Source organism: Amycolatopsis sp. CA-126428 (genome assembly GCF_002904335.1).
Classification (GTDB): Bacteria; Actinomycetota; Actinomycetes; order Mycobacteriales; family Pseudonocardiaceae; genus Amycolatopsis.
Map to the genome: position 1 here is coordinate 1 of NZ_PPHF01000098.1, position 56950 is coordinate 56950.

The following is a 56950-nucleotide window of genomic DNA, read 5'->3' on the forward strand; positions in this document are numbered from 1 at the left end:
CCACCATCACCGGCACCGGAGAACTCGGCGCGATACGCCTGCTCAACGCCCACATAGGCGGACAAGCTGTCCTGCTAGTGTCCAAGCTGGACAACAGCACAGGGCCGCTCCTGCAACTGCTTGAGGCGCAGATCACCGCGGCGCTGTACCCGCCAACGGCCGTGTGCCCGGCCGGTCGACAGAGCATAAGCCGCCGTGACTGCCCTGACAGCCACCGCACCATCACCGCCCACGGGCTGACCTACCCCAGCTTGCGTAAAACCTCGTGGCGTCAATGGCTGCATCTGCTGGTCCACCACACCCCCACCTACAGCCCCCAGCCCTTTCAGCAACTCGCCGCGACCGAGCGCGCCGCCGGCCACGACAACAACGCCCGCGAAGTACTGATCACCCAGCAACACGACCTCCGCCGCCGCAACCCTGAAGCTCTGGGCAACCGACTCGCACGCGCGCGACATGCAATCTGGGGGTGGCTCGGCCGCTACGGCTACCGCGCCCAGCGCATCGTTACTGCTCTCGCCGTCGTCCTCACCCTCGCCGCCGCACTCAGCCTGCTCGCCGGGCACGTCACCACCCACCCCGGCCACCACGCCGCCGAACGCGTCCCACCCACCACCGCCAAACCCACCGATCCCGGCACACCCTGCTCACCCGTCGAACTCATCGGCCTCGGCATCGACCGCGGACTCCCCCTCGGCACCACCGGCATCCGCGCCCACTGCGACCTCGACACCACCACCGGCTGGGGCCAAACCTTCACCGCCACACTCTGGGTACTCCAAGCCCTCCTCTGGGGCCTGGCCACCCTCGCCATCGCCGCCTACACCGGCCTCGTCCGCAAACCCACCTGACCACCGCGATGCAAGGTGCGACCCCGTCTCGCCGCTGACCAGCGAAACATTCGCTCCCTGGTCAGCGCTCTGCGCGGCCTGCAGGAAGAGATCATTCTACAAGAATTCGTGCGCTCCTCAGCTCTGATTCGAGCGGCAGAAGGTCCGGCCTATCTCGGTATAGCTTTCGAAAACATTCCGTGGCGATTTCGATCGCTCGCGTTCGAAATTGCTCGAGCTCCTTTGCGGATGGCTCTTTGCCGCCGTGGACCAGGCGACTTCGCTTTTCGTATAGGGTTACGAGGTTCCTGCGAAAATCAATTCGGCCGTCCGGATCCTCAGGCCCCAGCAGCTTCGCGATTGAACCAGTAACCCGGAAACTTGTCTCAGTCTTCGCACCAAACATGTTCTCCCATGCAATTACTGCATCGACAAAAGCATCGGACGGATCAGCGCGTAATGTGGTGGCCGACAGTAGTCGACGGAGCCCGACATCGAGTGATGAGTGATGTTTGCCTACTATCATTTCGTGCCATTTCCTCAGTTCTTCAACATGAGACGCCACAAGTTCATGCGAGGGAATGCCAGGCCTAATGCTACTCCAGGTCTGCACACCGCCTGCAACCAAAGGGTTAGTCGTGAACCTGGCAACGTCGTTTACGAGCAGAGGCTCGTGCGACGGGGAGCCGAGTAAGAGTGCTGCGCGCAGCATGTCGAAAGAACGCTGAAAAGATCGTCGGGACTCGTCGATTTTCGACTGATGCTTTGTGAAGACAGCTGAAAAGTCAGCGAGTGGCAGCGCAGCGTCGCCGATGTGGATAATCTGCACTGGGAAGCTCGTTTCGTAAACTGCAGACAAATTTTCCACATTTGGCGGCAGAATTTTTCTGTCGATGGGTCGAGGTGCTCGTAAGATTCCGTCAGCGACGGGGAATGTTAGCGAATTGGAGATTCGAAGGCCGCTGATACCGACTAGAGTAGGCATCTTTACGGTCCTCCCCTTTGCGAGTAACCTTGTTGCCTCGACGGTTTCTCTGGCCTTATCGCTCATTGTGCGCCATGTCAGTGACCCGTTGCTGATGAGTGCCCGAGAGGCCGCATGGCTGAGCATAAAGCCAGCAAGTGTGGAAGGTTGCAGACTTCCACCACGTCCTGTTGAGTCGAAAATAACGCTGTCCGCACTGTGGGCGGCATCGAGATGTGCGAACGAGCGACCGGTGCGGTCTATACCTGGGAATAGTTTGACTAGCTCGCCATCCGACGCAATTACTTCACAGAGCTTTGCCATCTCTGCGTGTTGATAAATTCCCGGAAGGACGGCGGGAAAGATATTTGGAGGCGTGGCAATTGGCAGCGAAATAAGGTAGATCGGCCAAACGTCACGAGCAATAGTCAGCAGGTGCTTCAGAACTGGATCTTCGACAGCCTCGACTTCGCACGAGGAACCTCCGGCGAGAATTCGAAGGTGATTGACTACAGAAGTGGCATGGGTTTGATCGTAGCCGCTTAGGGTTGAGATGATTTGAAATGCGGCAATCTCATAACTTGCTTCGACGGGAGGTGAGCCAGCTAGTCCCGATAGGAAATTAAGAACCTGTCCGCGACTGCCGCCGCTCATGTCGGAAGTTTCGAGCGATTCACTATTATCGATGGCTAGGACATATCGCAAGAACTCTTCGCCGTAGACTCGCGTTAATGGATGCATGGTTGCACAGTGTTACCGATCGTGGTCCGCTACGCCAGCGGGTGAGCTCACCTGGCCTCAGGAGGGATACAGGTGACTGAAACACCGGCGTTCGCGCCCGCTACGACCTCGACCCCGCCACCGGCTGGGGCCAAACCGTCATCCTCTCCGTACTCCAGGCGCTCCTCTGCGCGGCCTGACCACCTTCGCCATCGCTTAACCGACGATCGTCAGCAAGCTCACCTGGCAACTGCCATAACTCAACCGAGAGGCGACCACTACGGCCATTTCTAAGCGATTTTGATCAGTCCCATCCGGTCCGCCATGCCGCGGACTTCGCGAGCCACACCTTCGCGACGAGCGCGAGCAAGCATCGTCGAGATGATCTCTCGGACGAACGGGTTCGTTCGGGTCCGGATGTGTCCCAGCTTCTCGGCCCGGACCAGCAAGGCGAGCACCTCTTCGTCGGGGCGGCGGATGCCGTAGAGCGCGCGAGCGCGCTCTACCAGGAAGGTCGTACGGCGCGAGTCGATAGTCAACTCGGCCGGGTCAACGGTCGCGGCCAGGCGCGCGGCTTCGGAATGGTCTCCGCGTTCGAGGGCTGATGAGATGCGCCAGAGCACGACGTTGGCCGGGCTGAAGAGCAGGAAGTTCCGGTTGCCGTACTCGACGTGCTCGGCCAGGCCTGCGGCTTCGTCGAGCGCTGCGGTTGCGTCGCCGCCCAGGACCGATTCCGTGTAGCCGGTGGTGAGGGTCAGCGCGCCGCGGACGTCGTACGCGTCGGCCGGCACATAGTCCAGGGCGCGTTCGGCGAGCTTCGACGCTCGCTTGTGCGCGCCGAGGCCGGAGAGGGCCTGTGTGCGTGCGAACTCGGCGAGGGCGATCCAGCCGGGTTCGCCGAGCCGCTGTGCTGCCTCGTGGCCGCGGTCGGCGGCGATCCAGGCCAGCTCGAACGCGCCGAGGCCCTTCGTGAGCAGGGCCGTGGTGTGGGTGGCGGTGACGAGCGAGCGGAGCGCGTCCGGCTTGTCGACGTGGGTGTGCAGGGCCAGCAGCAGCTCGGGGAGCCGGGCGCCGACCTCGGCGTCCTGGTTCGCCTGTCGCAGGGCTGCGACCAGCTGCGTTTCGGACAGCAGCTGTGCTAGGTCGCCGATCGGCGGTTCGGTGCCGTCGAGGTCGGTGCTCAGCAGGGCGTCGCGGATTGCGGGGATGGCGGAGTCGGCCTGCGGGTCGCGGATCTCCAGCCCGTCGCCGGTTATGTCGGAGAGGCTGACGCGGAGCGCGCCGGCGATCGCAACCAGGGTTGAGCGCTTGTCGATCGCCGTGCGTTCGTTCTCGATCTTGGACAGGTAGCCCTTCGACAGGCCGGACAGGCCGGCGAGCTGTTCGAGGGACAGGCCACGCCAACGGCGAAGCCGGCGGATCGTGATGCCGATCGAGTCCATGCGCCTCAGAGTACAGACTTGGGTTTCCCAGCAGGAAACGTTTGTGACCTGCACCTTTGTACGGTCACTAACTATGCGTGATCGACGACGTACGCGACAGAGCACCGAGGGTGTGGACCAGCTCGGCGGTCCGGCACACGTCGAGGTCGAGGTACGGGATGACGACCGGATCGCGCTGACCAGCTCGACGCCTCCCGGCGAACCGATCCTGTTCAGCGCCGAGTCGGCCGCGCAGCTGCGTAACCAGCTGGGTGACGCGTTGACCGTCTCGCTGCGCGACGCTCGCACAGCTCGGGGGTGCAAGGCGCCATGACCGGGGAGCACTTCGACGACCGGCCGACGTTCTGGTGTGGTGCGTCGCTGTTCAACTCGGGTGGTCAGCGGCTCAACGAGATCGACCTCGATACCTACCGGCATCCGACGACGCTCGCGGAGATGACCGATGCCGACTGGGAGCAAGCTGCCGCCGCTCTCCGGGCGTTCGAGGTCGAGCGAGGGCTCCGATGACCGCATTGGACGACAGGCCGATGACCGGCGCCGACTCGCTACGGGACTTCTGGGAGTGGCACGAGTTCACCGGCGGCGACGGGTGGGCTCACCTGTATCTGCACTCGGAGATGGCCAACCCGCGGCTCGTCATGCTGCTGCCCTGGTGCTTGACCGACGTCCGCTTCCCGCTGGAACACGACCGGCCCAGCATCAGCCGCCGCCGCATCATCCCCGAGGCCCGGCCGGGTGTGTCCCGTCTGCGCGGCCCAGAACGGGCACCGGCGAATCGGGGTGCCGCGTGCACGCTCGTGACCGCGTGTTGCTTGCCGCGCTCTCGAAGGTCAACTCCACGATCGGGCGCGTGACGGTCGAGCTGCTGACCCTCCAGGCGGACGACGCGGCTTACGCCGCCGGTCTGCGCACCCTCGGCCGCCAACTCGTCCATGTCGGCGTTGCCCTCACCCGCCGCGCCGGCGAACTCGACGGCACCGAACTCGATCCATCTGCCCTGGTCAGCGCACCTGAACCAGACGCCAACGACGGAACGGAGCGGTCTGAACCGTGACCGAAGCTGCCCTGCGACCAGCCGTCATCGCCCTGGCCGGCGGCCTGCGCGAGGCCCGAACTCAGCGCGGCATCGGCCTGCGCCGACTCGCCGACATGGTCGACCTGCACTACGCCGCGCTGTCGAGTTACGAACTTGCCCAACGCACGCCACCAGGCACAACCGTCGCACGCATCCTCGGCGTTCTGCGCTCGCCAACCGAGGTGTGCGACCAGCTGATCGACCTTGCCGACCGGGCCCACGACCGCGACTTCATCGACCACACCGGGCACAACGAGCACCTCCTCCGCACCGCCTACGAACAGCGCTCCACCCGCGTGACGGAGTGGTCACCTTCGCTCATCCCCGAGACGCTGCAAACCGCCGAGTACGCCCGCGCGCTGCGCGACACCGGCTTACTCGCCCTCGAAGCCGCCGACGTGGGTTGCCTGCTCCGCACCGCACGTCAGCTCGCCCTAACTGACAAGACCGGCCCGCAGAACACGTTCCTGATCGGCGAGGCCACCACACGCCCCGACGCCTGTACCCCTGACGTCCTCCGCAACCAGCTTGACCAGCTGCGCACCTGGACCAGGAGGCCGCGGATCACCGTGCGCATCGTTCCCACCGCCAACTGCCCGCCCGGCCTGGTCGAACCGTTCACCCTCTACGAACACCGCGCCGGCGCCCTCGCCGTCGCGCTGCGCCGCCACCACGGCGCCGTCTACTCCACCCACCAAGCCGCCTTGACGACCTACGAGAAAGCCGCACGAGCACTACGACGCCACGCCGCCGAGAACGCGTGGCCCTAAGCCCCCGGCCGGCGCGTCCTGCTTCCCCCCGAGCGGCGCGCCGGCCGGGCCTCACGCCCCCGATTCGCCGAGCACACGTTCCTGCCGAAGCTCTAGCCTGGCCAAGGCACCCCGATTGAGGAGTCTGATGACATCGACGAAGGCTTTCACGACGGAGCGGACACAAGCTGTCTTCGAGGCAGCGTGCACCTTCGCCGGGCTGGACGCGACCGACGCGAAGCGCGTCCGGTTCGGGGAGAACGCCATCTACCGCCTGGCCGACGGCTCCGCCGTGGTACGCGTCGGCCGCTCCATCCCGGCCGCCACGAAGGAAGTGCTCGTCGCCGGGTGGCTTGCCGAGAACCAGTTCCCCGCCGCGACGGTGCTCGAAGGCAACGAACAGCCCTTCGTCGAGGACGGGCTACCCGTCACGTTCTGGAACTGCCTGGAAGAGGACGACACACCGATCACTCCGGCCGAGTTCGGAAAGCTGCTGCACGACCTGCACGCGCTCTCCCATCCGACGGACTTCCGCCTGCCGACGTTCTCCCCGATGCCGAAGGTCGAGCCGCGTCTTCAAGCCCTGAAAGGCAAGCTGTCCGAGGCTGACCTCGACTTCCTGCGTGAGCGGTATGAGGAACTCTCCGAGAAGTTCCTAGAGCTTGAGTTCCCGCTGCCCGCCGGCCCTGTGCACGGCGACGCGCACCCAGGGAACGTCATGCGCTCCCCCGACGGGACGCTGAACCTGATCGACTTCGAGGACTTCGCCTACGGACCGCGCGAGTGGGACGCCGCCGTGCTCTCCGTCCGCCACCAGGCGTTCGGCTGGGCTTCCGAAGCCGAGTACGACTCGTACACGGCGGCCTATGGCTTCGATCCGATCGACTGGCCGGGCTTCCCCGTGCTCAGGGCAACACGAGAGCTGAACATGACCATGTGGCTCTCGCAGACCGTCGACGAGTCCGCCGAGGTCAAAGCCGAGGTCGAGAAGCGGATCAGCGACCTACGCGACGACCAGGCGCCCCGACACTGGAAGGTCTTCTGACGGCAGGTGGATGTTGGCGAAGTCGAGAAATTCCTTCACCAACGGGTCGCCGGCATGACCGCCCAGTCGTCCGCGGAAGTCGTCGAGATACGAGATCACCCGGAACGACTTCAGCTTCGCCGCGGTCTCGACGACCGACCTCGCCACGTCCAACGCCTCTTCGAGGTTCCCGCCTTGCAGGTGGGACGTGGCCAGCACGGTCCGGCAGAACGAGAGGCTGCGGACGTAAGTCGACTCCGAAGCCGCGATCGACGCGGCCGCGTGGTGGTTCGCCAACTCGGCGTTTCCGATGTCGCGGAAGCAGTGCGCGAACTCGGCGTGTAGCTCGGCCTCGTCGAAGTAGTGGATCCATTCGGGGTCGTTTTCCCGGATGCCCTGGCAGTGCCACCGTTCAGCCGTGAGCAGCGCGGCCGTGACGTCCTCCGCCCTGCCGAGCGACGCAAGCGCCCTGGCTTCCATCGCGTGGAACAGCGCCATCGTGGTCGGGGTGGCGTAGCCGTTCGCGCCCTTGTACGCGGCTCGCGCCAGGTCGACCGCCCGCTGGAAGTGCCCGAGGAAGTTCGCCTGGTGCGACATGCCCGCCAGGATTCGACCACACAGCGCCTTGTCGCCGGCCGCCTTCGCCAGGCGGAACGCCTGCGTCAGGTACCGCTGCGCGAGGCCGTGCGCGCCCGTGTCGTAGGCCGTCCAGCCGGCGAGCCGCGTCAGGGCAGCGACCTCCCGGAAGTACTCCCGTCCGATTGGGTCCTGCGGGGACACGTGCCTGATGTTCGGCAAGATCTCCTGGTCGAGGAACGAGGCGACGAGCGACTTCGGCCGGCCGCCGCCGTACTTGTAGTCGAAGCTGCTGAACATCGCGGTTGCTTCGCGAACCGCCTCGACGTCCACGACGGTGATCGAGCGCGGCTCGGTCGGCGGCCGCGATCCTTCCTCGTCGGAGTCGGTCAGCCACCGGATGAGCAGGCCGCTCCAAGCCTCCGGCACGACGGCGAGCGGGCCGACCCGCTTCGGTGTCCGCAGCTCGAGTTCGGTGATCGCGCCCAGCGCGACCAGGCTGTGAGCGATCTCCTCCGGGTACTCCAGGCCTACGTCATCCGACGTGGTCTCGGCCGCTGTGCCGAAGCCGATCTCTTCGAGGCCGACGGGCCGGCCCAGCAATTCGCCAAGGACCCCGGCGATCAGCTGGCAGGTGCGCGGGTGCGGCTTCGTGCCGTCGAGCCAGCGCTTGACCGACACGTGGTCCGCGCTGACCAGCTCGCCGCCGTCTCTCTGGCTGCGTTCGCGCACCCGGCGGGCGAACCCCTTGTTAGTCGCCCCCACCTGTCGCATAACCGCAGCTAGAAGTGCGTTCGGCTGCTTCCCCTTGTCGACCACCGGTACCTCCGCAGGTCATTAAAGCACCCCCCGTGCACCCCCCACGTGCAAAAACGCACCCCCGCGTGCACACTGCTGCACCCCCGCCCCCGCGCGGTTTCCTGAGTTCATCAGCGACAACGCCGGATCGAAAACCCCGATCCGGACCGGCCAACAGGCCCGTCGCAGAACGAAAGGAGACCGTGATGGCGAAGAACAACTTCCCGGTTATGAAGAGCGGGGGCGGCCTGGTCGGCAAGGCGATCGGCCTGGTCGTCGGGCTCGCGATCGTCGTGCTGATCGTCAAGTACCCGGCCGACTCGGCGAGCTGGGCCAGCGGAGCCGCACACGGCATCGGCGCGGTGATCGACGGCGTCGTGCAGTTCCTCCGCGCCCTGTTCGGCTAGTTCTCCCCCAGCTTCCGCTCGATCTCGCCGAGACGCTTCCTGATCTCGGCAATGGCCTGCCAGACCCGCTCGTCCCCCGAGGCCTCAGGACGAATTGCGGAGTCGCCTTCGGCCGGCTGGGTACGAACGAACGAGCCCTTGCCGTGCCGGATCACCACCAGGCCCTCTTCCCTGAGGTGGGCAACCGCGCTCTTGGCCGTGTTCACCGCCACCCCCCAGGAATCGGCCAGTTCCTGGTAGGTCGGCAGCTGCGCCCCGGGGGCGTACTCCCCCGAGAGGATCGCGGCCCGGAGACCGCCGGCTACTTGCAAGAACGGCGCACGCGGGTCGTCCGGGTTCAGGGATGCCATACCACCAGCGTAGGCCAAGTCAGTTGGCTAAGTCAGTTCTCCCATGTCAGTTGACAGAGTTAATAGACAGGACTTACGTTGGGTTCCGGCCGACACCGGCCGCTCCCGAGCGGGAGACCTACAAGTCGTTGGAGTTCACACCAATGGATGACCTCATCCCTTTGCCCAGCTACGCCCCGGACGGACTGACCGAGTCGGACATCGACGCGATGATCGCCGAGTACTTCGTGACGGCTCACGACCAGGAAACGGCGAGCACCAGCCTGGCGCCGAGCCCGGACCGGGCCGCCACGCTCGACACGTCCGGCGCATCAGCCGCCAGACCATCAACTCGGCTCTCCGGGGCCGGTCGGACAGCCCCGGCGCGGCTGCTTAAAGCCGCCCCGGCCCGGCGCACGGAACCGCCAAGAACCACCCGCCGGACCGGGCTTCTCCCAACCACTTCCAAGCCAGTCAGGAGAACACCCATGGTAGGGCTCGACACGCCCACGAACACCCGGAGCGCGTACCCGTCTTCGGTCACCGACCTGCTGCCCCGCGTCCGTGAGTTCGCCGCGGACCTGGGCGAGTGCCCGTCCCGGAACCGGATCATGAGCGAGTTCAAGGTGGGTGCCCCGAAGGCCCGCGCCATCCTCGCCGCGCTGAACGAGGAGGCCGACACCAAGCCCGTGCGGAAGCTGCACGCGGTGACGGAACCCGCCGAGGTCGAGGACCTGGACCAAGAGTTCGAGGTTCCGGAAGAACCGGCCTCGGGTGACGCGAAGCCACAGGTCAACGTCACCGCAGACCCGGGCGCGCGGCCGGAGAGGGTGCGGCGGATCAAGCTGTGGCCGGTGCTCCTCCTGGCCCTGCCGGCGTTCGTCGCCGTCTGGAGCGGTTGGGTCGGTCTCGGCAGGCTGACCGGGTTCGGTCCGATCCAGCTCCTGCCGGGCATCTGGGATCACCTGACGATCAACTCGGCAATCACGCTCCCGATCGGGGTCGAGACCTACGCAGCATTCGCCCTACGGGTCTGGCTGTCTCCGGCGACCCGGACCCAGCGGGTTCGCAGCTTCGCGAAGTGGTCGGCCCTGGGCTCGCTCGTCCTCGGGATGGTCGGCCAGGTCGCCTATCACCTGATGTCCGCGGCGGACGTCGAACGCGCTCCCTGGCCGGTCACCACGCTCGTGTCCTGCCTCCCGGTGGTCGTCCTCGGCTGCGGCGCTGCCCTCGCACACCTCGTACGCGACACCACCGACCAGGAGGTGAACGACTGATGAGCACCACCAACGAACCGAACGGCGGCCGCGTGATCGCGTTTCCCGGCACGGCTGCCGGGGAGGCCGACCCGTTCGTCATCGACGCCGAGCTCGGTGACGAGGCCGCGGAGCGGTCGCCGGCTGTCCCGGTGGACCGCCCGGTCACGGATGGCTCGTCGTGGCTGGACCGCCTCCGCTCGCAAAACCGCCAGGCGATCGTCCCCAGCTACCTCAAGTCGACGGCCGACGCGAAGGACGCCGCGAAATGGGTGGGGAAGCACTACGCGCACAAGGCCGGCTACCACGCGGCCCGGTCACCGCTCTACGCGCTTCGGCTCGCGGTGCGCTCCCCTCGGGGCCTTCTCCTCCTGCTGGCAGCAACCGGCCGGTACGTGACCGACGCCGAAGGGCGTCCGGCCCGTTCGGAGACGGCTACGGCGGATAAGGCCATCTGTACCTGAAGCTATCGCAGCAGCGGGACCGGCGAGTCGTGCTCCGGCTGATTCAGCTCGGTCTCGTGTCGACGGTCGGCCTGGTCCTGGTGTTCACGCTGCCGAATGTCCTGCCGGAGTGGGTGATCTGGGCCTGCGGCGCCATCGCGGTAGGACTGCTCGGAAAGCTCGGGTCCACCCGGGACAACCCGGTGGTGTCGTCTCGCGCCGTCCTGTCCACTCAGGTCCAGAAGCTGACGAGTGACAACGTCGTTCAGGCGCTGTCGGTGCTCGGCATCGCGGGCATCAACCAGGCCCTTGCCAAGAACCCGAACGCGATCGGGTTCACGGCGCCGATCACTCGCGACGGGCCGGGTTGGCGCGCCGACGTCGACCTTCCGCCGGGCGTCACGGTGTCCGAAGTGGTCGAGCGGCGCGCGAAGCTCGCGTCCGGCCTTGGCCGTCCCCTCGGCTGCGTCTGGCCGGAGGGCAACGCCGAGGTTCACCCCGGGCGGATGGTCCTGTGGGTCGGCGATCAGGACCTGTCCAAGTCGCGACAGGCCGCCTGGCCGCTGCGGAAGCCCGGCACCGTGGACCTGTTCAAGCCGCAACCGTTCGGCACCGACCAGCGCGGCCGGTGGGTGGACATCACCCTGATGTTCATCTCGATGGTCATCGGCGCGATCCCGCGGATGGGCAAGACGTTCACGCTGCGAGAGCTGCTGCTGATCGCCGCGCTGGACCCGCGGGCCGAGCTGCACTCGTTCGATCTCAAGGGAACCGGCGACCTTTCGCCGCTGGCGCCGGTGTCGCACCGGTACCGCGCCGGTGACGAGCCGGAGGACATCGCCTACGCCGTTGCCGACCTGCGGGCGCTCGCCGACGAGCTGCGGCGCCGAGCGAAGGTGATCCGCGAGTTGCCGAAGGACCTGTGCCCGGAGAACAAGGTCACGCCGGAACTGGCCGGTAAGAAGTCCCTCGGCCTGCACCCGATCGTGATCGGCGTCGACGAGTGCCAGAAGTGGTTCGAGCACCCGGAGTACGGCGCGGAGATCGAGGAGGTCTGCACCGACCTCGTGAAGCGCGGCCCGGCACTGGGCATCGTGATCATCCTGGCGACGCAGCGGCCGGACGCGAAGAGCATCCCGACCGCGATCAGCGACAACGCGGTGATGCGGTTCTGCCTCAAGGTCACCGGCCAGCAGGCCAACGACATGGTGCTCGGCACCTCGTCGTATCGCAACGGCATCCGGGCCACGACGTTGTCCTTTCGGGACAAGGGCATCGGGTACCTGGCCGGCGAAGGCGACGAGCCACGCATCACCCGCGGCGTGTACATCGACGGCCCGGACGCGGAGAAGCTCGCGGCCCGCGCACGAACAGCACGACTGGCGGCCGGACGGCTGACTGGCTACGCCGCTGGCCTCGACCTCGCGCCAGAAGAGGACGAGAACACGAGCACCCTGCTCGCCGACGTGCTGACCGCGATCGGCGACGCCGAAAAGGCATGGTCGGAATGCATCGTCGACCGGCTCGCCGAGCTGCGGCCGGCGGTCTACGGCCCGTGGGCCGAGCTACCGACCGGCGCGGCGAAGGCAACCCAGCTCTCCACCGCGTTGAAGCCGCTCGGGATCACCACAAAGCAGGTGTGGGGCAACGACGCCGACACCGGCAAGGGCGCCAACCGGATGGGCGTCAAGCGCGAATGGATCGCCGACGCATTGACCGAGCGTGACCAGAACCGCAAGAGCGGCTAGCTCGCGCAGGGCTCTAGGTCTAGAGCCTCGTCCCTCTAGACCTAGAGCCCTCCCTAGACCACCACAACACCGCTGATCAGCGCCCTAGTACCTAGAGGCGCGGGCCGAGTGCGGCCAAAAACAGCCCCGGAGGCTCCGTTGAACCCCCTCAGCAACCCGACCGTCCTGCTCCTGCTCGTTCTCACAATCGTCACTCTCGGCTACTCATGGTCGTGCGCGGTCTACCCCTACAAGCCGTGCCGCTCCTGCCGGGGCTTCGGCAAATTCCGCTCGCCACTGCTCCGCGCGATCCGGCTCTGCCGCCGGTGCGACGGCACCGGTCGCACGCTCCGCGCCGGCCGCCGCGCCTACAACTCCTGCCTCCGCGCCCGCCGGTCGTACCGCGATCTCCGTGACCGCGACCGCCGCGACAACAGCCGCTGACGCGCAGCTCAACCGAAAGGCCACCCCATGAAGACCACATTGCTCGACCCCGAGCGTCAGTTCCTGGGCTGCGTGATGCAGGTCCGGCTGACAGGGGCCCGTCGGCTGCTCGCCGGCATGCGCGCCGACGACTTCGGCTCGCCGATCGCCGCCCACGTCCTCCAGCTGGTCATCGAACTGACCGGCGCGGGCCACGCACCGACCCCGATGGCCGTGATGGACCACGCCCGCGAGAGGACGAAGACGGAACCGCGGTCCGGCGGCGCGCACCGCCTGCACAGCCTCGGCCTCTGGATCGTCGAGACCTACACCGACGGCCCGATCCTCCCGCCGCCGTACTACGGCGCCTGGCTGAAAGCCGTCGTGCTCAAGAACGCCTACCGCCGCGCCGTCCGGGAGCACGCGGCCCGCCTGGTGCAGGCCGTCGAAGACGACTCGCCGACAGACATCCTCCGCCACCAGCTCGACGACACCGAGCGCATTGACGACCTGTGGCGGCGCTACTGCGAGGCCGGAGGCGACGACGAACCGACGGCACGTCTGGAGGTGGCCGCCTGATGTCCGGATTCGACGACACCTTGTCCGTGATCGACTTCGTGATCTCCGATGAGCCGGCGCCGAACTGCCAGCAGTGCGGCCGCCCCCGCGGTGACTCACCGTCCGGCGACTTCTGCTCGGAGAACTGCCAGCGCGTCTGGCGCGGCCGCCACATCGCGCCCCAACCGGTGGAGGACGGCGGCGCCCAGCCGAGCGAGTCGCTGCCAGAGACTGCGCCGGTCGTCCCGCTCGCGTGGCTCGGGCCGACCCCGGCCGGGGCGTTCGCGAAGCCGGGTCACGAGGTCCTCGACGCGGTCGTGACGTTCGTGTCGCGCTTCTCCGCCTTCGCCAACCAGCACGCCGCTCCGACGCTCGCCCTCTGGTACGCCCACACCCACGTCGCAGAACGGCTCTACGTCACACCGCGCCTCATCCTCGACTCGGCCGAGCCGGGAAGCGGCAAGACGCGTGTGCTGGAGGTCGCGCAGTATCTCGTGGCCAAGCCGGAGATGACGATCAGCATCACCCCGGCCGCGATCTTCCGGATGCTCGCCGACGGACCGATGACGCTGCTGTTCGACGAGATCGACGCAGTCTTCAATCCGAAGACCGGCGGGAACAACGAAGACCTCCGCGCCCTGCTCAACGCCGGCTACAAGCGGTCGGCGACGGTGACGCGGTGCGTCGGGGACGCCAAGAGCATGAACGTGACCCGGTTCCCGGTCTACGCGCCGGTCGCGCTCGCCGGAATCGCCGGCGGCATGCCGGACACGATCACCACCCGGGCGATCACCGTGCACATGCGCAAGCGCCGGTTCGACGAGGCAGTAGAGGAGTTCATCGAAGAGGACGTCGAGCGCGAGTCCGCGCCGGTGCGCGCCGAACTGGCGGAGTGGGTCGGCCGGGTCGGCGACGAAGTGAGCCGCGCGCGGCCGGAACGCCCGGACGGCGTGCGGGACCGGGCAGCCGAGATCTGGCGCCCACTGCTCGCGATCGCGGACGCGGCCGGCGGCCATTGGCCGGAGACAGCGCGGAAGGCGTGTCGTCACTTTGTGCTCGAAGCGACCGCGCAACCGGCATCGATCGGCGTGCGGCTGCTGGCCGACGTCCGGCAGATCTTCGCGGCGGAGAACACCGACCGGATGGTCACCGCCGAGCTGATCCGGGAGCTGCACGCCATCGAAGACGGGCCGTGGACCGACGTCCAGGGCAAGCCCCTGGACAGTCGCCGTCTCGCGAAGGAACTCGACCGGTACCTGGTCCGGCCGAAGGACCTCAAGGTCAGCGGTAAGACGCTCAAGGGTTACCGCATCGACGGCGACGGCGGGCTCGCTGACGCCTGGAGCCGCTATCTCCCGCCACCCGAATCCGGCGCGACCTCCGCGACCAGCGCAACCCCGCAGGTCAAGGACACATCGAGGGTCGCGGAGCCGCCCCGCTCGTCCGCGACCTCCGCAACCCGGGTCGCGGACGGTCGCGGCACACAGCAGCCGCTCGCACCCATGTTGACCAGCCCGGTCGCGGAGGTCGCGGATGTCGCGGCCGCCAAGCCCGACCACGACGACGAGGGGGATCGATGAACGCCGCACCCTTGCCGGTCGCTGTGCCCGAACGGCACCTGTACCGGATCACCGAAGCGATGCGCCTGCTGTCGATGAGCCGCTCGGTCATCTACGAGCAGTTGCGCTCGGGGCGCCTGCGCTCGGTCAAGCAGGGACGCGCCCGGCTCGTGCCGGCCGTCGCCATCCAGGAATACGTCCAGTTGCTCATGAACGAAGCGGGGGTCAGCTATGGCGAGTCGGCGTAGTCGCGGCGACGGCGGCCTTTTCTGGGAAGAGTCGCGTCAGCGCTGGCGCGCAGAGGCCACCGTTGGGTACCGGCCCGACGGGACTCGGATCGTGCGCAAGGCGCGAGGCAAGACGAAGACCGAGGCGAAGGACAAGCTGCGCGAAATGCTGCGAGAGATCGAGGAGGGCACGCCGGCCGAAGCCCGAAACTTCACGGTCGCCGACGCCGTGACGGACTGGCTGGCCTACGGCCTGCCACGGCGAAGCACGAGCACGGTCGAGAAGCTGACCATCCTGGCGACAAAGCATGTGATCGGGAAACTCGGGGCGCGAAAGCTCCGTGAGCTGAGCGCGGATGACGTCGACCGGTGGCTGGCCGAGCGGTCACAGGTCCTGTCGACGCGGACACTGCGCGAGGTTCGCTCGATCCTGCTGCGGGCGATCTCTCGCGCCCAAGCTCGGGAGAAGGTGAAGCGGAACGTAGTTCTGCTGTGCGAGGTACCTGAAGGACGTCCGGGCCGTCCGTCGAAGTCGCTCACGTTCGAGCAGGCGGAAGCAGTGCTCGCGGCGGCCGAGCGGACACAGCTCCGCGCGTACATCGTGCTGTCGCTGCTGACCGGCGCCCGCACCGAGGAGCTGAGGGCGCTTACGTGGGAGAACGTCGACCTGATCGGGCGGCCGAGCGACGTCCCGCCGATCCCGCCGCACGTGCGGGTGTGGCGATCGGTCCGGGACAACGGCGACACGAAGACGCGCAAGTCCCGTCGCTCGCTTGCACTGCCCGCGCGTTGTCGGGAAGCGCTGCGGGTGCAGCAGGTCAAGCAGGATTTCGCGCGACGAGTGGCCGGCGACCGTTGGACGGAATCCGGACTGGTGTTCGCCTCCGACGTCGGTACCGAGCTGGACGCGGCCAACGTCCGACGGGCGTTTCGGAAGGTGGTTGCGAAGGCGGGGCTGCATGCAGTCGACTGGACGCCCCGTGAGCTGCGGCACAGCTTCGCGTCGCTGCTCTCGGACAGCGGGGTCAGGATCGAGGACATCTCGCGCCTGATGGGCCACGACGGCACGGCCGTGACGGAACTTGTCTACCGGCACCAGCTCCGGCCGGTCATCGAGGAGGGCACTACCGCGATGGACAAGCTGTTTGGCACGCCCGACGACGACCGAGCGGCATAGTCGCCCACTTAGTCGCCCAGGTAGCAAAAAGGCTGGTTTGCGATACTCGCAAACCAGCCTTTTTGCTGCGTGGGCCTACCAGGACTTGAACCTGGGACCTCTTCGTTATCAGCGAAGCGCTCTAACCGCCTGAGCTATAGGCCCTCGAACGAGGAGAACTTTACAGGACCCCCGAGGGGGCCCTGCAACCGGGTCACTCCCGTTCGGACAGGGTTACCTCGAGGCCGCCCGCGAGGTCTGCCGAGACGTTGTAGATGAACGCGCTCACCGTTGCCAAGGCCGAGACCAGGACGATGTTGATCGCGCCCAGGATGGCCGCGATGCCGAACACTCGGCCGGCGCTGATCAGGGGTTCGGCTGATGCGTTCGCGCCCTCGCCGCCGACCAGGGATGAATATGTGCCGTTCAGCTTGTCCCAGACGCCCATGCCGTCGAGGACCGTGTACAGCACTCCGACTGCCACCAGCCAGACGAAGAACATCGCTACGCCCAGGACCAGGGACAGCTTCAGCACCGACCACGGGTCGAACCGCTTCACCTGCAGTGATGCCCGGCGCGGGCCGCGGCCGGGGCGACGCAGCGCGCTCGGACGGGCTCGCTGGGTCGATGCTGGGGGGACCTCGCCGCCGGCGGGTGGGGTGTCGCCTGAGCCGCCGCCGAAGAGGCGGGGGGCTGCGCTGCCCGTCACCACCTGACGCTCGGGGGTGACGGGCTGCGTTGCCGCGGCCGGGGGCGGTGCCTCGTCCGTGGCCAGCTTGACCGTCGCTTCGGCGTCGCCTTCCTTGTCGACCCGCTGCCAAGGTGGGCTGGCCGGCGTTCCGTTCGAACCCGCTGCCTCGGGATTCTCGGTCGGTGTCACGAAGAGTCAGTCCTTACCCGTGCCGTGGGGCGCTGTCCGTAGTTGTGAACTTACTGCTCCGACGGCGCCGTCGTCTCGTCACCCGCTTCGGGCGCTTCGGGAGCTTCACCATTGGCGACGTCCGAGGGCTCGTCCGCGTTGCGTGCGACCGCGAGAAGAGTGGTGCCTTCGCCGAGATTCATCAGCCGGACCCCCTTCGTCTGCCGCCCTGCCTTGCGGACATCGCCTGCCGGTGTGCGGATCACGCCGCCGCTCGAGGTGATCGCGTACAGCTCATCCTCGGCGTCGACGATGAGCGCACCCACCAGCCTGCCACGTTTGCGGTCGTGCTGAATGGTGAGCACGCCCTTGCCGCCGCGGCCCTGGACCGGGTAGTCCTCGATCGGCGTGCGCTTGGAGTACCCGCCGTCGGTCGCGACCAGGAGGAACTTGCCCTCCTTGACCACGCTGACGCCGAGCAGCTCGTCACCGTCGTTGAACCGCATGCCCATCACGCCGGACGTCGGGCGGCCCATCGGCCGCAGCGCCTCGTCCGTCGCGTGGAAGCGGATGGACTGGCCCTCGGCCGACACCAGGAGCAGGTCGTCCTCGGCCGCCGCGAGCACCGCGCCGACCAGCTCGTCGCCTTCGCGGAGGTTGATGGCGATGAGGCCGCCGGAGCGGTTGGAGTCGAAGTCGGTGAGCTTGGTCTTCTTGACCAGGCCGCGCTTGGTGGCGAGCACCAGGTACGGCGCGACCTCGTAGTTCTTGATCTGGATGACCTGGGCGATCTGCTCGTCCGGCTGGAACGCCATCAGGTTCGCCACGTGCTGGCCGCGCGCGTTGCGGTTGGCCTCGGGCAGGTCGTACGTCTTGGTCCGGTAGACGCGGCCCTTGTTCGTGAAGAACAGGATCCAGTCGTGCGTCGAGCAGACGAAGAAGTGCTGGACGATGTCGTCCTGCTTCAGCGTCGCGCCCTGCACGCCCTTGCCGCCGCGCTTCTGCGAGCGGTACAGATCCGTTTTCGTCCGCTTGGCGTACCCCGTGCGGGTGATGGTGACGACGACGTCCTCGACCGCGATGAGTTCCTCGTCGGTGACTTCGCCGCTGAAGCCGATGATCTTCGTCCGCCGGTCGTCGCCGTACTTGTCGACGATCGCCATCAGCTCGTCGCGGATGATCGCGCGCTGGCGTTCCGGCTTCTCGAGGATGTCCTTGAGGTCGGCGATCTCCAGCTCGATCTCGGCCAGCTGGTCGATGATCCGCTGGCGCTCCAGGGCGGCGAGGCGCCGCAGCTGCATGTCGAGGATCGCGGTGGCCTGGATCTCGTCGACGTCCAGCAGCTCCATCAGGGCCGGCCGCGCCTCGTCCGCGGACGGCGACCGCCGGATCAGCGCGATGACCTCGTCGAGCATGTCGAGCGCCTTGACGTACCCACGCAGGATGTGGGCCCGCTCCTCGGCCTTCTTGAGGCGGAAGCGGGTCCGCCGGACGATGACCTCGACCTGGTGCTTCACGTAGTGCCGGATGATCTGGTCGAGCCGCAGCGTGCGCGGCACGCCGTCGACCAGGGCCAGCATGTTGACGCCGAAGTTCTGCTGCAGCTGGGTGTGCTTGTAGAGGTTGTTCAGCACGACCTTCGCGACCGCGTCCCGCTTGATCGTGACGACGATCCGCATGCCGGAGCGGCTGTTGGACTCGTCGGCGATGTCGGAGATGCCGGTGAGCTTGCCGTCGCGGACCAGGTTCGCGATGTTCTCGACCAGGTTGTCCGGGTTGACCTGGTAGGGCAGCTCGGACACGACCAGGATCGTGCGGCCCTTCGCGTCCTCCTCGACTTCGACGACCGCGCGCATCCGGACCGAGCCGCGGCCGGTGCGGTAGGCGTCCTCGATGCCGGAGGTGCCGAGGATCATCGCCTTGGTCGGGAAGTCCGGGCCCTTGATCCGGACCAGCAGCGCGGCGAGCAGCTCGTCGTCGGTCGCTTCCGGGTTCTCGAGCGCCCAGACGACGCCCTCGGAGACCTCGCGCAGGTTGTGCGGCGGGATGTTCGTCGCCATCCCGACCGCGATCCCGGAACCGCCGTTGACCAGCAGGTTCGGGAAGCGCGACGGCAGGACGTCGGGCTCCTGCGTCCGGCCGTCGTAGTTGTCGGAGAAGTCGACGGTGTCTTCTTCGATGTCGGCCAGCATCTGCATGGCCAGCGGCGCGAGCCGGGACTCGGTGTACCGCATGGCGGCCGCGGGGTCGTTGCCCGGCGAGCCGAAGTTGCCCTGGCCGTCGATCAGCGGGTAGCGCATCGACCACGGCTGGGCCAGCCGCACCAGCGCGTCGTAGATCGCCGAGTCACCGTGCGGGTGGTAGTTGCCCATGACGTCGCCGACGACGCGCGAGCACTTGTTGTACCCGCGGTCCGGCCGGAAGCCGGAGTCGAACATCGAGTACAGGACCCGCCGGTGCACCGGCTTGAGCCCGTCCCGGACGTCCGGCAGCGCGCGCGACACGATGACGCTCATCGCGTAGTCGATGTAGGAGCGCTGCATCTCCTGCTGGATGTCGACCGGTTCGATCCGGTCGTGGTCCGGAGCCGGCGGCAGAGTTTCCGTCATGAGGTCCTTCTCGGGTGCGGGGGCCTAGCGGGGGCGAAGAACGAGGAAGACGCCTACACGTCCAAGAAGCGCACGTCCTTGGCGTTGCGCGTGATGAACGAGCGGCGGGCTTCGACGTCCTCGCCCATCAGGACCGAGAACAGCTCGTCGGCCTGGGCGGCGTCGTCGAGGGTGACCTGGCCCAGCAGCCGGTTGGCCGGGTCCATCGTGGTCTCCCACAGCTCTTCGGCGTTCATCTCGCCGAGACCCTTGTAGCGCTGGATCGCGTCGTCCTTCGGGAGCCGCTTGCCGGCCTCGACACCCGCCTGGATGACGGCGTCGCGCTCGCGGTCGGAGTACGCGTACTCCGGCTCGGCCCGCGGCCACTTGATCTTGTACAGCGGCGGCCGCGACAGGAAGACGTGGCCGTGCTCGATCAGCGGCGTCATGAACCGGAACAGCAGGGTGAGCAGCAGCGTGGTGATGTGCTGGCCGTCGACGTCGGCGTCGGCCATCAGCACGATCTTGTGGTAGCGCAGCTTGGTGAGGTCGAACTCGTCGTGGATGCCGGTGCCCAGGGCGGTGATCAGCGACTGGACCTCGGTGTTCTTGAGGACGCGGTCGATGCGGGCCTTCTCGACGTTGATGATCTTGCCGCGGATCGGCAGGATCGCCTGGTACATCGAGTCCCGGCCCTCCTTGGCCGAGCCGCCGGCCGAGTCACCCTCGACGATGTAGAGCTCGCACTCCTCCGGCTTGGTGGAGCGGCAGTCCTTCAGCTTGCCGGGCAGGCCGCCGATGTCGAGCGCGCCCTTGCGGCGGACCAGGTCACGCGCCTTACGGGCGGCCATCCGGGCCTGCGCCGAGGAGATCGACTTGTTGATGATCGTCTTCGCCTCGGTGGGGTTGCGCTCGAACCAGTCCGCCAGCCACTCGTTCGACGTCTGCTGCACGAACGTCTTGGCCTCGCTGTTGCCCAGCTTGGTCTTGGTCTGGCCCTCGAACTGCGGCTCGGACAGCTTGATCGAGACGATCGCGGCGAGGCCCTCGCGCACGTCGTCACCGGTCAGGTTGGTGTCCTTCTCCTTGAGCAGCTTCTTGTCGCGCGCGTAGGTGTTGACGACGCGGGTCAGCGCGGCGCGGAAGCCCTCTTCGTGGGTGCCGCCCTCGTGGGTGTTGATCGTGTTGGCGAAGGTGTAGACCGACGGCGTGAAGCCGTTGTTCCACTGCATCGCGACCTCGACCTCGAGGCCGGGGCCCTTCGCTTCGAAGGAGATCACGCTGGAGTGGATCGGGTCCTTGCTGCCGTTGATGTGCTTGACGAAGTCCTCGAGCCCGCCCGGGTAGCAGTAGGTCTTCTCCTTGACCCGCGCGACCTTGCCCTCGGCGTCCGCCTCGGTCTCCTCGTCGGCGACGCGCTCGTCGCGCAGGGACAGCGTCAGTCCCTTGTTGAGGAACGCCATCTCCTGGAGCCGGCGCGAGATGGTCTCGAAGTTGTACGTCGTCGTCTCGAAGATGTTGCTGTCGGCCCAGAAGGTGATCGTGGTGCCGGTCTCGGACGCCGGGCCCAGGTCCTCCAGCTCGCCGGGGATCTGGTCGGTGTACACCTGGCGCCAGCTGCGGCCGCCGTACTTGACCTCGGCGAGCAGCTTCGTCGACAGCGCGTTCACCACGGAGACGCCGACGCCGTGCAGGCCGCCGGACACCGCGTAGGAGTCGCTGTCGAACTTGCCGCCCGCGTGGAGCACGGTGAGCACGACCTCGAGGGTCGGCTTCTTCTCCTTGGGGTGCATGTCGACCGGGATGCCGCGGCCGTCGTCGACGACGCGGACGCCGCCGTCGGCGAGGAGGGTAACCTCGACCTTGGTGGCGTACCCGGCCATCGCTTCGTCGACGGAGTTGTCGACGACCTCCTGGACGAGGTGGTGCAGCCCGCGTTCACCGGTGGAACCGATGTACATGCCGGGGCGCTTGCGGACCGCTTCGAGGCCTTCGAGCACCGTGATCGACGACGCGTTGTACTCGCTCTTGTTCTCGGTCACCGGCGTTGTTTCTCCTCGTCTCGCCCGAGCGGACGCTCGCTCTCCTCCAGTGTACTTGGCCGCGTCTGCTGACATGCGGCAAGGACACCCCTGAACGCGTCACAGACGGACGAAATCGGTTCGAGCCGAGTCTTGACGTAGCTCGGGAGGTCTGGATGCGTTCTCGGGGCATTCAACCGAGCATCGCGCAACCGGGGTCAGCCGTACGTGTCACGAGGGCCGCGACCCGGCACGTGACGGGGCCCTTTCCGCCAGCTCGGGGCGGTCGGGCCCTGGATCCGCATCCGCTTGACGACGCCGTTGCCGACCCCCGCGGCGATCTTGTGCAGCAGCTTTCCCTGCAGCAACCGCAGCTGGGTGGCCCACGCCGTCGAGCTGGCGCGGACGGTGAGCTCGCCGTCCTTGAGCGCGACCGGCTGCGCGTGCTCGGCGACGTCTTCGCCGACCAGCCGCGCCCACTGCGCGAAGACGCGGGCGCTGGTGACGCTCTCGTTCCAGCCGCGGTCGCTCATCAGCCGGGAGACGAGCCGGCCGAGCGGTTGCGGGTCGCGCGCGTCCGCACCCGGGCCCGACCAGCGGCGACGCCGGGGGCTCTGCCCACCGCCGGTGGCGGGGCGGCGCCGGCCGGGCGAGGTACCGCGCTCCTTGGCTTTGGCCTTCGCGGCCTCCAGCGCGGCGTGCGCGAGATCGCGGCCCGTCATCGGCGGCTCGTTCGGCCCAGCGGCGGCATCACGCTCCGTGCCCGAAGCTGGCTTGGAGTTCGGCGGAGGTCCGTCGCCGGGCGGTTTGCGCCACCCATCTGGCCGCATGGTCACGCGGGGCGATAACTCGTTCACCGTGTTATCCACACTGTCCACAGGTTTGTCCCCAGATCGGGTGCGCTTTGTGCCGCCCGTCACCCGGGGTGCTCGATCGCCGTGCTCAGCCACGCGTGATCTCACCATCCGCCACCACGAACCGGGTGCCGGCCAGCTCCCCGGGCACGTCTTCGTCGACCGCGGCGGTCACCAGCACCTGTTCGGCGCTCGCGGCCACCTCGGCCAGCCGGGCGCGGCGCTTGCGGTCCAGCTCGGCGAACACGTCGTCGAGCAGCAGCACCGGCTCGCCCGCCTCCGCGCGCAGCAGCTCGTAGCTGCCGAGCCGCAGCGCCAGCGCGAACGACCACGACTCGCCGTGGCTCGCGTAGCCCTTCGCCGGTGCCTCGCCCAGGATCAGCTCCAGCTCGTCCCGGTGCGGGCCGACCAGGCTGATCCCGCGCTCGAGCTCCGCTTTGCGGGCTTCGCCCAACGCCTTGAGTAAGACGTCCTTCAGGACCTCGGGTTGCGCCCGTTCGCCATCCGGTACGCCGTACGTTTCCGGCAGGGTGGCCCCCAGCGACGACCGGTAGGTGATCTTCGCCGGCCGCGAGTCGGGCGCGACCCCCATGTACGCCGAAGCCGCGTGCGGCGCGAGGTCGGCGACGAGGTTCAGGCGCGCGGTGAGCAGCTCCGCGCCCGCCACCGCCAGGTGGTCGTCCCAGACCTCGAGCGTCGACAGCGCGTACGGGTCTTCGCGGCCCGTACGTCGTTTCCCGGCCGTCTTGAGCAGGGCGTTCCGCTGCTTCAGCACCTTCTCGTAGTCCGCCCGGACGCCGGCGTACCGCGGCGCGCGCAGCACCAGGAGCTCGTCGAGGAACCGGCGCCGCTCACCCGGGTCACCCCGCACGAGCGCGAGGTCCTCCGGGGAGAACAGCACCGTGCGCAGGATCCCGAGCACGTCACGCGGACGGCCGACCGCACCGCGGTTGACCCGCGCGCGGTTCGCCCGGCCGGCGGTGATCTCGAGCTCGACGGTCAGCTCGCGGTCGTCGTTGACCACCGCGACCCGCACCAGCGCGCGCTCGCAGCCGTGCCGGATCAGCGGTGCGTCCGTCGCGACGCGGTGCGAGCCCAGCGTCGCGACGTACCCGATCGCTTCCAGCAGGTTGGTCTTGCCGCGACCGTTCTGGCCGACCAGCACGGTCGGCCCCGGTTCGAGCGCGAGATCGGCCTGCGGCCAGGAGCGGAAGTCGGTGACCTGGAGGTGCCGCAGATACACTGTGTCCTCTTTCGGGGGGCCGCCCTTACCCGCCGACCTTCTTCACCGCGTGCCCACCGAACTGGTTGCGCAGCGCGGCGACCGCGCGCATCGCGGCCGAGTGCTCCTGCCGCGAGGCGAACCGCGCGAACAGCGCGGCCGAGATGACCGGCGCCGGCACCGCGTTGTTGATCGCCTCTTCCAGCGTCCAGCGGCCTTCGCCCGAGTCCTCGACGTAGCCCTCGAGGTCGTCCAGCTCCGGGTCCTCGTCGAGCGCGCGCACGAGCAGGTCGAGCAGCCAGGACCGGACGACCGTGCCGCGCTGCCAGCCCTTGATCACGGCGGGCACGTCCTTGACGACCTTCGCGGCCTCGAGCAGCTCGAAGCCTTCCGCGAAGGCCTGCATCATGCCGTACTCGATGCCGTTGTGGATCATCTTCGCGTAGTGGCCCGCGCCGACGTCGCCGGCGTGCGAGAAGCCTTCCTCGCGCGGGCCTTCCGGGCGCAGGGCGTCGAAGATCGGCATGGCCTTCTCGACGTCGGCCGCGGTGCCGCCGACCATCAGGCCGTAGCCGTTGTCCTTGCCCCACACGCCACCGGAGACACCGCAGTCGACGTAGCCGATGTTCTTCGCGGCCAGCAGATCGGCGTTCAGCTTGTCGTCGGTGTACTTCGAGTTGCCGCCGTCGATCACCATGTCGCCCTCGGCGAGCAGGTTGCTCAGCTCGGTGACGGTCTGGCGAGTCGGGTCGCCGGCCGGGACCATGATCCAGACGATCCGCGGGGCGTCCAGTTTGGACACCAGGTCCTCGAGCGACGTCGTGTCGGTGACGTCCGGGTTGCGGTCGTAGCCAACCACTTCGTGACCGGCCGCGCGCAGCCGCTCACGCATGTTGAAGCCCATCTTGCCCAGGCCGATCAGACCGAGCTGAACCATGAGATCCCCTTACGTGCTCGAGAAAATGCGGTCAGCCCGGGAGACGGACCGGCATGAGGAGGTACAGGTAGCCGGGGACGACGTTGCCCTCGGCGTCGGCGGGCTTGATGAGCGCGGGGCGGTTCGGCGTGGTGAACGTCAGCTCCGCCCGGTCGCTGTGCAGCGCGCCCAGGCCGTCGACGAGGTAACCCGGGTTGAACGCGATCGTCACCGGCTCACCTTCGTAGTCGACCTGGAGTTCTTCCTCGGCGCTGCCCTCGTCGTCGCCGCCCGCGGACAACCGCAGTGTGTTGTCCCCGAATTCCAGTCGTACCTGAGTCCCCCGCTCGGCCACCAGCGAAACGCGCTTGATGCTCTCCGTGAGAGCCGACACGTCGATCACCGCGCGCGACGTGTGCGACGCGGGCAGCAGCTGGCGGTACGGCGGGAATTCCGCGTCGAGCAGGCGGGTCGTCGTGTAGCGCCCGGAACCGGACAGGCCGAGCAGGCCTTCACCGCTGGCGAGGGCGAGGCGGATCGTGGCGCCGCTGGCGCCGAGCGTCTTGGCCGCCTCGGCGAGGGTGCGCGCCGGGACGAGCACCGCGGCGTCGGCCAGGCCTTCGGCGGGCTGCCAGGTGAACTCGCGCATGGCGAGCCGGAACCGGTCGGTCGCGACCAGGGTCAGCGAGCTGCCGGAGATCTCGAGCCGCATGCCGGTGAGCATCGGCAGCGTGTCGTCCTTGCCCGCGGCGACGACGACCTGGGTGACGGCCTGGCCGAACGCGTCGCCGGCGAGCTCGCCCGCGAAGGCGGGCTGCGACGGCAGCTGCGGGTAGTCCTCGACCGGCATGGTCGGCAGGGAGAACCGCGCGGTGCCGCACGTGATGGTGGCGCGCGAGCCGTCGACGGAGATCTCGACCGGCTGCGCGGGCAGCGCCTTGGTGATGTCGGCCAGGAGGCGCCCGGACACGAGCAGGCGGCCGCCGTCGGCGATCGTCGCGGGGACCCCGACCGTGGCGGAGACCTCGTAGTCGAAGCCGGAGACCGTCAGCGCGTCGGTTTCGCCGTCCGAACCGGCGTCGAGGAGGACACCGCCCAGCACCGGCACCGGCGGCCGGGAGGGGAGGCTTCTGGCCACCCACGCGACGGCGTCGGCGAGCCCGTCACGCTCGACGCGGATCTTCATGCGCGCATCCTTTCGACGATCGAGCCCACTGCGGACCCGGACCAGGTGCAGGCGTCCACGGTAGGCCGTCGCGGGCGCCGCCGTCACCTCGGCCTCCCCTTGACTTTGTCGATATGACGACTCGATCTCGCAGCTGTCCCCAACTTCGTCCGCCGCCTGTTTTTGTTTTGTTCTCTCTCTTAGAAGATCTAAGGGCAGTAGCAGTAATAGGCGTTGTGGATTGTGTGGATTGAGCTCGTTCGCGCAGGTCGGACGGCTCGCGGGCGTGTGGAGAACCCTGGTGGCGGACCTGTGGGTAGATCGGGGCGTCCGTGGATGGTTTCGGGCATCCCCGGATTCGTCCACAGATGGGCCCGGTTGTCCCCACGGTTGTCCCCAGGTGTGGGGCGATTTGTACCCAGGGTCTGGGGGTGCCCGACGGGGTCCGAACCCCTCTTCCGAGTGATCGGCTCCTCCTGTGCACAGCATGTGGGCAACCTGTGGAATCAGCGTGGACAAGGGTGTGGATGCGCTGTGGATCACCTGTGGGCGGGGTGTGGAGGGAATTCGTGTCTGCGCTGGTGGGAGATCCGTTGGCACTGTGGGCAATCCGCCCACACGGTGGGGAAAACCCCTTGTGTACAAACAATTTTCACGAGTTTGGCGAAGCGCGCGTACACGCCTTCGCTGCTTCGCGGGCGTACGCGTGCTTCGGACGCTCCAAAGGCGACTGTGTCCAAGCACGGCTGTGTCCAAGCAAGACAAAGGGGCGTCCACAGTGCGTGGACGCCCCGAAGTCGTTGGGAGATAAGGGATGTGCTACTGGCGGGCGCGCTGCTTGATGCGCGAGGTCAGCTCCTGCACCTGGTCGTAGATCCGCCGGCGCTCGGCCATCTCCTTGCGGATCTTCTTGTCCGCGTGCATGACCGTCGTGTGGTCGCGGCCGCCGAACGTCTGCCCGATCTTCGGCAGCGACATGTCGGTGAGCTCGCGGCAGAGGTACATCGCGATCTGGCGGGACGTGGCGAGCGCCTTCGTCTTGCCGGGGCCGCACAGGTCGTCGAGCGTCACGTCGAAGAACTCGGAGATGACGCCCATGATGGTGGGCGCGGTGATCTCCGGGGCGTGGGAGTCGGGGATCAGGTCCCGCAGCACGATCTCCGCCAGCGCGGCGTCCACCGGCTGCTGGTTCAGCGACGCGAACGCCGTGACCCGGATCAGCGCGCCTTCGAGCTCCCGGATGTTCGCCTCGACGCGCGAGGCGATGAACTCCAGGACGTCGCCCGGCACCGCCAGCCTGTCCTGCGCCGCCTTCTTGCGGAGGATCGCGATGCGCGTCTCCAGTTCGGGCGGCTGGATGTCGGTGATGAGACCCCACTCGAACCGCGTCCGCAGCCGGTCCTCCAGCGTCTCGAGGCGCTTGGGCGGGCGGTCGGAGCTGACGACGATCTGCTTGTTCGCGTTGTGGAGGGTGTTGAAGGTGTGGAAGAACTCTTCCTGCGTACCTTCTTTGCCTTCCAGGAACTGGATGTCGTCGACGAGCAGGATGTCGATGTCGCGGTAGCGCCGCTGGAAGGCGACCTTGCGGTCGTCGCGCAGCGAGTTGATGAAGTCGTTGGTGAACTCTTCGGTCGAGACGTACCGGACGCGCATGCCGGGGAAGAGCCGTTGCGCGTAGTGGCCGACCGCGTGCAGCAGGTGCGTCTTGCCGAGCCCGGACTCGCCCCAGATGAAGAGGGGGTTGTACGCGCGGGCGGGCGCTTCGGCGACGGCGACCGCGGCCGCGTGCGCGAAGCGGTTGGACGCGCCGATGACGAACGTGTCGAAGGTGTACTTCTCGTTCAGCTTCGTCTTCGACGTCTGCGGCTGCGCCGGCGCGGTGTACGGCTGGCCGGCGATCGGCTGGCCGGAGAACGTCGGCCAGATCTCGTGGACCGCGGCGAGCGCTTCGCCCTCTTCGTCGACTTCTTCGTCGGTGTCGTCGCCGTCGTCCGGCTTCGGCGCGCCGGCCTGGTGCGCCGGCATCGGCATCGGCGGCCTCGGCTGCGGGGGTTCGGCGGGCCGGGGCGGCGGCATCATCGGCGCGCCGTTGGCCGGCATCGGCGGGGCCGGTTCGGGACTCGCGCCGTTTTCCACTCGGCCGGGTGACGGCGCGTAGTGAGGCGCGGGCGCCGGAGCGACGGCTTCGGCGCTGTCGACCTTCACCGCGAGGGAGATGGCGCGGCCGAGCCGCCGGGAGAGGGCTTCGGTGATCGCGCCGCGCAGCCCGCGTTCGATCGCTTCCTTCGCGAAGTCGCTGGGCGCCGCCAGGAGCGCCGTGCCGTCGAGCAGGCCGATCGGACGGGTCACGCGCATCCAGGCGCGCTGCTGGGGGGACAGGGTCCCGTCGGACAGTTCGCGTACCACCTGTTCCCAGATGACACCCAGATTGTGCTGGTGATCCGACACCTGTCTGGCTCCCCTCCCCTCGTCGGCGTGGACGGCCGAGCCGGCCCCGGCACTCCCCGGTCACTCCACCCGGCGATCACAGGAGACCTGTCCGCGCACCGGCACAGCGAATATCCACATAGTTGTCCACAGCTGTGCACTAATGTACGGCGACCCGCGGCGCTACCACCTGCGGGCTCGTCGTACGCCGGTGGGCACTCCACCACCCGGATACTCGTGCACCTCGACCGGTGACCCGAGAGAGGCACGCTAACAAGCCCCGCTCGTGGCCACAAGGCATCCTGGGCGGCCAGCATTTCACGGTGCACGGCCCGTTGCCATTCGGTGTCACGGCGTCGAACTTCGCGGGCACACCGGCCGGTCGCGTACCGTGGCCGAGGGGGTGCTTACCGGCCGCCCGACGGGGGTGCGTACCCTCGTAAGGTCTCCCGTATGCGACGGGTGCGTTTCGCGTGCCCACGTTGTCGTCGCTCGTCGTGACGAGGCCACACGTTGGTAGGAGACACCAGAGACTGCCGTGCGCCCGCACGACACGCCAGGTGGAAGAAGTAATTCTGCTTCCGGCGAGCGGGAACACGGACAACGCGAGACACAGGAGAAGCAGTGAGCAAGGGTAAGCGCACCTTCCAGCCGAACAACCGCCGCCGCGCGAAGGTCCACGGGTTCCGCCTGCGCATGCGGACCCGCGCCGGCCGGGCCATCCTGGCGGCCCGCCGTCGCAAGGGCCGCGGCGCGCTGTCCGCCTGATCGCCGGCCGAGGCGCGCCGTGCTGCCGGCTGCCGCACGCTTGCGGCGGAGTGAGGACTTCCGCGTGGTTCTCCGTCGCGGGTCCCGGGCAGGCAGGCGCCGCCTCGTCGTCCACGCGCTGACCACGGACCCGTCCGGGGCCGCCGACACTGTGCAATCCAACACCGTGCCGGCGGCCAGGGCGGGTTTTGTGGTGAGCAAGGCCGTCGGCAACTCGGTGGTCCGCCACCGCGTCAGCCGCCGGTTGCGTCATCTCGTTTCGGCCAGGCTCGGAACACTGCCCGCCGGCACCGCGTTGGTCGTACGGGCATTGCCGCCGTCGTCGACCGCTTCCAGCGCCGAGCTGGGATCCGATCTCGACGCCGCGTTGCGTCGGCTGGGGCTACTGTCGTCGCGCCGTCCGGCCGGGGATGTCCCCCGCCCGACGCGTCCCGCGGACGCGACCCCCGACCACGGATCAGCGGTGTGACCGGCATGCGAGCCACCCCCGAGCACGACCCAGCGCACGACCACCTCGATGACGACGTCGCCGAGCCGCCACGGCCCGGCCCGGTCGCCTGGGTCCTGCTGCTTCCCATCAAGCTCTACCGCAAGGCGATCTCGCCTTTCCTCCCGCCGGCTTGCCGGTTCTACCCGAGCTGCAGCGCGTACGCAGTCGAAGCCCTCACCCGGCACGGTGCCGGACGTGGCTCCTACCTCGCGTTGCGCCGGCTGCTGCGCTGCGGCCCGTGGACGCCACCCGGCCGTGACCCCGTGCCCGAGACGTTCTCGTGGCGACACCGCAGACCTGAAACACCGATCGAGGAGTAGCAGCAGTGCTCGATTTCATCTACTACCCCGTGTCCTTCATCCTCTGGTGTTGGCACAAGGTCTTCGGGTTCGTCTTCGGGGAATCGACCGCGGTCGCCTGGATCCTCGGCATCATCTTCCTGACGTTCACGGTCCGCGGCATCATGTTCAAGCCGTTCGTGAACCAGGTCCGGTCGATGAAGAAGATGCAGGACTTCGCGCCGGAGATGAAGAAGATCCAGAAGAAGTACGCGAGCGACCGGCAGCGCCAGGCCGCGGAGATGCAGAAGCTCCAGAAGGAGCACGGCGTCAACCCGCTGGGCAGCTGCCTGCCGATGCTGCTGCAGATCCCGGTGTTCATCGGCCTGAACCACGTCCTGCGCGCGTTCACGATGCCGCCGCCCGGTGGCGGCCCGAAGACCGAGAACTACTTCTTCAGCCAGCACGACGTCGAGTCCTACGTCAACGCGAAGCTGTTCGGCGTCAACCTCGGTGAAGCGGTCTACAACGGCGTCGGGGTCGTCAGCGGTGGCGCCACGAACGTCGGCTTCCACTGGAGCGTGCTCCCGGTCGCGCTACCGCTGATGATCGTCGCGTCGATCGCCACGCACCTCACCGCGCGGCACTCGGTGGCCCGGCAGAACGCCGCGTCGGCCACCCCGCAGACCGCGATCATGAACAAGCTGACGATGTACATCTTCCCGCTCGGTGTCCTCGTCTTCGGTGCCCTGTTCCCGCTCGGCCTCCTCTTCTACTGGCTGGCGAACAACGGCTGGACCCTGATGCAGCAGCGCCTCGTCTACACGAAGATCGACAAGGAAGAGGCGGCCCGCAAGGCGGAGGCCGCGGAGAAGCGCGCGACGCTCGGCCCGAAGCCGGGCCAGAAGCCCACCGCGCCGAAGGTCGGCCAGAAGCCGGTCCAGCAGAAGAAGAACCAGCCCGCTCAGACCGGCTCGGCCAAGAAGGTGACGAAGGCGGGCTCGGCCCACGGCTTCGCCCAGACCACGCCGGCGGAGGCGGCCGCCGCCGCTGCTGCCGCCGCCAAGGCGGACAGCGCGACCGTGGCGGACGCGGCGCCCGCCGACGCAGGTGGCCAGAACGGCTCGAAGGAAAACGGCACCGGCGTGCCGGGCCTTCTCAAAGACTCGACCAGGAAGTCGGGCCGGAAGCGCCGCTGAGGCGCGACCGGTTCGGAGAGGAGACGAATGATGTCGGAGACGATCGACACGATCGACGCCGATCAGGACGACGTGACCCCGGCCGACGGAGAAGCGGGCGAGCAGAAGGCTGGAGGTGGCGAAGACGTCCTCGTTCAGGAGGGCGACATCGCCGGCGACTACCTCGAGCGCCTGCTGGACCTGCTCGACTACGACGGTGACATCGACCTCGACGTTGAGGCCGGCCGCGCGATCGTGAGCATCGACGGCGGCGAGGACCTCGAGAAGCTCGTCGGCCCGCGCGGCACGGTGCTCGAGGCGCTGCAGGAGCTGACCCGCCTGGCGGTCCAGCAGGAGACGGGCTCCCGCAGCCGGCTGATGCTGGACATCGCGGGCTGGCGCGCGGACCGCCGCGAGGAGCTGCGCGAGCTCGGCCGCTCGACGGCGGAGTCGGTCCTGAAGAGCGGCGAGCGGGTGCGGCTGCAGCCGATGAGCCCGTTCGAGCGCAAGGTGGTCCACGACGCGGTGGCGACCGTTTCGGGCGTCACGAGCGAGAGTGAGGGCGAGGACCCGAAGCGCCGCGTGGTGATCTTCCCGGAGTCCTGAGACCCGGTTGTTCTGGAGCGGCCCCATCCGGCAGGTTCGGGTGGGGCCGCTTTCTTGTGTGCTAGGTGTGGCCCATGCGCCCCGCAGCCGGAGAGGTCCTGCACTTCTCGGAGGACCCGACGATCACCCGCTTCGCTCCGCACGTGGCAGCGACGGCGCGTCAGCCCGAGGCGTATGTCTGGGCGGTCGACGCGGTGCGGGCGCCGGACTACTGGTTCCCGCGGCAGTGCCCGCGCGCGATGGCGTGGGTGCTGCCGGAAACGGTGGAGCGGGATCGGGCGCTTCTCGGTCCGGGCGGCCACTCCCGCGTCCACGCGATCGAGTATGGATGGCTCGAGGCGATGCGGACGGTCCGGTTGTTCGCGTACCGCTTCGCGGCTTGGTCGTTCCGGCCGTTCGGCGAGCACGCGCATGCGATGGTGGCGGTGACGCCCGTGGAGCCTCTCGCCCCGCCGGAGCCGGTCGGCGATCTGCTCGCGCTCCATGCGTCGGCGGGGATCCAGTTGTGGGTGCTCCCCAACCTCTGGTCGTTCGTGGACGCGGCCGCCGGGAGCTCGCTGGGGTTCAGCGGCGTCCGGTTGGCCAACGCGACGGCTCGGCCGAGCGAATTACACGGGTGATGTTTCACGTGGAACGGTCCACGGCGGCGGCCGGCTGAGTGGAGTTGTCCACATCTGCGGACTGTCGGCTCGTTTTCTCCGGTTCATCGGGGACAATCGAACGAGCGCGGTTTCACGTGAAACCGGCGGACGAGGAGTGGGCGGAGTGAGCTTGGAGGAGGCCGCGGAGACCGTGCGGGCCGCGGCGGGACGAGTGTTCGGTGAACGCGTCGACCAAGCGGCCGGGTACGTCGAACTCCTGGAGCGGCATGGGGTCGAGCGCGGGCTGATCGGTCCGCGGGAGGTCGAACGGCTGTGGGAGCGGCACGTGCTCAACTCGGCGGTGATCGGCGAGCAGATGCCTCCGGGCGCTCGCGTCGTCGACGTCGGGTCGGGCGCGGGGCTTCCGGGTGTACCGCTGGCGATCGCGCGACCGGACCTCGATATCGTCTTGCTCGAACCGATGGCCCGCCGGGTGGACTGGCTGGCCGAGGTGGCCGAGAAGCTGGAACTCCCGATCACCATCGTCCGTGGACGCGCGGAGGAGCCGCCTGTGCGTGAGCAGCTCGGTGGCGCCGACATCGTCACCGCTCGCGCGGTCGCCCCGCTCGCTCGTCTCGCGGACTGGTGCCTGCCGCTGGTCCGACCCGATGGCTTCCTGGTCGCTCTCAAGGGCGCCAGCGCGGCGGACGAGATCGAGCGGGACGGTGCCGCCATCCGCAAGGCCGGCGGTGCCGATCCACTCATCGTCGAGTGTGGTGCGGCGGTCCTCGAGGTTCCCAGCACGGTCGTGAAGATCCGTCGTCTCCCGACAGCAAGCAAGCCGAAGGCGCGGAGCAGGAAGCGTTAACGGGTCGCGATGTTCCACGTGAAACGAAGCGACTCGACCACCGACCAGACGTCTAGATGGAGGAGGTGTCGAGACCGGTGAATCCCCCGCCGTCCGACTCCACGGAGACCAGCCACGACGTGGGCTGGACGCCGATCGCCGAAGAAGCCGCCCGCGCCGCCCGTCTGCTGCACCCCAAGGAGGGGTCGCTCCCCCGCCCCGGCCGCCGCCGGGTGATGACGGTGGCCAACCAGAAGGGCGGCGTCGGCAAAACCACCAGCACGGTCAACCTCGCCGCCGCGCTCGCGGTCCACGGGCTCAAGACGCTCGTCGTCGACCTCGACCCGCAGGGCAACGCGAGCACCGCGCTCGACGTCGACCACCGCTCCGGGACACCCTCCATCTACGAGGTGCTGATCGGCGAGGTGACGCTCGCGGAAGCGGCCCAGCCGACCGAGCAGTCCCCCAACCTCTTCTGCGTCCCCGCGACGATCGACCTGGCCGGCGCCGAGATCGAACTCGTCTCGATGGCGTCCCGCGAGTCCCGGCTCAAGGAGGCCATCTCCTCGGAGATCCTCGACGAGATCGGCGTCGACTACGTCCTCATCGACTGCCCGCCGTCGCTCGGCCTCCTGACGGTCAACGCGATGGTCGCCGCGCAGGAGGTGCTCATCCCGATCCAGTGCGAGTACTACGCGCTCGAAGGGCTCGGGCAGCTGCTGAGCAACATCGAGCTCGTGCAGCAGCACCTCAACCGCGAGCTCCGCGTCTCGACGATCCTCCTCACCATGTACGACGGCCGGACCAAGCTGGCCGATCAGGTGACGAACGAGGTGCGGAACCACTTCGGCGACACCGTGCTGAAGACCGTCATCCCCCGCAGCGTGAAGGTGTCCGAGGCACCCGGGTACGGCCAGACCGTGCTCGCCTACGACCCCGGTTCGCGCGGGGCGATGAGCTACGTCGACGCGGCCAAGGAGATCGCCGAGCGCGGCGCGCAGATGGAGAAAGGTAGTTCGACATGACCGAGCGTCGAGGAGGGCTGGGGCGCGGCCTCGCCGCCCTGATCCCGACCGGACCCACCGGTGGTGGTCCCCTGCCCGCACCCGGCGACACGGCGGCGGACAAGAAGGCGGCCGAGGAAAAGGGCTGGTTCGCGGCGAACGGTCAAGCGCAGCAGCACGCCGGTGAGGTCGCCGGCGCGGTCTACCGCGAGATCCCCGTCAGCTCGATCAAGCCGAACCCGAAGCAGCCGCGCCAGGTCTTCGACGAAGAGGCGCTCGCCGAACTCGAGCACTCGATCCGCGCGTTCGGGCTCATGCAGCCCATCGTCGTCCGCGAACTGGGGAACGACGAGTACGAGCTCGTCATGGGCGAGCGACGGCTGCGCGCCTCGCAGCAGGCCGAGCTCGAGGCGATTCCGGCGATCGTCCGGCAGACCGCCGACGAGTCGATGCTGCGCGACGCGCTGCTGGAGAACATCCACCGCGTCCAGCTGAACCCGCTCGAAGAGGCGGCGGCGTACCAGCAGCTGCTCGACGAGTTCGCGGTCACCCACGAGGAACTGGCGAGCCGGATCGGCCGCAGCCGGCCGGTCATCACCAACACGATCCGGCTCCTCAAGCTCCCCCTGCCGGTGCAGCGCCGGGTGGCCGCGGGCGTCCTGTCCGCGGGCCACGCGCGGGCGCTGCTGTCGCTGGAGGACGCCGAAAGCCAGGAGGAGCTCGCCGCGCGCATCGTCGCGGAGGGCATGTCGGTCCGGGCGACCGAGGAAGCCGTCACGCTCAAGAAGAGCGAGAAGCCGGCCAAGCCGAAGCCCGCGCCGCGCAAGCCGATCCAGGCGCCCGGATTGCAGGAGCTCGCGAACCGGCTCTCGGACCGCTTCGACACCCGCGTGAAGGTCGACCTCGGCCGCCGCAAGGGCCGGATCACGCTCGAGTTCGGGTCGGTCGACGACCTCGAGCGCATCGTCGCGATCATCGATGCGAATACGGCAAATCAGACACCGAAAACCGATTAGGGATCACCCCAGGGTGTTTCGTCACGGTGATGATTGCTCCTCGCGTCCGTGAGGACCACGATCAGTGATGATCATCGAGGACACGAAAAAGGCCACCGCGGAGGTTCCGCAGTGGCCTTTCGTGTGCGAAGGGTCAGCGAGAAATCGCGCGCCCGATGAGTTCGCCGAACACCGTGCCGAGCGACTTGCCCGCCGCGTCGATGGCCATCGGGACGGTCGACGTTTCGGTGAGGCCCGGCGACGGGTTCACTTCGAGGAAGTGGACCGCGCCGTCCGGGGCGACGATCGCGTCGGTCCGCGAGATGTCCCGCAGGCCGAGGACGCGGTGTGCGGCGACGGCCAGCTCGGCCACCGCCTTGGCCGCGGCGTCGTCGAGCCGGGCCGGGGTGAAGAAGTCGGTCAGGCCGGCCGTGTAGCGGGCCGTGTAGTCGTACACGCCGCTCTCCGGGACGATCTCGACCGCGGGGAGGGCCTCGGGCCCGTCCTCGCCCTCGATGACCGTCACGGCCACCTCGACGCCGTCCACGAACCGCTCGGCGAGCACGGTGTCCCCGTAGGCGAAGCAGCCGACCATCGCCGCCGGCAGTTCCGCCGCCTCGCGCACCACCTGGGTGCCGAGCGCCGAGCCGCCCTGGTCGGGCTTGAGGATCAGCGGCAGGCCGAGCGTCTCCACCATCGCGTCGAGCACCGCCTGGGCGCCGAGCTCGCGGAACGTGCTGTGCGGCAGCACCACCCAGCCCGGCGTCGTGAACCCGGCGTTCTCGATGAGCGCCTTCGCGGTCGGCTTGTCCCACGCGCGGCGGCAGCCCTGGGAGCCGGTGCCGACGAACGGCACGTCCAGCATCTCCAGGACCGTCTGCACCGAGCCGTTCTCGCCCTCGCCGCCGTGCAGGGCGACGACGACCGCGTCCGGCCGCTGGGTGCGCAGCCGCTCCAGCAGGCCGGCGTCGGTGTCCCACTCCTCGATGCCGAGGCCCTCGGACTTGAGCGCCGCGGAGAGCCGTCGCCCGGACCTCAGCGAGACGTCGCGTTCGTGCGAAAGCCCGCCGGCGAGCACGGCAACGGTACGGTCGACCACCGTGAAAACTCCTTAGCTGAAAGAACTAGACCGTGTCCGGGGACGGGTTCTGCGGCCCCTGGATCCGGCGCGAGCCCACGTTACCGAAGGTGCGGGCGAGGTCCATTTCGGACTCCAGCACCGCCGCCAGCCGCCGCACGCCCTCGCGGATGCGCTCCGGCGTCGGGTAGCAGTAGGACAGCCGCATCTGGCGGCTGCCGAACCCGTCGGCGTAGAAGCCCGTTCCGGACGCATACGCCACCCGGGCGGTCACCGCGCGCGGCAGCATCGCCTTCGTGTCGACGCCTTCCGGCACCGTCACCCAGACGTAGAAGCCGCCGTCCGGCTTGGTCCACGAGCAGCCCGGGGGCAGGTACTGGTCGAGCGCGGAGAGGATCGCGTCACGCCGGTCGCGGTAGTTCTCGCGGAACTTCTTGATCTGGCCCTTCCAGTCGTGCGTGGCCAGGTAGCGCGAGACGATCATCTGGTTGAACGTCGGCGGGCACAGCGTCGCCGACTCCGCGGCGAGCACGAGCTTCTCGCGCACCGCGTGCGGCGCGAGCACCCAGCCGACGCGCAGGCCGGAGGCGAACGTCTTCGAGAACGAGCCGAGGTACACGACGTTGTCGGGATCGGTCGACCGCAGCGCCGGGTACGTCTGCCCGTCGAAGCCGAGCAACCCGTACGGGTTGTCTTCGACGACCAGGACGCCGTGCGTGCGGCAGATCTCCAGGATCTCCGCGCGGCGCTCGACGGCCAGCGTGACGCCGGCGGGGTTGTGGAAGTTCGGGATCGTGTAGAGGAACTTGACGCGGCGGCCGGCCTTCTCCGTCCGGTCGAGCGCCTCGCGCAGCAGTTCCGGCACCAGGCCGTGGTCGTCCATCGCCACGTGCACGACCTGCGCCTGGTAGGCGGCGAACGAGCCCAGCGCGCCCACGTACGAGGGACCTTCGGCGATCACGACGTCACCCGGGTCGCAGAACAGCCGCGTGACCATGTCCAGGCCCATCTGCGAGCCGACGGTCACCACGACGTCGTCCGGGTGCGCTTTGATGCCCTCCAGGGCCATGATCTCGCAGATCTGCTCGCGCAGCGCCGGGATGCCGTGCGCCGAGCCGTACTGCAGCGCCACCAGGCCGTCTTCGGCGATGATCTCGGCCACCTGCGCCGACAGCGTGTCGAGCGGGAGGGCCGCCAGGTTCGGCATGCCGCCGGCCAGCGAAACCACCTCGGGCCGGCTGGCCACCGCGAACAGCGCCCGGATCTCCGAGGCGGTCATCCCGGCGGTGCGCGCGGCGTACCGCTCCAGGTGCGGATCGAGGTTCTGACGGCCGCTCTGCGGCTTGCTGGGGCGGTTCTCGGTCATCGACGTTCACCCGGGGCTAGGCGGACACGGTCACTCCCGCGGGAGCTGGTAGATCCCATCGAGTGTAACCGGGCACCCATCAGGACCCCCTGGCCTTTCGGTGCTCGTCACATCGGCCTATCCTCGACCATGGCTCTCGTGTTCGTGCCGTGGATCTCGCGCGGCTTGACGAGCGGGCAGCCGGTCGGGAGCGCAGGTCAGGGGAGGTCGCGAGTGTCGCGTCGCGTCGTGGGCGTCACACTGGACAACCTGGAGCACCTGCCGAAGAGCTGTCGCCGGTGCGTGTACTGGGAGCTCGCGCCCCACCTCAAGCACCAGGCCGAGGAGTTCGGCGCGACCGAGGTCGAGAAGGAAGCCTGGGTCTCGAGCGTGCTGCTCGAGTGGGGTTCCTGCGGCCGCATCGTCTACAGCGACACGCTGCCGGTCGGGTTCGTGCTGTACGCCCCGCCGAACGCCGTCCCGCGCGCACTGGCCTTCCCGACGTCGCCGCCGAGTGCCGACGCCGTCCTGCTGACCGCCTTCCAGGTGCTGCCCGAGTTCCGCGGCGGTGGCCTCGGCCGGATGCTCGTCCAGGCGGTCGCCAAGGACCTGACCAAGCGGGGCGTCCGCGCCATCGAGGCGTTCGGTGACGCTCGTCCCGACGAAGCCGACCCCGACGGCGGCCACAGCTGCGTCCTGCCGGCGGCCTTCCTGCAGAGCGTGGGCTTCAAGACGGTCCGCCCGCACCAGAAGTGGCCCCGGCTGCGCCTCGAGCTGCGTTCGGCGATCACCTGGAAGGAAGACGTCGAGGCGGCCCTGGAGCGGCTGCTCGGCCAGGTGACCATCACCACCGCCGAGCCGAGCCTCGGCCGCGCCTGATCGCTCATCCGCAAACGTTTGCGCCTGCGCTTCGGCATGCCGTAACGCCGGTGTGCACAACTGTGGAAGAAGTGCCGAGTTATCCACAGAGCGCTGATAGGAGCGGTGGAAAACCTGTGGAGAACTACCCCGAAACCTGGGGACGCGCGCGTGGCGTCCCCAGGGGTGGTGGGGCAGGTGAAGGAGAGCCGCTAGGGGTTGTGGTCGACCCTATTCGGCCTTCGCGAGCTCGTGCGCCAGGACGTCGGCGAACGTGAACGTGCCCGTCGGCTGGTCGCCTTCGCCGAGCAGGTACAGGCGCTTGACGGCGATCAGGATGCCCTCCGCGACGATGTCGCGGAACGCCGGGTCGCCGAGCTTGCGGGCGTCGTCCGGGTTCGTCAGGTAGCCGATCTCGATCCGGACCGCCGGGCAGCGGGTGCGGGTGAAGATGTCCCACGACTTGTAGTGCGTGCGGTTGTCCTGCAGGCCCGTGCGGGCCGCGACCTCGCGCTGGATGAAGCCGGCCAGCAGCTCGCCCACCGTGGACGTCGTGCCGTTGCCGTTGCCGAAGTGGAAGCTCGCGACGCCCTGCGCGCGCGGCGAGGCGTTCTTGTCGCTGTGCAGCGAGAGGAACAGGTCGGCGCCCGCGTCGTTGGCGAACTTGGCGCGCTCCAGCTCGGTGGGGCTCTGGTTCGGGCCGCGGGAGATCAGCGCCTCCATGCCGGCGGCCTTCATCCGGCCTTCGAGCCGGCGGGCGAGGTCCCACGCGATGTCGGCCTCGCGCAGGCCGCCGGCGACCACGCCGAGGTCGTCGCCGCCGTGGCCCGGGTCGATCACGATGCGCTTGCCGCGCAGCCGCGGCCCGGCCTGGCGCACCTGCTCCTGCTCGCGCAGGAACACGGGGCGCCCGCCCCGGGCCCGCGGCGAGGACAGGCGGTGCAGCTCGCGGATGGTCGCCGGACCGCACATGCCGTCCGGCGTCAGGCGCATGTCGCGCTGGAACGTCTTGAGCGCGCGCTCGGTCTGGGGACCGAAGTAGCCGTCGGGGCGGCCGGCGTCGAAGCCGAGCTCGGTGAGCCGCTCCTGCAGGGTGAAGACGTCGTCGCCGTGGACGGGCGAGGCGATCATGTACGACAGCGGGCGGCTGCCCAGGTGGTAGCTGGCGCCCTTGAGCGCCTGGAACGTAGCCGGACCCACGATGCCGTCGGTCATCAGCCCACGACGCTGCTGGAAGGCACGAACGGCGTGCTCCACGGCGACGTCGAACGTGTCGTAGTCGTCGGTACCGGTGACCGGCGGGAGCAGGTCCATCCCGGCCAGGATGGACCTGATCTCGGCGACGTCCGGACCGGCGTCACCGCGGCGGAGTACCCGCATGCACTCCTCGCTCTTCCTCAGGCACCGGATTCGGGGGCTCGGTGCGTGGCAGGATTTCGGAAAACCTTCGCTGGGACGAGCCCAGGTCCTCTATTGTGCCTTGCCAACTCTGGGTGACAGCGTAGGCCCGGTAGGTGAGTCAAGAACCCGTTCGTGGAGTACCCACGCTGGCTGCTGTCACGCTCGATTAAGCAACATCGTTGAGATTAGCCCGAATGACGAACGAACCCGGGGCCCGCAGGAGGGTTCCCGCAGGCCCCGGGTTCGCCGGGCTGGTTCGGTTCAGAGGACGTCGGCGAGGTCCGACAGCAGCGCGGCCTTCGGCTTCGCGCCCACGATCTGCTTCACCGGCTTGCCGCCCTGGAACAGGATGAGCGTCGGGATCGACATCACCTGGTAGTCACGCGGCGTGTTCGGGTTCTCGTCGATGTCGATCTTGGCGATGGTCAGCTTCTCGCCGTTCTCGGCCGCGATCTCCTCGAGCACCGGGGCGACCATCTTGCACGGTCCGCACCAGGTGGCCCAGAAGTCGACGAGGACCGGCTTCTCGCTGGTCAGGACCTCGTCGACGAACGTCGCGTCGGTCACCTTGACGGTGTTGGCCATGGTTTCTCCTTCAGGGGTGGTTGAACGCCGGAAAGTCAGTTGGTGCTCGCGCCGTACCCGCCGCCGACCAGCTCGGGGGCCTCGTGCGCGTCCGATTCGCCGTGCTCGGCGAGCCATCGTTCCGCGTCGATCGCGGCGGTGCACCCGGAACCCGCGGCGGTGATCGCCTGCCGGTAGGTGCGGTCGACCAGATCGCCGGCCGCGAAGACACCGTCGAGGTTCGTGTACGACGTCCGGCCCTGGGTGACGACGTAGCCGTCCTCGTCCACGTCGACCTGCCCGCGCACCAGCTCGCTGCGGGGGTCGTGCCCGATCGCGACGAAGAAGCCGGACACGTCCAGCGTCGACTCGGAGCCGTCCTTGGTGTCCTTCAGCTGCAGGCCTTCGACCTTGCCGTCGCCGAGCACCCCGGTGATCTCGGAGTTCAGCTTCCACTTGATCTTCTCGTTCGCGCGGGCGCGCTCGAGCATGATCTTGGACGCGCGGAACTCGTCACGCCGGTGGACGACGGTGACGGACTTCGCGAACTTCGTCAGGAAGGTCGCCTCCTCCATCGCAGAATCACCGCCACCGGCGACCACGATGTCGTGGTCGCGGAAGAAGAAGCCGTCACAGGTCGCACAGGCCGACACACCGCGGCCGAGCAGCTCCTGCTCGCCCGGGACGTTCAGGTACCGCGCCGCGGCACCCATGGCGAGGATGACCGCGCGGGCGGCGTAGCGCTTGCCGTTCGCGACGACGTACTTGACGTCCCCGGTCAGCTCCAGCGACTCGACGTCCTCCGCGCGCAGCTCGGCGCCGAAGCGCTCGGCCTGCTTGCGCATCTCCTCCATCAGGTCCGGACCCATGATGCCGTCGCGGAACCCGGGGAAGTTCTCGACCTCGGTCGTCGTCATCAGCGCGCCGCCGAACTGCGTGCCCTCGAACACCAGCGGTTCCAGCTGGGCCCGCGCCGCGTAGACGGCAGCGGTGTATCCGGCAGGACCCGACCCGACAACGATCAGGTTCCTGATTTCCTCGGCAGCCACCGTGACCTCCGCTCGTAGTGACCTGTACCAGGCTCAACACGATGGTAGGTGGCCATGTTCCCGCGGGTGACAGCCGCTACTTCTCCCCGACGACCTTGTCGAACAGCACGGCCGGATTTCCGGGCCCGCAGTCGGCGCCGAAGGCCACCAGGCGGAACTGCGCGAGCTTGCCGGTGGTCAGGATGATCATGACTCCGGCCTTGCCGCCCACGTTCACCGGGCGGATGCCCTCGGGACGCACCTTCGGGTCCAGCCCGGCGGCCGCGATGCACGCGTCCAGGCGGTCCTCGTTCTGCAGCGGGCCGAAGTCGCGGACGCCGATGGCCTTGCCGACCAGGGCCTGCGCGCCGGCACCGTCGTTGCCGACCGACGGGCCCGTCGGGGCCGCCACGTTCGGGGTGCCTGGCTGCTGCGCGGTGCCAGGGATCGCGATGGTCACGGCGACGACCGCCGCCGCGGCCGCGGTCAGGACGCCGGCGGCCCAGACGAGCCGCTTGTTCCGGCGCCGCCGGGCCGCCGCGAGGTCCAGTACCGGGGCGTCCCCGGGCCCGGCCTGCCGCGGTGCCTGCGTGGCGCTTCGGGGACCGGCCTGGCCGGGAAAGGCGGCCGCTGCTTCGGCGGCGAGGGCCGCGTCCAGCCGGGCGGCGAACTCCGCGGGCATCCGCGGGGCCGGCGCGTCCGCCAGGGACGCGAGGTCGGCCTGGGTGGCGTCGAGGGCGTCCAGGATCGCCCGGGCTTCGGGATCGGCGTTGACCAGCGGCCACAGCTCCGCCGCGCGCGTGTCGTCCAGGACACCGGCGTGGAGGTCGGCGAGCACGTCGACAGACCAGGGCGGACCGATGGTCCCCCCGATCCCCCGGCTTTCGTCCGTCATCGTCCCTCCCCGCTACCCGGCTGACGCCCGGCCCGTTTGCTTTCGTGAGTTGGGACGTTCGCAATCGCATCGGGGTTCCGCAGGTGCCCGAGAACCTTCGCGAGTTTCCCGCGGCCCCGTGCGCACCGGCTCTTCACCGTGCCCTCGGCGATGCCGAGCATCTTGGCCGTCTCGGCGACGGAGTATCCCTCGACGTCGACCAGCACGATCGGGGCACGCTGGTCTTCGGGCAGCTGGTCGAGCGCCTCGCGCACGAGCAGGCTGGTCTCCCGCTCGGCCATCGAGTCGCGGGGGGTGGCGGGCTCGTTGAAGCCGGTCTCCGGCAGCGGCACCGTCGGGCGCGCCTGGCGGCGGCGGATCCGGTCGAGGCAGGCGTTGACCACGATCCGGTGCAGCCACGTCGTGACCTGCGACTCCGCCCGGAAGTTCCCGGCCGCGCGGAACGCCGAGATGAAGGCGTCCTGCAACGCGTCGGCGGCCTCTTCCGGGTCGCGGACCGTGCGCAGCGCGACCGCCCACATGCGGTCGCGATGTCGCTGGACGAGTTCGCTGAACGCATGAGGGTCCCCCGCGGCGTGAGCCGCTATCAGATCCGCATCCGTGGGAGCTGCAGCTGTCACCCGCGAGAGCCTACTGACCCTGTCGGGTGCGTCACCCCGCAGGCAGGAAGGACAGGTCGCCTATTTCGGTCATGAACTGCCCGTCCGCGTCGCCCAGCTGGGTGATCCAGACGATGAAGTACTCGCCCTGCGTCGGCTGGGCCAGCGGGATCGTCGTCTCGCCGTCCTTCAGGTCGCCGTTGCCGACCACCTTCGTGTCGGCCAGCTCGGGGTTCTTCCCGGTCGCCGACCGGATCTCGACCTTGGTGCCCGGGGTGCCCCCGATGACCTTCACCTGGCTGAGGTTGATCGGGTTTTCGAACGCGACGAGCAGCCCGACACCCGGCTTGATGGTGGGGAACTGCTGCTTGTACTTCTCGGTCCGCCACACCGTCTCGGGCTTGCCGTCGGTCGCGAACTTCGCCCGGCCGGTGTTGTCGCCCTTGCCCTCGGGGTTGTAGACGGCCACCGACTGCGGGGGCACCGCGGCGCCCACGGACGGCGAAGGCGGCGGGGCCGGGGCCGACGACGGCGGGGGCTGCGTCCCGTTCTGCTGGCTCGACGCCGGCGGCGCGGCGACGTTGATCGACGGCCCGCTCGCCTTCGAATCACCCTGGAAGACGTTGATCAGCATCAGGCCGCCCCAGGCGAGGATGATGACGGTCGCGACCACCAGGACCGTGACGCCGAGGGCGAGCTTGCGCCGCCGGGCGACGTCCTTGACCGGCTTCTTCGTCGTCCAGATCGTGCCGTCCGGCTCGGCGGCGTCCCCGCCGACGGCCTTGATCAGCTGGGTGCGTTCCTCTTCCTCGGCCACCTGGTCGAGGACGCGCAGGATGGCCGCGCTGGTGCGGATGCCGCCGTTGCCGCCGTCCTCGATCGTGCGGACGGCCAGCGACGACAGATCGGCCGGCACCGTCGGCACCAGCTGGCGCGGCGGGACGATCCGGTTCTGCGGCGTCATCGGGGCCGCGGGGATTGCAGGCGGGCCGCCGGGCAGCGCCCAGCGGCCGGTCAGCAGCAGGTACAGGACCGCGCCGAGCGCCTTGACGTCGTCGCGCAGCGTCGCCTCCGGCAGCGGGCCGGGGAACGCGAGCTTGAGCGCGCCGCTCGGCGTCAGCCGCAGGCGCTGGGGGTGGTCGAGGCCGAGGACGAGCCCGTTCTGGTGGGCCTGCTCGACGGCTTCGGCCAGCGCCTGCACCATCCGCGCGGCCGCAGCGGGCGCCACCGGCCGTTGCGCGACGAGGTCGACCAGGTCGCTGCCCTTGGTCCACTCCGCGACGACGACACCGAGCAGGCCTTCGCTCGAGGTGATGCCGCTGCCGAGGGCGAGCACGTCCAGCACGCGGGCGACGCCGCCGTGGCCGAACTTAGAAGCGTGCGTCGCGCGCTCCAGCGTCCGCCGGGCCAGCCGGGCGGCTTCGGGGTCCGCCGGGTCGCCGACCAGCAAGGTCAGCGCGACGTCCCGCTTCAGCTGCCCGTCCCGGGCACGCCAGAGGTGCGCGTCACCCCGCTCGTCCACGCCGAACTGCGCGAGGAGGCGGTAGCGGCCGTCGCCGACCACGCGCCCGGGGGCCAGCGATCCGACCTGGGCCTTGCCCACGTGGTTCGCACCCCCCGCCTGTTCGCTCCGCCTCGTGTCCACCCGCACGCTCCCGTTAGCTCCCCGCTCCAAGGTTACCCAGAATACGACGCGGGAGTCGTCGCCTTCCGTACCGCAATCGTTACCGGCGCTTGATCAACCGGGTGAACCTCGAAGTGGCCGGCTGGAGCTCCTCCACCTTGAGGGCCATGAGCACGCCGAACGAGACGACGATGCCCACCACGCTCTGCAGCAGCAGCTTCGCCCAGGCGCCCAGCCGCGGCCCGAAGAAGTCCGGCACGAGCTTGCCGGCGACCCACGCCGCGGCCACCCCGAGGACGCTCGCCACGACCGTGAACAGAATCACGCCGATCACCCGCTTGCTGCGCAAGTTGCCCAGCGTCACCCACAGCCAAACCTGGCCGAGGATCGCGCCGACCACGAACGTCAGCGCGTTGACCATCATCACGCCGAGCACGACGTTGTCCGGCGCCAGCAACACCGGGCACAGGTACAGCAGCGGCACCTTGACCAGCGTCATCACGATCATGATCAGCGTCGGCGTGCGGGCGTCCTTCATTGCGTAGAACACGCGCATCTGCAGCATCACCAGCGCGTACGGCAGCAGGGCGAACGCGGAGATCGCCAGCGCGTCGCCGAGCCGCTCGGCCGTGTCGAGCGTGCCCTTGCCGAAGGTGAACAGCGCGATGCCGATCGAGCCGCCGACCACGGTCATCACCGCGGAGATCGGCACGAGCATCACCGTCGAGATCCGGGACGCGTACGACAGGTCGCCGATCAGCTTCTTGTGGTCGCCGTCGGCGGCCGCGCGGCTCATCCGCGGCATGATCGCCGTCAGCAGGGAGACACCGATGACGCCGTACGGCAGCTGGAAGAGCAGCCAGGCGTTGCTGTAGGCCGTCACCCCACCGGGCGAACCGCTGGTCAGCACGCGCGTGTTGATCGTGTAGCCGATCTGGCTCACCGCGACGTAGCCGAGGATCCACAGGGCGAGGCCGCCGAACTCCTTCATCTGCTTGTCGATGCCCCAGCGCCACTTGAACCGGAAGCCGGACCGCAGCAGCGGCGGCACCAGCAGCAGCGCCTGGGCGACGATGCCGCCGGTGACGCCGATGCCCAGCGTCAGCACCTTGGGGTCGGTGATCGAGACGTGGCCGGTGTCGATGTCGCCCGGCATGATCCAGACGACCAGGATCGTGAGGATGACGACCAGGTTGTTGACCACCGGCGCCCACGCCGTCGGCCCGAAGATCTGCTTGGCGTTGAGCACGGCCGAGAGCAGCGCGAACACGCCGTAGAAGAAGATCTCCGGCAGCAGGAGGTAGGCGAACGCGGTGGTGAGGTCCGCGCTCGCCGCGCCGGACGAGTCGACATAGAGACTCGTGAACGCCGGTGCCGCGATCACCGCCACCACCGTGCCGACCAGCAGCAGCGAGAACGCCACCGTGATCAGGCGCTGGGTGTAGGCCGTGCCGCCGTCGGGGTCGTCCTGCGAGCGCACCAGCAACGGCACCACGACGCTGGCGAGCACGCCACCCATCAGCAGCTCGAAGATGATGTTCGGCATCGTGTTGGCGACGTTGAACGAGTCGTTCGCGATGCCCTGGCCGATCGCGCCGACCAGCAGCAGCTTCCACAGGAAGCCGGTGATCCGGCTGATCAGCGAGGCGATGGCCATCCGGCCGGACGCCTTCGCCAGCGACGGCGCCTTGGCCGGGGCCTCCGGCGCTTCTCCGTCCGGGCGGGGCTTGACCAGCGGCCCCTTGAGCGCCGGCATGACCTGGGTGGCCAGCGCGTCGTACGGCCGCATGACGTCGGGGTCGGCGACCGGCCAGCGCGAGTTCATCGGGACGCCGGCGGTGCGCGGGATGAACCGCGTCGCCTCCGGGTCGGGTGGGCGCGGGGCCTGCTGCGCCTCCTCCTGCCACGGCCGGACGGGCGCCGGACGCCGGGAGCCGCGCCCGCGGGGCGGGACGGGCGTGCCCGGCGGCGGGGTGCCGGGGCCCGGCACCGGACTGCCCGGCGGCGGGGTCGAGGGCGGTGGCAGCGGCGGCGGCCCGGACGGCTGCGGCAGCCGCCCCTGCAGCGACGCGCTCTGCTGCGGCGGCGGCCCGGGCGGGCCCGCCGGGTGCGGCAGGTTCGGGGGCGGCACCGGCGGCACCGGCGGCACCGGCTGGATGCGCGTGGGTGCCGGGCCCGCGCCGCGCGGGGGCGGGCCGCCGCGCGGCGGCTGAGGCGGGCCCTGCGGCGGCGGGACGCGCCGGGCCGGCCGCCCGTCCCGGCCGGGGCCGTCGTCGCCTACCGGACGCTGCTCGCGTACCGGACGGCCGTCTCGGGGGAGTACGTCTTCGCCTGCCGGGCGGCCGTCGCGCAGGGGACGGCCGTCTCGCGGAGGGGCGTCTTCGCCTGCCGGACGCCCGTCGCGCAAGGGACGGCCGTCTCGAGGCGGCCCCTCCTCGCCTGCCGGGCGGTCCCGGACCGGAGCCTCGTCGTGGGCGGGCCAGCCGTCGTCGCGGGCGGGGCGGGGTGGGGCGTCATCGCGGGCGGGGCGCTGGCCACGAGGCGGGGCGTCTTCGCGCCCGCGCCGCTGGTCGCGGGCCGGGCGGCGGGGCGGGACGTCGTCGCGGACCGGGCGCTGGTCGCGGACCGTGGCGTCGTCGGGAGCCGGCATCTTGCGCGGGTGGCCGTTGCGGGGCGGCTGGCGGCGGCCGCGCTCCGGGGGTGGAGGCGGCGGCTGCTGGCGGCGGACCGGCTGTGCTGGCTGTGCTGCTCGCGGGGGCCCGTCGCCCCGTTGCGGGGGCGGGGGGCCTTCGCGCCGAGGACGACCCGCACGCTCGGGTGGTAAGCCCGGCTCTCTCTCCAACGCGTGCCCAATCCTCGGTGCTCTACTCCGGTGCCGCGGCCCGGTGCCGCGCACGTGCGGACCAAGGGTAATCGCGAACCGCCCGGAACACTCGAAGGCCGAGCGATCAGGCCACGACGTCGCGGCCCGCGCGGGCGTCCTTCACCCGCCGGTAGATCCGCCGGGAAGCGAGCAGAAGCAGGGCCACACCTGCGGCGACGGTCGCAATGATGGTGATCGCGCCGTACTCGGTGGACGTCAGTTCGAACCGCGCGGATGACCCGAGCGGGGTACCGGTGGGCGTGCGCAACGACACATCGACGCTGAACCGGCCGGCCCGCAGCGCCTCCACCGGGAGGAAGTAGTTCTTGCCGCCGCTGGCCGGGAAGAACCGGTCCTGGGCGTCCCCCGGGCGCAGGCCGGTGTTGTTGTCGAGGGCGAACCGGGCGTTGATCCCGACCGGCAGGTCGTTGCTGACGTACACCGGCAGCGGCGAGTTGCCGGACGCCAGCGCGATGGTCTGCTTCGGCTGCGAGACGGTCACCCGCCCGCTGATCGCCGTCAGGTCGGCCTGGGCGTTCGTGGTCGCGGCGTCCGCCGGCAGGCCCCGCCACGCCGTGGAGGCGCCACGCAGCTCGGCCAGCCGGATCGGCTCGACGACGTCGTCCGGTTTCACCCGTTTGGTCGGGTCGAGCTGCATCGCGGACGCCAGCCCGGTGGCTTTCACGTCGAGCCCGGCCAGCGTCGAGACGACGTCGGGGTCGACGCCCGTGGCCGGGACCGGGCCGCCGTCGCCGACCGAGCCGGAGGTCGCCGGGACGGCGGCGAGCAACGTCGGCAGCGGGGTCGCGGTGACCAGGCCGGTGTTCAGGAACTCCCCGACCTGCTGCAGGTAGGTGGTGAACTCCTCGGCCGCGGCGTCCCAGCGCCGCGGCGGCGCGACCAGCAGGTGGTCCGGCCGCTGCTGCCCCGCGGCCAGGCCCAGCCCGGCGCGGAAGGCGAGGGCGCCGAGGCCGTTCTGGCCGGCGACCGCCCGCTCGGTCGTGGCGGGCACGGTGACCGAACCGGGCACGGTCGGGACGCCCGTCATCGCGGCGGTGATCAGCGAGTCGGTCGGCTGCACGCGGACGGTGCTGCCCTGCACCGTGACGCCGCCGCCGGCCGCGGCGGGCGCGAGCTTGCCCACGTCGGTGAGGAGGGTCTTCACGCCGGCCTCGGTGAGCGCGGTGAGCGCCGACGCGCTGGGTGTGCCGTCCGGCCAGAGCACGCCGGTCTGCGGGATGACGTCGGTCAGCTCCTGGATGGTCGCGGTGCCGGTCGCCGCCCGGGCGACCAGGCTCGTGTCGCCGGGCCGGATCCGGGTGAGCGCGTCGAGGTCGGCATCGGCGAACGGCAGCGCCACCACGCAGTGGCCGCCGACCAGGGTGCGGAGCTCGGACAGCCACGTCTTCGCGGCCTCGGCGCCCTTGCCGTCGACGTTGCCGGCGTCGGTGTGGACGAGGTAGCCGCGGGTCATCGCGTCGACGGTGGCGAGCAGGTCCGGGTCGAGCGCGAAGCACATCGACTTCGCGAGGTTGGCGTTGGTCCGCACGGCCGACGACGCCGACGTGACCAGCGCGTTCAGCCGGCCGTCCCCGCTGATCTCGGCGGCCAGCCGGTCGTCGGCCAGCACCACCGGGCTGCCGTACGGCGCCGCGTAGACGTGCGGGACGTTGCTGGTCAGCGGCCAAAGCAGGGTCATGCTCGGTGCCGCACCGGTCCGCCCGCCCGTCTTGCCCGGGCCGGCCAGCACCGGCATCAGCATGCTGACCGCGCCGAGCCGCGCGGGCCCGCCGAACTCGGGGGTGCCGTTGACGTTGACCAGCAGCGGGTAGACGCCGGGGAGGGAGAACCGGTTCGCCCGCGGCCCGGTCAGGGGCACGGTGATGGTCAGCGGCGCGCTCTGCCCCGGCTCCAGCACGTCGGCGACCGACGTGAAGTCGGTCAGCGGGTTGTCCCTGACGACCGCGCCGGACAGCACGTCGCCGACCCCGCGTTCGGTCGTCGCCCGGTCCCCCACCTGCAGCCGCACCTGCGGCCTGGTGACGCGGCGGTCGCCGGTGTTGGTCACCGTGCCGGTGACGGTCAGCGTCGTCGTCGAGCTCGTGATCACCCGCGGGCTGAGCCCGGCCAGGTCGACGCGCAGGCGCGCGCCCTCCTGCGCCTGGGCCACCGTCGCGCCGGCGAAGGCGGGGACGGCCAGGAAGAGGACGGACAGGAAGGCTGCGGCGAACCGCTTCACTCGGGGGCTCCCTCAGGGGCGTGCTCGTCTCGTCCGAGGACGTCCGGGCGCGCGAAAAGTTCCTTGTACATCTGACTGGCCTTCCGGACGAGCTTGCGCTCGTCGGAGTAGGCGAGTTTGGTCTCCAGCTCGGCCAGCGGGACCCAGGCCACCTCGGTGACCTCGACGTCTTCGTCGGAAAGCTCACCGCCGAGCGCTTCGAGCAGGAAGTGGTGCACGGTCTTGTGGATGCGCCGCTTCTCGGCCACGAACCAGTAGTCGATGGTGCCCAGTGGCCGTGTGACGCGCGCGGAGATGCCGGTTTCCTCCTTCACCTCGCGCACAGCCGTCTGTTCCACCGTCTCACCGTCCTCGATGTGGCCCTTGGGCAGCGACCACAGCAGTCTGCCGTGCCGGTCGAGCCGGCCGATCAGCACCGCCTGTTCGCGCGCCGCGTCCACCACGAGGCCACCGGCCGACGTCTCGTCGACCGTGGTCAGGCGCCTGCCGCGCTGCCGCCTGCGCCGCCTGCGCGGCTTCGAGGCGCCGGGGCGGCCGGCTGATCCAGACATGCTGCGATGCTAGAGCAAACGGTTGCCCCGGTAGGCTGGCTCTCCGTGTCCGTGTCCGGCGGTGCCTGGAGCAATCGCACCTGGAACGTAGTGGGATTTTCGTGAACGACGTGGTCGACAAGCAGGTGGCGGAGCTGATGCAGGTCTCCCCGCTGGCCGAGGAGCTGGCGGAACGGTTCGCCAAGGCGGGGCACCGCCTGTACCTCGTGGGCGGCAGCGTGCGAGACGCGCTGCTCGGCCGCCGCTCCGGCGACCTCGATTTCACCACGGACGCGCGGCCCGACCGGGTGCTGAAGATCGTCAGCGGCTGGGGCGACGCGGTCTGGGACGTCGGGATCGCCTTCGGCACGGTCGGTGTGACGAAGAAGGGCATGCAGCTCGAGATCACCACGTTCCGCGCCGACACCTACGACCGCGTCGGCCGCAACCCCGAGGTCACCTTCGGCGACAGCATCGAGGGCGACCTGCTGCGCCGCGACTTCACGGTCAACGCGATGGCCGTGGAGTTGGCGTCCAAGACGTTCATCGACCCGCACGACGGGCTGAGCGCCCTGCGGGAGCGGATCCTGGACACCCCGGCGACGCCGCAGGAGTCGTTCGCCGACGACCCGCTGCGGATGCTGCGCGCGGCCCGCTTCGCCGCGCAGCTGGACTTCACCGCGGCGCCGCGGGTGGTCGACGCGATGACGTCGATGGCGGAGGAGATCGACCGGATCACCGCCGAGCGGGTGCAGGCCGAGCTGTCGAAGCTGCTGCTGGCGGCCGATCCGCGCCCGGGCCTGGAGCTGCTGGTCGAGACCGGGCTGGCCGACCGGGTGGTGCCCGAAGTGTCCGGCATGCGGCTGGCGATCGACGAGCACCACCAGCACAAAGACGTCTACCAGCACTCGCTGACCGTGCTCGCCCAGGCGATCGACCTGGAGACTTCGCACGAGCCGACGTCCGAGCCCGATCTGATCCTGCGGCTGGCGGCGCTGCTGCACGACGTCGGCAAGCCGGCGACGCGGGAGTTCCAAGAGGGCGGCGGCGTCAGCTTCCACCACCACGAGGTGGTCGGCGCGCGGATGGCCCGCAAACGTTTGCGGGCGCTGAAGTTCTCCAAGGAGATCGTCGACGACGTCTCCCAGCTCGTGTTCCTCCACCTGCGGTTCCACGGCTACGGCAAGGGCGAGTGGACGGACTCGGCGGTCCGCCGGTACGTCACCGACGCCGGGCCCCTGCTGACCCGGCTGCACAAGCTGGTTCGCGCCGACTGCACCACCCGCAACCGCCGGAAGGCGGCCGCGCTGCAGGCGACCTACGACGACCTCGAGGCCCGGATCGCCGCGCTCAAGGCCAAGGAGGACCTCGACCGCGTGCGGCCGGACCTCAACGGCGAGCAGATCATGGCGCTGCTCGGCCTCCAGCCGGGACCGGACGTCGGGAAGGCGTGGAAGTTCCTCAAGGAGCTGCGCCTGGACCGCGGGCCGCTGGACCACGACGAGGCGGTCGCCGAGCTGAAGAAGTGGGCCGCGGAAAACGGCGTCGGGAACGCGTGAGCCGTGGCGGGCGGGGGCAGCTTCCTGGTGGCGCTGCTGAGGCGCGGTGCCCCCGCGATCGCCACCGCCACGAGTGAGCTGCCCGACGAGATCGCCGATCCGGCCCCGATGCACGCGCTGCGGCGCATCTCCCGGATGTCGGGTCCGATCGATCCCACCGAGCGCGACGGCCTGCTGCTGCGCGCGACCCGGTACGTCGTGCTCATCCCGCTGGCGTACCGGCTGCTCGCGGTGCCCGGCCAGTTCGGCGTCTACGTCCTCCGGCACGGCACGACCGGGCTGCTGCCGGTCGGGGTGTTCACGCTCCTGTCGGTGGCGCTGAACCTCATCGGCCTGCGCTGGATGTTCCGCTCGGCGCCGTTCCGCGGCCGGAACGCCGGGAAGCTCCTGGCCGTCGACCTGGTCTTCACGGTGCTTTCGCCGCTGCTCATCGCGCTGACCGTGCCGACACCGGCGTACTTCGACGCGCTCGCGGTCACGAGCATCCACCTCTACGGCGAGGTCGGGCTGCTGACGCTCGCGCTGGGCCTCCCGAGCGGCGTGGTGTTCGGGCTGGTCAGCTTTCCGCTGCGGATGCTGGCGAACTGGCTGAACACCGGCGGCTTCCTGGCCGGGGCCGCGTTCTCGACGTACTCCGTCCTGCTCGCGGAGCTCTTCCTGGCCACCGCCGCGCTGGTGCTGACCGGCCTCGGCACGCGGCTGGCGCTGGCCTACGGCACCCGCAACGGGCGGCTCGCCGAGCGCGCCCAGCAGCACCGGATGCTGCACGACACCGTGCTGCAGACCCTGGAAGCGATGGCGCTGGCCGGCCCCGGCGACGGCGAGGACCGGCTGGTGGAGATCCAGCGGCTGGCCCGGGCGCAGGCGATGGAGATCCGGCACACGATCGAGTCGGCGGCGTCCGAGCGGGCCGAGGCCGGCGCCCGGCCGCTGGGCGAGAAGCTCGCCGCGCTCGCCGCCGAGATGGCCCGCGACGGCCTGCGCGCGCAGCTCGTCGTGGCCGAGCTCGACGACGACACGCTGTCGGAGGTCCGGCAGATCGCCATCCGCGACGCCGTCCGCGAGGCGATGCGGAACACGATGAAGCACTCCGGCACCGACCGGGTCGTGGTCCGCGTCGAGGAGCGGGACGGCGGGATCGCGGTGATCACCCGCGACCACGGGAGCGGCTTCAGCGCGGCCGACCACCCGGCCGGGTTCGGCATCAGCGAGTCGATCACCGCCCGGCTGGCCGAGGTCGGCGGGACGTCGCTGGTCGAGTCGGGACTCGCCGGGGGTGGCACGCGGGTGACGTTGTGGGTCCCGTTCTGATATCCCCTGACCATGACCTCGATCGAGCTGCTGGCCGACGCCCTCGCCGCCTACCGGTCCGGTGACCGCGACCAGGCCGCCGAACTCGCCGCCCAGGCCGGGCGCGCCGGCTCCACGCTGGCGGACGAACTGCGGACGTACCTGGCCGGCGACGGCTCGGCCCCGGTGTACGACCAGCCGAGCGCGTTCACGGCGTTCATCCGCGGCGGCGGCAACGTCGCGCTGTACCGGGCGCTGAGCACCGAGCTGGCCGCCCGGTACGACGCCGGGAAGCCGGAGTCGCTGCTCGACCTCGGCTGCGGTGACGGCCTCGCCGTGGTGCCCGCGCTGGAGCAGGCGTCGCACCTCCCGCCGCGGATCGACCTGGTCGAACCGTCGGCCGCGCTGCTCGAAGGCGTCCACGAGCGGGTGCCGTCCGCCCAGTGCTGGCAGTCGACCGCGCAGGACTTCCTGGCCCGCGACGACCTCGGCTGGGACTTCGTCCAATCGACGTTCGCGATGCAGTCCATCGAGCCGGAGCAGCGCGCGGAGGTGCTGCGGGCGCTGCAGCCGCGCACCGGGACGCTGGTGCTGGCCGAGTTCGACGTGCCGGAGTTCGAGGAAGGCTCGCCGGAGCACCTCCGGTCGCTCGTCGAGCGCTACGAGCGCGGGGTGGCGGAGTACGGCGAAGACGCCACGCTGGTCGCCCAGGGCTTCCTGCTGCCGGTGCTGCTCGGGATCGTCTCCGGGCAGCAGCGGACGAACTGGGAGCACCCGGCTTCGGTCTGGGCCGAGCAGCTGAGGACGGCGGGCTTCACCGACGTCGACGTCACCCCGCTCGCCGACTACTGGTGGTCGCCCGCCGTCCTGCTCACTGCCTGCTGAGCGAGCCCGTCTCGATGTGCTGGGCAAGCGGGCGGGGCAGCAGGTGGGCGACCGCGCCACCCGGCATCCCGCCCCACGGCGCCGCCACGCCGGTCAGCACGCGGATCGCGCGCTGCACCCGGTAGAGCCGCTTATCGCGTTCGCGCTCGAACGACAGAGCCGTCTCGACGAACCGCGCGCCGTCGGCGTGCACCAGGTTGCCGGTCTCGTTGCCGAACCGGACGACCGTGGTGCCCGGCGGCAGCGTGATCAGGCGCTTGCCCCGGTAGAAGTTCAACGGCGGTTCGCCGCGCATCGGCAGGATCGGCCAGTCGGCCGGCTGGTCGGACTCCTCCGCCGGCCTCGGCGGCAGCATCAGCAGCACGCCCAGCAGGAACCGGGCCGCGTCGCCGAGCGAGCCGAACGCCACCGGCTCGTCGGACGGCGGCCGCGAAACCTCCCAGCCGTTCTCGGCCCGGCGCAGCGTCCAGACACCGTCGGCCGGTATCTCGCCGGCGCCGATCCGGTAGGCCGCCGCCGGCACGCCGTGTTCGGCGAGCCGCTGCTGGAGCAGCTCCAGGGTCTCCGCGCCGCGCAGGTTCCGGACCGGTTCGCCGCGCGCGACCCGGGCGAGCGCGCGCTCGTCCGGCAGGTCCGCCGCCGTCTGCGGCGGCCGCGGCTGGCCGAGGACCTCCGCCTCGGCCGTGGCGCGGACGAGCTCCCGGACGAACGGCGGCCGGAAGCCCGCCGCGCGGGCGTGCTCGACCAGCTCCGGCTCCGGCGGCACCCCGTACTTGCGCAGGTAGTGCGGCACGGCGGCGGGCCAGATCCAGGTGCCGTCGGTGTGGAACGCGTTCGGCACGTCCGGCTTGGCCCCCGGCGCGCCGAAGATGTCCGGCAGCGGCGCGGGCCGGTGCAGCGCCACCGGCGCCCGGAACAGGTAGTCGAGCAGGCCGCGGACCTGGTCCGGCGGCACCGGCGGCCGGGTGACCACCGGGCGCTCGCCCTCGACGTGGGAGTCGGCGACCCGCGCGTGCCGGAACACGACGTCCAGCGGCAAGCCCGCCTTCGCCGTCAGCCACGCCGGCAGGTGCTTCGGCGTCCGCGGGAAGGTGGCCAGCTCCAGCTCGTAGGCGGCGGTCGACGGGCGGCCGCCGTCGTTGGGCGGCACCCGCCAGTCCGGCTCGCGGTCGGCGTCGAAGTCGAAGTCGAACTGCGACTGGTCGTCGAGGGTGAACGTGCCCTGGAACCACGTCCCGGCTTCGGCTTGGAACATCGCCGCCCGCAGCCGCGCGAAGAGCCCGCCGAGCTTGGGCGCGGCGGGCAGCGAGACCGACACCGGGCCGTCCTCGTCGCCGACCGCGCGGACCTCGATCTCGGCGTAGTTCCCGACCTGCCGGAACTGCGCGCCGACCCGTGCCCAGCCACCGGGCACGGTGTGCAGCAGCGTCCGGCCGATGGCGCGCAGCAGCGCGTTCTGGTCGCCGGTGCCCGGCTGTGGCCGCGCCTCCGGCGTCTCGGAGAAGTCCAGCCGCGTCTGCCACAGCGCCGTGACCTGCTTGGCCGGCACAGTGACCGAGAAGTCGGTCAGGCCCAGCTGCGCCGCGCGGGCGGCGTCGTCGCGGACCCAGCGCAGGGTCAGCTCCGGCCGGTCGCCCGGCGCGACCTCGAAGACTTCGCCGTCGTACTCGGCGAAGGTCCGCAGCGTGAACGTCGACGGCACCTCGCTCGCCGGCACCACCCGTGCCGGACGCCCGTCGAACTCCTTGTCGAAGCCCTCCGGCGGCTCCTCCTCCGGCAGCACGGCCAGCAGCACCGTGCCGTCCGTGGTCGATCGCTGCGCGCGGAAAGTCCCCTCGCCCCACGTCGCATACAGGCCGTCCGGGCGTTCGGCCACTTCAACCCGGTTACGCACGTTTGTCCTCCCCGTCCCCAGTAGCCCCAAGAACCTAGTCGACCGGGTACCGAGCGAACCACCGGTCGTCGCCCGGCGCACCCGGGCCGAATTCGGTCAGCGCGTCGTCCGCGAGGCCGACGATGACTTCGCGCAGTTCCAGCTGGTCCAGCCAGCTTTGCCGCAGCGCTTCCTCGCCGTACATCGCGCCGGCGAGGTTGCCGCAGACGGAACCGGTCGAGTCGCTGTCGCCGCTGTGGTTGACCGCCGCGAGCAACGCCGAGTCGGCGTCGGTGGTGGTCAGCGCGACGTACACCGACATCGACAACGCCGTCTCGCCGACGTTGCCCTGCCCCAGCGATTCCAGCTTCTCCGGCGTCGGCGGCCCCTGCTCCGCCAGCGCCAGCGCCGCGTCGAGCGCCGCGCTCTGCTCTTCGTGCGCCGGGTGCTTCACGAGCTCAGCCCGCGCGGTCGCGACCGCGTCCAGCAGCGGCTTTCCGTGCAGCAGCTCGTGCACGATCACCGCGAAGCACCCCGACGACAAGTACCCGCTCGGGTGACCGTGGGTCAGCGCCGCGCTCTCGGCCCCGAGCCGGAACACCTCGGCGAGGTCGTCCGACCACAGCGCGATCGGCGCCGCGCGCATCACGCCGCCGCAGCCCTTCGAGTTGTTCACCGGCCGGTCGATGGTGCCCCGGACGCCCGAGCGGCCGTACGCCTCGAGCTCGCCGAAGCAGGTCAGGCCCGGTGCGCGCCGGCTGAACAGCTCCTGGTGGGTGACCAGCCAACCGTCGGCGGCCTCGGCCGCCGACTGCGGTCCGCGCGCCCGCTCCCACGGGACGCCCTGGGTGTGCAGCCAGCGCTGGTAGGCCATCTGCAGCGAGTGGACGACGTCCGCGGACCCGGACCGGCGCTCCTGAGCGTGGGCCCTGATCAGCGCTTCGAGCGTGAAGAGCGTCATCTGCGTGTCGTCGGTGATGCGGCCGACGCCGCCGTACGCGGGGATGAAGTCGGTGATGCCGGCCGGCCCGGCGATTTCGCGGATCCGGGCGATCGAGTCGAACTCGGTCTTCGCGCCCAGCGCGTCCCCGATCGCCCCGGCGAGCAGGCTGCCCCGCAGCCGCGATCGCAAGTTCGGTCCCTTCGGTTCCGGGGCGAACCGGCCGCTCGGGTACCGGCGCTCCCAGCGGGGGTGTTCCGCGGTCTCCGCCCGGAGGCCGTTGCGGTTGAAGTACCAGAAGACGTCGCTCGCGACGT

The 56950-nt window shown here is 69.6% G+C and carries 54 protein-coding genes, 1 tRNA gene and 1 pseudogene (1 of these 56 cut by a window edge); 30 read left to right on the top strand and 26 right to left on the bottom strand.

What is annotated here, in order from left to right:
• Nucleotides 1-851: pseudogene (locus tag C2L58_RS25645) on the top strand (hypothetical protein); the annotation flags it as partial.
• A 91-nt stretch (nt 852-942) separates the two neighbouring features.
• On the opposite strand, the gene C2L58_RS48775 reads toward C2L58_RS25645, so the two are convergent.
• Both C2L58_RS48775 and C2L58_RS25650 read right to left on the bottom strand, forming a co-directional pair.
• Complete coding sequence (locus tag C2L58_RS48775) at nt 943-2448, bottom strand: HEPN domain-containing protein (protein ID WP_146073675.1); 1506 nt, start codon at nt 2446-2448, stop codon at nt 943-945.
• Nucleotides 2449-2804: 356 nt separating this feature from the next.
• Nucleotides 2805-3956: a helix-turn-helix domain-containing protein gene (locus C2L58_RS25650; RefSeq protein WP_103340176.1), complete on the bottom strand. Its 1152-nt coding sequence runs from the start codon at nt 3954-3956 to the stop codon at nt 2805-2807.
• Nucleotides 3957-4029: 73 nt separating this feature from the next.
• Here C2L58_RS25650 and C2L58_RS25655 point away from each other — a divergent pair, with 73 nt between their 5' ends.
• The 6 genes from C2L58_RS25655 to C2L58_RS25680 all read left to right on the top strand — a co-directional run bounded on the left by C2L58_RS25655 (nt 4030) and on the right by C2L58_RS25680 (nt 6825).
• Nucleotides 4030-4269 (top strand): hypothetical protein, encoded by a 240-nt coding sequence (locus C2L58_RS25655; protein ID WP_146073676.1) that lies wholly within the window; start codon nt 4030-4032, stop codon nt 4267-4269.
• Entirely contained in the window at nt 4266-4463 is a 198-nt protein-coding gene (locus C2L58_RS25660) for a hypothetical protein (protein ID WP_103340180.1), read from the top strand. The genes C2L58_RS25655 and C2L58_RS25660 overlap by 4 nt, the downstream gene beginning before the upstream one ends.
• Nucleotides 4460-4810: a hypothetical protein gene (locus C2L58_RS25665; protein WP_233225926.1), complete on the top strand. Its 351-nt coding sequence runs from the start codon at nt 4460-4462 to the stop codon at nt 4808-4810. Before C2L58_RS25660 ends, C2L58_RS25665 begins: the two co-directional genes overlap by 4 nt.
• Nucleotides 4807-5010 carry a hypothetical protein gene (locus tag C2L58_RS25670; RefSeq protein WP_233225927.1) on the top strand — a complete coding sequence of 68 codons (204 nt, stop codon included), beginning with the start codon at nt 4807-4809 and terminating at the stop codon, nt 5008-5010. Before C2L58_RS25665 ends, C2L58_RS25670 begins: the two co-directional genes overlap by 4 nt.
• The gene (locus C2L58_RS25675; protein WP_103340183.1) at nt 5007-5801 is read left to right on the top strand and encodes a helix-turn-helix domain-containing protein; all 795 of its coding nucleotides are present in this window, start codon (nt 5007-5009) and stop codon (nt 5799-5801) included. Before C2L58_RS25670 ends, C2L58_RS25675 begins: the two co-directional genes overlap by 4 nt.
• Nucleotides 5802-5928: 127 nt before the next feature.
• Complete coding sequence (locus C2L58_RS25680) at nt 5929-6825, top strand: phosphotransferase enzyme family protein (RefSeq protein ID WP_103340184.1); 897 nt, start codon at nt 5929-5931, stop codon at nt 6823-6825.
• Here C2L58_RS25680 and C2L58_RS25685 read toward each other — a convergent pair.
• A complete protein-coding gene (locus tag C2L58_RS25685) occupies nt 6784-8154 on the bottom strand; it encodes a hypothetical protein (protein ID WP_233225928.1) in 1371 nt (456 codons plus the stop codon). The genes C2L58_RS25680 and C2L58_RS25685 overlap by 42 nt on opposite strands.
• A 230-nt stretch (nt 8155-8384) precedes the next feature.
• Here C2L58_RS25685 and C2L58_RS25690 point away from each other — a divergent pair, with 230 nt between their 5' ends.
• Nucleotides 8385-8585: a hypothetical protein gene (locus tag C2L58_RS25690; protein ID WP_103340188.1), complete on the top strand. Its 201-nt coding sequence runs from the start codon at nt 8385-8387 to the stop codon at nt 8583-8585.
• Here C2L58_RS25690 and C2L58_RS25695 read toward each other — a convergent pair.
• Nucleotides 8582-8935, bottom strand: a complete 354-nt coding sequence (locus C2L58_RS25695) for a GntR family transcriptional regulator (RefSeq protein WP_013230497.1) — start codon at nt 8933-8935, stop codon at nt 8582-8584. The two genes, C2L58_RS25690 and C2L58_RS25695, sit on opposite strands and share 4 nt — an antisense overlap.
• Before the next feature lie 467 nt (nt 8936-9402).
• Between C2L58_RS25695 and C2L58_RS25705 the strand changes: the two genes are divergently transcribed.
• The 8 genes from C2L58_RS25705 to C2L58_RS25735 all read left to right on the top strand — a co-directional run bounded on the left by C2L58_RS25705 (nt 9403) and on the right by C2L58_RS25735 (nt 16284).
• Nucleotides 9403-10191 (top strand): ABC transporter permease, encoded by a 789-nt coding sequence (locus tag C2L58_RS25705; RefSeq protein ID WP_103340190.1) that lies wholly within the window; start codon nt 9403-9405, stop codon nt 10189-10191.
• The gene (locus tag C2L58_RS50665; RefSeq protein WP_233225929.1) at nt 10191-10634 is read left to right on the top strand and encodes a hypothetical protein; all 444 of its coding nucleotides are present in this window, start codon (nt 10191-10193) and stop codon (nt 10632-10634) included. The genes C2L58_RS25705 and C2L58_RS50665 overlap by 1 nt, the downstream gene beginning before the upstream one ends.
• Before the next feature lie 29 nt (nt 10635-10663).
• Nucleotides 10664-12361: an FtsK/SpoIIIE domain-containing protein gene (locus tag C2L58_RS25710; RefSeq protein WP_233225930.1), complete on the top strand. Its 1698-nt coding sequence runs from the start codon at nt 10664-10666 to the stop codon at nt 12359-12361.
• Between the two features lie 138 nt (nt 12362-12499).
• Nucleotides 12500-12784, top strand: coding sequence for a hypothetical protein (locus C2L58_RS25715; RefSeq protein WP_199191436.1), 285 nt, complete (start codon nt 12500-12502; stop codon nt 12782-12784).
• Nucleotides 12785-12811: 27 nt separating this feature from the next.
• On the top strand, nt 12812-13342 hold the full coding sequence (locus tag C2L58_RS25720) for a hypothetical protein (protein WP_103340192.1): 531 nt from the start codon (nt 12812-12814) through the stop codon (nt 13340-13342).
• Nucleotides 13342-14901, top strand: coding sequence for a DUF3631 domain-containing protein (locus tag C2L58_RS25725; RefSeq protein WP_103340194.1), 1560 nt, complete (start codon nt 13342-13344; stop codon nt 14899-14901). The genes C2L58_RS25720 and C2L58_RS25725 overlap by 1 nt, the downstream gene beginning before the upstream one ends.
• On the top strand, nt 14898-15128 hold the full coding sequence (locus C2L58_RS25730; protein WP_233225931.1) for a helix-turn-helix domain-containing protein: 231 nt from the start codon (nt 14898-14900) through the stop codon (nt 15126-15128). Before C2L58_RS25725 ends, C2L58_RS25730 begins: the two co-directional genes overlap by 4 nt.
• Entirely contained in the window at nt 15112-16284 is a 1173-nt protein-coding gene (locus C2L58_RS25735) for a site-specific integrase (protein ID WP_103340196.1), read from the top strand. Before C2L58_RS25730 ends, C2L58_RS25735 begins: the two co-directional genes overlap by 17 nt.
• 70 nt (nt 16285-16354) lie before the next feature.
• Here C2L58_RS25735 and C2L58_RS25740 read toward each other — a convergent pair.
• The 9 genes from C2L58_RS25740 to dnaA form a co-directional block, all read right to left on the bottom strand.
• Nucleotides 16355-16428, bottom strand: a tRNA-Ile gene (locus C2L58_RS25740).
• Between the two features lie 49 nt (nt 16429-16477).
• Nucleotides 16478-17143: a DUF3566 domain-containing protein gene (locus tag C2L58_RS25745; RefSeq protein ID WP_103340197.1), complete on the bottom strand. Its 666-nt coding sequence runs from the start codon at nt 17141-17143 to the stop codon at nt 16478-16480.
• A 50-nt stretch (nt 17144-17193) separates the two neighbouring features.
• Nucleotides 17194-19731: a DNA gyrase subunit A gene (gyrA, locus tag C2L58_RS25750; protein WP_103340199.1), complete on the bottom strand. Its 2538-nt coding sequence runs from the start codon at nt 19729-19731 to the stop codon at nt 17194-17196.
• 53 nt (nt 19732-19784) lie between these two features.
• The gene (gene gyrB / locus C2L58_RS25755; RefSeq protein WP_103340200.1) at nt 19785-21752 is read right to left on the bottom strand and encodes a DNA topoisomerase (ATP-hydrolyzing) subunit B; all 1968 of its coding nucleotides are present in this window, start codon (nt 21750-21752) and stop codon (nt 19785-19787) included.
• 197 nt (nt 21753-21949) lie between these two features.
• Nucleotides 21950-22453 carry a DciA family protein gene (locus tag C2L58_RS25760; RefSeq protein ID WP_103340202.1) on the bottom strand — a complete coding sequence of 168 codons (504 nt, stop codon included), beginning with the start codon at nt 22451-22453 and terminating at the stop codon, nt 21950-21952.
• Between the two features lie 220 nt (nt 22454-22673).
• The gene (gene recF, locus C2L58_RS25765; protein WP_103340203.1) at nt 22674-23828 is read right to left on the bottom strand and encodes a DNA replication/repair protein RecF; all 1155 of its coding nucleotides are present in this window, start codon (nt 23826-23828) and stop codon (nt 22674-22676) included.
• A 25-nt stretch (nt 23829-23853) separates the two neighbouring features.
• The gene (gnd, locus tag C2L58_RS25770; protein WP_103340205.1) at nt 23854-24744 is read right to left on the bottom strand and encodes a phosphogluconate dehydrogenase (NAD(+)-dependent, decarboxylating); all 891 of its coding nucleotides are present in this window, start codon (nt 24742-24744) and stop codon (nt 23854-23856) included.
• A 31-nt stretch (nt 24745-24775) separates the two neighbouring features.
• Nucleotides 24776-25909: a DNA polymerase III subunit beta gene (gene dnaN / locus C2L58_RS25775; RefSeq protein ID WP_103340207.1), complete on the bottom strand. Its 1134-nt coding sequence runs from the start codon at nt 25907-25909 to the stop codon at nt 24776-24778.
• Between the two features lie 798 nt (nt 25910-26707).
• Nucleotides 26708-28336: a chromosomal replication initiator protein DnaA gene (gene dnaA, locus C2L58_RS25780; protein ID WP_103340209.1), complete on the bottom strand. Its 1629-nt coding sequence runs from the start codon at nt 28334-28336 to the stop codon at nt 26708-26710.
• Between the two features lie 603 nt (nt 28337-28939).
• Here dnaA and rpmH point away from each other — a divergent pair.
• From rpmH to C2L58_RS25825, 9 genes are all read left to right on the top strand, one after another.
• Complete coding sequence (rpmH, locus tag C2L58_RS25785) at nt 28940-29083, top strand: 50S ribosomal protein L34 (protein ID WP_103340210.1); 144 nt, start codon at nt 28940-28942, stop codon at nt 29081-29083.
• Between the two features lie 19 nt (nt 29084-29102).
• The gene (rnpA, locus tag C2L58_RS25790; RefSeq protein WP_103340211.1) at nt 29103-29552 is read left to right on the top strand and encodes a ribonuclease P protein component; all 450 of its coding nucleotides are present in this window, start codon (nt 29103-29105) and stop codon (nt 29550-29552) included.
• A 5-nt stretch (nt 29553-29557) separates the two neighbouring features.
• On the top strand, nt 29558-29893 hold the full coding sequence (gene yidD / locus C2L58_RS25795; protein ID WP_103340380.1) for a membrane protein insertion efficiency factor YidD: 336 nt from the start codon (nt 29558-29560) through the stop codon (nt 29891-29893).
• Between the two features lie 5 nt (nt 29894-29898).
• On the top strand, nt 29899-31050 hold the full coding sequence (gene yidC / locus C2L58_RS25800; RefSeq protein WP_103340213.1) for a membrane protein insertase YidC: 1152 nt from the start codon (nt 29899-29901) through the stop codon (nt 31048-31050).
• A 30-nt stretch (nt 31051-31080) separates the two neighbouring features.
• Nucleotides 31081-31635 carry a Jag family protein gene (locus C2L58_RS25805; RefSeq protein ID WP_199191437.1) on the top strand — a complete coding sequence of 185 codons (555 nt, stop codon included), beginning with the start codon at nt 31081-31083 and terminating at the stop codon, nt 31633-31635.
• Nucleotides 31636-31709: 74 nt separating this feature from the next.
• The gene (locus C2L58_RS25810) at nt 31710-32255 is read left to right on the top strand and encodes a DUF6886 family protein (RefSeq protein WP_103340216.1); all 546 of its coding nucleotides are present in this window, start codon (nt 31710-31712) and stop codon (nt 32253-32255) included.
• A gap of 145 nt (nt 32256-32400) precedes the next feature.
• The gene (gene rsmG, locus C2L58_RS25815) at nt 32401-33084 is read left to right on the top strand and encodes a 16S rRNA (guanine(527)-N(7))-methyltransferase RsmG (protein WP_103340217.1); all 684 of its coding nucleotides are present in this window, start codon (nt 32401-32403) and stop codon (nt 33082-33084) included.
• A gap of 77 nt (nt 33085-33161) precedes the next feature.
• The gene (locus C2L58_RS25820) at nt 33162-34088 is read left to right on the top strand and encodes a ParA family protein (protein ID WP_103340381.1); all 927 of its coding nucleotides are present in this window, start codon (nt 33162-33164) and stop codon (nt 34086-34088) included.
• Nucleotides 34085-35083 (top strand): ParB/RepB/Spo0J family partition protein, encoded by a 999-nt coding sequence (locus C2L58_RS25825; RefSeq protein WP_103340218.1) that lies wholly within the window; start codon nt 34085-34087, stop codon nt 35081-35083. The genes C2L58_RS25820 and C2L58_RS25825 overlap by 4 nt, the downstream gene beginning before the upstream one ends.
• 133 nt (nt 35084-35216) lie before the next feature.
• On the opposite strand, the gene C2L58_RS25830 is transcribed toward C2L58_RS25825, so the two are convergent.
• Both C2L58_RS25830 and C2L58_RS25835 read right to left on the bottom strand, forming a co-directional pair.
• Nucleotides 35217-36161: a D-alanine--D-alanine ligase family protein gene (locus C2L58_RS25830; RefSeq protein ID WP_103340220.1), complete on the bottom strand. Its 945-nt coding sequence runs from the start codon at nt 36159-36161 to the stop codon at nt 35217-35219.
• A 25-nt stretch (nt 36162-36186) separates the two neighbouring features.
• On the bottom strand, nt 36187-37506 hold the full coding sequence (locus C2L58_RS25835) for an aminotransferase-like domain-containing protein (RefSeq protein WP_103340221.1): 1320 nt from the start codon (nt 37504-37506) through the stop codon (nt 36187-36189).
• Nucleotides 37507-37719: 213 nt separating this feature from the next.
• On the opposite strand from C2L58_RS25835, the gene C2L58_RS25840 reads away from it, so the two are divergent.
• A complete protein-coding gene (locus C2L58_RS25840; RefSeq protein WP_013231060.1) occupies nt 37720-38364 on the top strand; it encodes a GNAT family N-acetyltransferase in 645 nt (214 codons plus the stop codon).
• 210 nt (nt 38365-38574) lie between these two features.
• Here C2L58_RS25840 and C2L58_RS25845 read toward each other — a convergent pair whose 3' ends face one another.
• The 7 genes from C2L58_RS25845 to murJ all read right to left on the bottom strand — a co-directional run bounded on the left by C2L58_RS25845 (nt 38575) and on the right by murJ (nt 46279).
• On the bottom strand, nt 38575-39723 hold the full coding sequence (locus tag C2L58_RS25845; protein WP_103340222.1) for an N-acetylmuramoyl-L-alanine amidase: 1149 nt from the start codon (nt 39721-39723) through the stop codon (nt 38575-38577).
• A gap of 282 nt (nt 39724-40005) precedes the next feature.
• Nucleotides 40006-40329: a thioredoxin gene (trxA, locus tag C2L58_RS25850; protein ID WP_003082899.1), complete on the bottom strand. Its 324-nt coding sequence runs from the start codon at nt 40327-40329 to the stop codon at nt 40006-40008.
• Between the two features lie 35 nt (nt 40330-40364).
• Nucleotides 40365-41357 carry a thioredoxin-disulfide reductase gene (trxB, locus tag C2L58_RS25855; protein WP_103340223.1) on the bottom strand — a complete coding sequence of 331 codons (993 nt, stop codon included), beginning with the start codon at nt 41355-41357 and terminating at the stop codon, nt 40365-40367.
• Nucleotides 41358-41433: 76 nt separating this feature from the next.
• Nucleotides 41434-42231: a hypothetical protein gene (locus C2L58_RS25860; protein WP_103340225.1), complete on the bottom strand. Its 798-nt coding sequence runs from the start codon at nt 42229-42231 to the stop codon at nt 41434-41436.
• Nucleotides 42228-42851 carry an RNA polymerase sigma factor SigM gene (gene sigM, locus C2L58_RS25865; RefSeq protein WP_034284380.1) on the bottom strand — a complete coding sequence of 208 codons (624 nt, stop codon included), beginning with the start codon at nt 42849-42851 and terminating at the stop codon, nt 42228-42230. The genes C2L58_RS25860 and sigM overlap by 4 nt, the downstream gene beginning before the upstream one ends.
• Nucleotides 42852-42882: 31 nt before the next feature.
• Complete coding sequence (locus C2L58_RS25870) at nt 42883-44475, bottom strand: protein kinase family protein (protein WP_103340226.1); 1593 nt, start codon at nt 44473-44475, stop codon at nt 42883-42885.
• Between the two features lie 79 nt (nt 44476-44554).
• Entirely contained in the window at nt 44555-46279 is a 1725-nt protein-coding gene (gene murJ, locus C2L58_RS25875) for a murein biosynthesis integral membrane protein MurJ (protein ID WP_233225943.1), read from the bottom strand.
• Between the two features lie 282 nt (nt 46280-46561).
• Between murJ and C2L58_RS48780 the strand changes: the two genes are divergently transcribed.
• Entirely contained in the window at nt 46562-47278 is a 717-nt protein-coding gene (locus C2L58_RS48780; RefSeq protein ID WP_146073677.1) for a hypothetical protein, read from the top strand.
• Between the two features lie 124 nt (nt 47279-47402).
• Here the strand turns inward: C2L58_RS48780 and C2L58_RS25895 are convergent, their stop codons facing one another.
• Both C2L58_RS25895 and C2L58_RS25900 read right to left on the bottom strand, forming a co-directional pair.
• Nucleotides 47403-49556: a DUF6049 family protein gene (locus tag C2L58_RS25895; RefSeq protein ID WP_103340233.1), complete on the bottom strand. Its 2154-nt coding sequence runs from the start codon at nt 49554-49556 to the stop codon at nt 47403-47405.
• Entirely contained in the window at nt 49553-50107 is a 555-nt protein-coding gene (locus C2L58_RS25900; protein ID WP_199191438.1) for an NUDIX hydrolase, read from the bottom strand. Before C2L58_RS25900 ends, C2L58_RS25895 begins: the two co-directional genes overlap by 4 nt.
• 101 nt (nt 50108-50208) lie before the next feature.
• Here C2L58_RS25900 and C2L58_RS25905 point away from each other — a divergent pair, with 101 nt between their 5' ends.
• Genes C2L58_RS25905 through C2L58_RS25915 form a run of 3 tightly spaced genes read left to right on the top strand, consistent with a single transcriptional unit; the run spans nt 50209 to nt 53820 of the window.
• Entirely contained in the window at nt 50209-51645 is a 1437-nt protein-coding gene (locus tag C2L58_RS25905; protein ID WP_103340236.1) for a CCA tRNA nucleotidyltransferase, read from the top strand.
• Between the two features lie 3 nt (nt 51646-51648).
• Nucleotides 51649-52956 (top strand): sensor histidine kinase, encoded by a 1308-nt coding sequence (locus tag C2L58_RS25910; RefSeq protein WP_103340237.1) that lies wholly within the window; start codon nt 51649-51651, stop codon nt 52954-52956.
• A 12-nt stretch (nt 52957-52968) separates the two neighbouring features.
• Nucleotides 52969-53820 carry a class I SAM-dependent methyltransferase gene (locus tag C2L58_RS25915; RefSeq protein ID WP_103340238.1) on the top strand — a complete coding sequence of 284 codons (852 nt, stop codon included), beginning with the start codon at nt 52969-52971 and terminating at the stop codon, nt 53818-53820.
• On the opposite strand, the gene C2L58_RS25920 is transcribed toward C2L58_RS25915, so the two are convergent.
• Both C2L58_RS25920 and C2L58_RS25925 read right to left on the bottom strand, forming a co-directional pair.
• A complete protein-coding gene (locus C2L58_RS25920; RefSeq protein ID WP_103340240.1) occupies nt 53807-55714 on the bottom strand; it encodes a TNT domain-containing protein in 1908 nt (635 codons plus the stop codon). The two genes, C2L58_RS25915 and C2L58_RS25920, sit on opposite strands and share 14 nt — an antisense overlap.
• Nucleotides 55715-55748: 34 nt before the next feature.
• Nucleotides 55749-56950 carry the end of an ADP-ribosylglycohydrolase family protein gene (locus C2L58_RS25925; protein WP_103340242.1) on the bottom strand. The gene runs 1861 nt beyond the window's last position, so 1202 of the gene's 3063 nt are visible here — the last part of the coding sequence; the start codon falls outside the window, past its right edge; it ends in the stop codon at nt 55749-55751.

Bases quoted from the DNA above. Each gene is read 5' to 3' on its own strand.
- C2L58_RS25695 (WP_013230497.1), bottom strand. From the start codon at position 8,935: ATGGCATCCCTGAACCCGGACGACCCGCGTGCGCCGTTCTTGCAAGTA.
- C2L58_RS25660 (WP_103340180.1), top strand. From the start codon at position 4,266: ATGACCGGGGAGCACTTCGACGACCGGCCGACGTTCTGGTGTGGTGCG.
- C2L58_RS25720 (WP_103340192.1), top strand. From the start codon at position 12,812: ATGAAGACCACATTGCTCGACCCCGAGCGTCAGTTCCTGGGCTGCGTG.
- C2L58_RS25835 (WP_103340221.1), bottom strand. From the start codon at position 37,506: ATGACCGAGAACCGCCCCAGCAAGCCGCAGAGCGGCCGTCAGAACCTC.
- C2L58_RS25680 (WP_103340184.1), top strand. From the start codon at position 5,929: ATGACATCGACGAAGGCTTTCACGACGGAGCGGACACAAGCTGTCTTC.
- trxA (WP_003082899.1), bottom strand. From the start codon at position 40,329: ATGGCCAACACCGTCAAGGTGACCGACGCGACGTTCGTCGACGAGGTC.
- gnd (WP_103340205.1), bottom strand. From the start codon at position 24,744: ATGGTTCAGCTCGGTCTGATCGGCCTGGGCAAGATGGGCTTCAACATG.
- gyrA (WP_103340199.1), bottom strand. From the start codon at position 19,731: ATGACGGAAACTCTGCCGCCGGCTCCGGACCACGACCGGATCGAACCG.
- C2L58_RS25735 (WP_103340196.1), top strand. From the start codon at position 15,112: ATGGCGAGTCGGCGTAGTCGCGGCGACGGCGGCCTTTTCTGGGAAGAG.
- C2L58_RS25810 (WP_103340216.1), top strand. From the start codon at position 31,710: ATGCGCCCCGCAGCCGGAGAGGTCCTGCACTTCTCGGAGGACCCGACG.
- C2L58_RS25845 (WP_103340222.1), bottom strand. From the start codon at position 39,723: ATGCGGGTACTCCGCCGCGGTGACGCCGGTCCGGACGTCGCCGAGATC.
- C2L58_RS25805 (WP_199191437.1), top strand. From the start codon at position 31,081: ATGTCGGAGACGATCGACACGATCGACGCCGATCAGGACGACGTGACC.
- C2L58_RS25685 (WP_233225928.1), bottom strand. From the start codon at position 8,154: ATGCGACAGGTGGGGGCGACTAACAAGGGGTTCGCCCGCCGGGTGCGC.
- C2L58_RS25690 (WP_103340188.1), top strand. From the start codon at position 8,385: ATGGCGAAGAACAACTTCCCGGTTATGAAGAGCGGGGGCGGCCTGGTC.
- C2L58_RS25655 (WP_146073676.1), top strand. From the start codon at position 4,030: ATGCGTGATCGACGACGTACGCGACAGAGCACCGAGGGTGTGGACCAG.
- C2L58_RS25900 (WP_199191438.1), bottom strand. From the start codon at position 50,107: ATGTCTGGATCAGCCGGCCGCCCCGGCGCCTCGAAGCCGCGCAGGCGG.
- dnaN (WP_103340207.1), bottom strand. From the start codon at position 25,909: ATGAAGATCCGCGTCGAGCGTGACGGGCTCGCCGACGCCGTCGCGTGG.
- C2L58_RS25760 (WP_103340202.1), bottom strand. From the start codon at position 22,453: ATGACGGGCCGCGATCTCGCGCACGCCGCGCTGGAGGCCGCGAAGGCC.
- C2L58_RS25650 (WP_103340176.1), bottom strand. From the start codon at position 3,956: ATGGACTCGATCGGCATCACGATCCGCCGGCTTCGCCGTTGGCGTGGC.
- C2L58_RS50665 (WP_233225929.1), top strand. From the start codon at position 10,191: ATGAGCACCACCAACGAACCGAACGGCGGCCGCGTGATCGCGTTTCCC.
- C2L58_RS25725 (WP_103340194.1), top strand. From the start codon at position 13,342: ATGTCCGGATTCGACGACACCTTGTCCGTGATCGACTTCGTGATCTCC.
- C2L58_RS25825 (WP_103340218.1), top strand. From the start codon at position 34,085: ATGACCGAGCGTCGAGGAGGGCTGGGGCGCGGCCTCGCCGCCCTGATC.
- C2L58_RS25860 (WP_103340225.1), bottom strand. From the start codon at position 42,231: ATGACGGACGAAAGCCGGGGGATCGGGGGGACCATCGGTCCGCCCTGG.
- C2L58_RS48775 (WP_146073675.1), bottom strand. From the start codon at position 2,448: ATGAGCGGCGGCAGTCGCGGACAGGTTCTTAATTTCCTATCGGGACTA.
- C2L58_RS25915 (WP_103340238.1), top strand. From the start codon at position 52,969: ATGACCTCGATCGAGCTGCTGGCCGACGCCCTCGCCGCCTACCGGTCC.
- C2L58_RS25705 (WP_103340190.1), top strand. From the start codon at position 9,403: ATGGTAGGGCTCGACACGCCCACGAACACCCGGAGCGCGTACCCGTCT.
- murJ (WP_233225943.1), bottom strand. From the start codon at position 46,279: ATGAACTCGCGCTGGCCGGTCGCCGACCCCGACGTCATGCGGCCGTAC.
- yidD (WP_103340380.1), top strand. From the start codon at position 29,558: ATGCGAGCCACCCCCGAGCACGACCCAGCGCACGACCACCTCGATGAC.
- C2L58_RS25730 (WP_233225931.1), top strand. From the start codon at position 14,898: ATGAACGCCGCACCCTTGCCGGTCGCTGTGCCCGAACGGCACCTGTAC.
- C2L58_RS25665 (WP_233225926.1), top strand. From the start codon at position 4,460: ATGACCGCATTGGACGACAGGCCGATGACCGGCGCCGACTCGCTACGG.